General features: G+C 72.3%; 59 protein-coding genes and 2 tRNA genes (1 of these 61 running past the window's edge). 37 read left to right on the plus strand and 24 right to left on the minus strand.

Translation table 11 applies throughout. The annotated features are described in order from the left end of the window. Positions 1–968: 968 nt before the first annotated feature. Positions 969–1547, minus strand: a complete 579-nt coding sequence (locus amrb99_RS33670) for a GNAT family N-acetyltransferase (protein ID WP_190863833.1) — start codon at positions 1545–1547, stop codon at positions 969–971. Positions 1548–1604: 57 nt separating this feature from the next. Between amrb99_RS33670 and amrb99_RS33675 the strand changes: the two genes are divergently transcribed. Then, on the plus strand, positions 1605–2528 hold the full coding sequence (locus tag amrb99_RS33675; RefSeq protein WP_190863835.1) for an aminoglycoside phosphotransferase family protein: 924 nt from the start codon (positions 1605–1607) through the stop codon (positions 2526–2528). A gap of 11 nt (positions 2529–2539) precedes the next feature. Here the strand turns inward: amrb99_RS33675 and amrb99_RS33680 are convergent, their stop codons facing one another. After that, entirely contained in the window at positions 2540–3028 is a 489-nt protein-coding gene (locus amrb99_RS33680; RefSeq protein ID WP_190863837.1) for an Lrp/AsnC family transcriptional regulator, read from the minus strand. Positions 3029–3133: 105 nt separating this feature from the next. Between amrb99_RS33680 and amrb99_RS33685 the strand changes: the two genes are divergently transcribed. Continuing rightward, entirely contained in the window at positions 3134–4432 is a 1299-nt protein-coding gene (locus tag amrb99_RS33685) for an APC family permease (protein ID WP_206700204.1), read from the plus strand. On the opposite strand, the gene amrb99_RS33690 is transcribed toward amrb99_RS33685, so the two are convergent. Further along, positions 4376–5605, minus strand: a complete 1230-nt coding sequence (locus tag amrb99_RS33690; RefSeq protein WP_190863839.1) for an MFS transporter — start codon at positions 5603–5605, stop codon at positions 4376–4378. The two genes, amrb99_RS33685 and amrb99_RS33690, sit on opposite strands and share 57 nt — an antisense overlap. Before the next feature lie 93 nt (positions 5606–5698). On the opposite strand from amrb99_RS33690, the gene amrb99_RS33695 reads away from it, so the two are divergent. Further along, a complete protein-coding gene (locus amrb99_RS33695) occupies positions 5699–6322 on the plus strand; it encodes a MarR family transcriptional regulator (protein WP_347256962.1) in 624 nt (207 codons plus the stop codon). Here amrb99_RS33695 and amrb99_RS33700 read toward each other — a convergent pair. Then, positions 6319–7572, minus strand: coding sequence for an alpha/beta hydrolase (locus amrb99_RS33700; RefSeq protein WP_190863841.1), 1254 nt, complete (start codon positions 7570–7572; stop codon positions 6319–6321). The genes amrb99_RS33695 and amrb99_RS33700 overlap by 4 nt on opposite strands. A gap of 51 nt (positions 7573–7623) precedes the next feature. On the opposite strand from amrb99_RS33700, the gene amrb99_RS33705 reads away from it, so the two are divergent. Then, positions 7624–8274: a helix-turn-helix domain-containing protein gene (locus amrb99_RS33705; RefSeq protein WP_190863843.1), complete on the plus strand. Its 651-nt coding sequence runs from the start codon at positions 7624–7626 to the stop codon at positions 8272–8274. A gap of 11 nt (positions 8275–8285) precedes the next feature. Here amrb99_RS33705 and amrb99_RS33710 read toward each other — a convergent pair whose 3' ends face one another. The 4 genes from amrb99_RS33710 to amrb99_RS33725 all read right to left on the minus strand — a co-directional run bounded on the left by amrb99_RS33710 (position 8286) and on the right by amrb99_RS33725 (position 12403). Next, a complete protein-coding gene (locus amrb99_RS33710; protein ID WP_190863845.1) occupies positions 8286–9605 on the minus strand; it encodes a hypothetical protein in 1320 nt (439 codons plus the stop codon). Between the two features lie 152 nt (positions 9606–9757). Beyond that, positions 9758–10315, minus strand: a complete 558-nt coding sequence (locus tag amrb99_RS33715; RefSeq protein WP_190863847.1) for a cysteine hydrolase — start codon at positions 10313–10315, stop codon at positions 9758–9760. Next, positions 10312–11757: an MFS transporter gene (locus amrb99_RS33720; protein ID WP_190863849.1), complete on the minus strand. Its 1446-nt coding sequence runs from the start codon at positions 11755–11757 to the stop codon at positions 10312–10314. The genes amrb99_RS33715 and amrb99_RS33720 overlap by 4 nt, the downstream gene beginning before the upstream one ends. A gap of 283 nt (positions 11758–12040) precedes the next feature. Next, positions 12041–12403 (minus strand): DsrE family protein, encoded by a 363-nt coding sequence (locus amrb99_RS33725; RefSeq protein ID WP_190863851.1) that lies wholly within the window; start codon positions 12401–12403, stop codon positions 12041–12043. 159 nt (positions 12404–12562) lie between these two features. Between amrb99_RS33725 and amrb99_RS33730 the strand changes: the two genes are divergently transcribed. The 4 genes from amrb99_RS33730 to amrb99_RS33745 all read left to right on the plus strand — a co-directional run bounded on the left by amrb99_RS33730 (position 12563) and on the right by amrb99_RS33745 (position 15444). Continuing rightward, positions 12563–13048 carry an FABP family protein gene (locus amrb99_RS33730; RefSeq protein ID WP_190863853.1) on the plus strand — a complete coding sequence of 162 codons (486 nt, stop codon included), beginning with the start codon at positions 12563–12565 and terminating at the stop codon, positions 13046–13048. A 411-nt stretch (positions 13049–13459) separates the two neighbouring features. Next, entirely contained in the window at positions 13460–13876 is a 417-nt protein-coding gene (locus amrb99_RS33735; RefSeq protein ID WP_190863855.1) for a transcriptional repressor, read from the plus strand. 9 nt (positions 13877–13885) lie between these two features. Continuing rightward, positions 13886–14866, plus strand: coding sequence for a folate-binding protein YgfZ (locus amrb99_RS33740; RefSeq protein WP_190863857.1), 981 nt, complete (start codon positions 13886–13888; stop codon positions 14864–14866). Between the two features lie 80 nt (positions 14867–14946). Then, the gene (locus amrb99_RS33745) at positions 14947–15444 is read left to right on the plus strand and encodes a hypothetical protein (protein WP_190863859.1); all 498 of its coding nucleotides are present in this window, start codon (positions 14947–14949) and stop codon (positions 15442–15444) included. A 106-nt stretch (positions 15445–15550) separates the two neighbouring features. Here the strand turns inward: amrb99_RS33745 and dtd are convergent, their stop codons facing one another. Then, positions 15551–15976, minus strand: a complete 426-nt coding sequence (dtd, locus tag amrb99_RS33750; RefSeq protein WP_190863862.1) for a D-aminoacyl-tRNA deacylase — start codon at positions 15974–15976, stop codon at positions 15551–15553. 20 nt (positions 15977–15996) lie between these two features. Here dtd and amrb99_RS33755 point away from each other — a divergent pair, with 20 nt between their 5' ends. Together amrb99_RS33755 and amrb99_RS33760 are read left to right on the plus strand one after the other, a co-directional pair. Then, positions 15997–16824: a 3-keto-5-aminohexanoate cleavage protein gene (locus tag amrb99_RS33755; protein WP_190863864.1), complete on the plus strand. Its 828-nt coding sequence runs from the start codon at positions 15997–15999 to the stop codon at positions 16822–16824. A 156-nt stretch (positions 16825–16980) separates the two neighbouring features. Then, positions 16981–17958, plus strand: coding sequence for an asparaginase (locus tag amrb99_RS33760; RefSeq protein ID WP_190863866.1), 978 nt, complete (start codon positions 16981–16983; stop codon positions 17956–17958). A 647-nt stretch (positions 17959–18605) separates the two neighbouring features. Here the strand turns inward: amrb99_RS33760 and amrb99_RS33765 are convergent. The 3 genes from amrb99_RS33765 to amrb99_RS33775 are packed head-to-tail and all read right to left on the minus strand — an operon-like array spanning position 18606 to position 21003. After that, a complete protein-coding gene (locus tag amrb99_RS33765) occupies positions 18606–19025 on the minus strand; it encodes a hypothetical protein (RefSeq protein WP_190863868.1) in 420 nt (139 codons plus the stop codon). 41 nt (positions 19026–19066) lie between these two features. Beyond that, positions 19067–20296: an MFS transporter gene (locus amrb99_RS33770; RefSeq protein ID WP_190863871.1), complete on the minus strand. Its 1230-nt coding sequence runs from the start codon at positions 20294–20296 to the stop codon at positions 19067–19069. Further along, the gene (locus amrb99_RS33775; RefSeq protein ID WP_190863873.1) at positions 20293–21003 is read right to left on the minus strand and encodes an FCD domain-containing protein; all 711 of its coding nucleotides are present in this window, start codon (positions 21001–21003) and stop codon (positions 20293–20295) included. The genes amrb99_RS33770 and amrb99_RS33775 overlap by 4 nt, the downstream gene beginning before the upstream one ends. A 212-nt stretch (positions 21004–21215) precedes the next feature. On the opposite strand from amrb99_RS33775, the gene amrb99_RS33780 reads away from it, so the two are divergent. Further along, positions 21216–21626 (plus strand): hypothetical protein, encoded by a 411-nt coding sequence (locus amrb99_RS33780; RefSeq protein WP_190863876.1) that lies wholly within the window; start codon positions 21216–21218, stop codon positions 21624–21626. A 204-nt stretch (positions 21627–21830) separates the two neighbouring features. Here amrb99_RS33780 and amrb99_RS33785 read toward each other — a convergent pair whose 3' ends face one another. Continuing rightward, the gene (locus amrb99_RS33785; protein WP_190863878.1) at positions 21831–23597 is read right to left on the minus strand and encodes a DUF2207 domain-containing protein; all 1767 of its coding nucleotides are present in this window, start codon (positions 23595–23597) and stop codon (positions 21831–21833) included. 42 nt (positions 23598–23639) lie between these two features. On the opposite strand from amrb99_RS33785, the gene amrb99_RS33790 reads away from it, so the two are divergent. Further along, the gene (locus tag amrb99_RS33790) at positions 23640–24599 is read left to right on the plus strand and encodes a neutral zinc metallopeptidase (protein ID WP_190863880.1); all 960 of its coding nucleotides are present in this window, start codon (positions 23640–23642) and stop codon (positions 24597–24599) included. Between the two features lie 106 nt (positions 24600–24705). Beyond that, positions 24706–25002: a YiaA/YiaB family inner membrane protein gene (locus amrb99_RS33795; RefSeq protein ID WP_190863882.1), complete on the plus strand. Its 297-nt coding sequence runs from the start codon at positions 24706–24708 to the stop codon at positions 25000–25002. A 77-nt stretch (positions 25003–25079) separates the two neighbouring features. On the opposite strand, the gene amrb99_RS33800 is transcribed toward amrb99_RS33795, so the two are convergent. Beyond that, positions 25080–25316, minus strand: a complete 237-nt coding sequence (locus tag amrb99_RS33800; protein ID WP_190863884.1) for a DUF397 domain-containing protein — start codon at positions 25314–25316, stop codon at positions 25080–25082. 183 nt (positions 25317–25499) lie between these two features. Continuing rightward, positions 25500–27035, minus strand: a complete 1536-nt coding sequence (locus tag amrb99_RS33805) for a helix-turn-helix transcriptional regulator (protein WP_190863887.1) — start codon at positions 27033–27035, stop codon at positions 25500–25502. 1044 nt (positions 27036–28079) lie between these two features. On the opposite strand from amrb99_RS33805, the gene amrb99_RS33810 reads away from it, so the two are divergent. The 4 genes from amrb99_RS33810 (at position 28080) to amrb99_RS33825 (ending at position 30354) form a co-directional block, all read left to right on the plus strand. Then, entirely contained in the window at positions 28080–28487 is a 408-nt protein-coding gene (locus amrb99_RS33810) for a helix-turn-helix transcriptional regulator (RefSeq protein WP_151540435.1), read from the plus strand. Continuing rightward, positions 28484–28954: a hypothetical protein gene (locus amrb99_RS33815; protein ID WP_190863890.1), complete on the plus strand. Its 471-nt coding sequence runs from the start codon at positions 28484–28486 to the stop codon at positions 28952–28954. The genes amrb99_RS33810 and amrb99_RS33815 overlap by 4 nt, the downstream gene beginning before the upstream one ends. Positions 28955–29212: 258 nt before the next feature. Continuing rightward, the gene (locus tag amrb99_RS33820; RefSeq protein WP_194737415.1) at positions 29213–29578 is read left to right on the plus strand and encodes a DUF2516 family protein; all 366 of its coding nucleotides are present in this window, start codon (positions 29213–29215) and stop codon (positions 29576–29578) included. 41 nt (positions 29579–29619) lie between these two features. Beyond that, entirely contained in the window at positions 29620–30354 is a 735-nt protein-coding gene (locus tag amrb99_RS33825; RefSeq protein ID WP_190863892.1) for an alanyl-tRNA editing protein, read from the plus strand. A 49-nt stretch (positions 30355–30403) separates the two neighbouring features. On the opposite strand, the gene amrb99_RS33830 is transcribed toward amrb99_RS33825, so the two are convergent. Continuing rightward, positions 30404–31039 (minus strand): TetR family transcriptional regulator, encoded by a 636-nt coding sequence (locus amrb99_RS33830; protein WP_190863894.1) that lies wholly within the window; start codon positions 31037–31039, stop codon positions 30404–30406. Between the two features lie 72 nt (positions 31040–31111). Here amrb99_RS33830 and amrb99_RS33835 point away from each other — a divergent pair, with 72 nt between their 5' ends. From amrb99_RS33835 to amrb99_RS33850, 4 genes are all read left to right on the plus strand, one after another. Next, positions 31112–33430 carry an MMPL family transporter gene (locus amrb99_RS33835; protein WP_190863897.1) on the plus strand — a complete coding sequence of 773 codons (2319 nt, stop codon included), beginning with the start codon at positions 31112–31114 and terminating at the stop codon, positions 33428–33430. A 152-nt stretch (positions 33431–33582) separates the two neighbouring features. Beyond that, entirely contained in the window at positions 33583–34107 is a 525-nt protein-coding gene (locus amrb99_RS33840) for a hypothetical protein (protein ID WP_190863900.1), read from the plus strand. Positions 34108–34166: 59 nt separating this feature from the next. After that, entirely contained in the window at positions 34167–34502 is a 336-nt protein-coding gene (locus tag amrb99_RS33845; RefSeq protein ID WP_190863903.1) for a hypothetical protein, read from the plus strand. Between the two features lie 113 nt (positions 34503–34615). Continuing rightward, on the plus strand, positions 34616–35095 hold the full coding sequence (locus amrb99_RS33850) for a VOC family protein (RefSeq protein ID WP_190863905.1): 480 nt from the start codon (positions 34616–34618) through the stop codon (positions 35093–35095). A gap of 84 nt (positions 35096–35179) precedes the next feature. Here amrb99_RS33850 and amrb99_RS33855 read toward each other — a convergent pair whose 3' ends face one another. Continuing rightward, positions 35180–36400, minus strand: coding sequence for an MFS transporter (locus amrb99_RS33855; RefSeq protein WP_190863907.1), 1221 nt, complete (start codon positions 36398–36400; stop codon positions 35180–35182). A gap of 65 nt (positions 36401–36465) precedes the next feature. Here amrb99_RS33855 and amrb99_RS33860 point away from each other — a divergent pair, with 65 nt between their 5' ends. Next, positions 36466–36843 (plus strand): MerR family transcriptional regulator, encoded by a 378-nt coding sequence (locus amrb99_RS33860; protein ID WP_190863909.1) that lies wholly within the window; start codon positions 36466–36468, stop codon positions 36841–36843. An 89-nt stretch (positions 36844–36932) separates the two neighbouring features. Further along, positions 36933–37346: a nuclear transport factor 2 family protein gene (locus tag amrb99_RS33865; protein WP_190863911.1), complete on the plus strand. Its 414-nt coding sequence runs from the start codon at positions 36933–36935 to the stop codon at positions 37344–37346. Here the strand turns inward: amrb99_RS33865 and amrb99_RS33870 are convergent. The 5 genes from amrb99_RS33870 to amrb99_RS33890 all read right to left on the minus strand — a co-directional run bounded on the left by amrb99_RS33870 (position 37343) and on the right by amrb99_RS33890 (position 40291). Next, positions 37343–37768 carry a cupin domain-containing protein gene (locus tag amrb99_RS33870; RefSeq protein ID WP_241756183.1) on the minus strand — a complete coding sequence of 142 codons (426 nt, stop codon included), beginning with the start codon at positions 37766–37768 and terminating at the stop codon, positions 37343–37345. The two genes, amrb99_RS33865 and amrb99_RS33870, sit on opposite strands and share 4 nt — an antisense overlap. 80 nt (positions 37769–37848) lie before the next feature. Beyond that, the gene (locus amrb99_RS33875; protein ID WP_190863913.1) at positions 37849–38682 is read right to left on the minus strand and encodes an SDR family NAD(P)-dependent oxidoreductase; all 834 of its coding nucleotides are present in this window, start codon (positions 38680–38682) and stop codon (positions 37849–37851) included. Between the two features lie 95 nt (positions 38683–38777). Then, positions 38778–39269, minus strand: a complete 492-nt coding sequence (locus amrb99_RS33880) for a DUF397 domain-containing protein (protein WP_190863915.1) — start codon at positions 39267–39269, stop codon at positions 38778–38780. A 42-nt stretch (positions 39270–39311) separates the two neighbouring features. Beyond that, complete coding sequence (locus amrb99_RS33885) at positions 39312–39497, minus strand: DUF397 domain-containing protein (RefSeq protein ID WP_190863917.1); 186 nt, start codon at positions 39495–39497, stop codon at positions 39312–39314. Continuing rightward, positions 39488–40291 (minus strand): helix-turn-helix transcriptional regulator, encoded by an 804-nt coding sequence (locus amrb99_RS33890; RefSeq protein WP_190863919.1) that lies wholly within the window; start codon positions 40289–40291, stop codon positions 39488–39490. The genes amrb99_RS33885 and amrb99_RS33890 overlap by 10 nt, the downstream gene beginning before the upstream one ends. A 205-nt stretch (positions 40292–40496) precedes the next feature. Between amrb99_RS33890 and amrb99_RS33895 the strand changes: the two genes are divergently transcribed. The 4 genes from amrb99_RS33895 to amrb99_RS33910 all read left to right on the plus strand — a co-directional run bounded on the left by amrb99_RS33895 (position 40497) and on the right by amrb99_RS33910 (position 43879). Next, the gene (locus amrb99_RS33895) at positions 40497–40895 is read left to right on the plus strand and encodes an ATP-binding protein (protein ID WP_190863922.1); all 399 of its coding nucleotides are present in this window, start codon (positions 40497–40499) and stop codon (positions 40893–40895) included. After that, positions 40874–41239, plus strand: a complete 366-nt coding sequence (locus tag amrb99_RS33900) for a hypothetical protein (protein WP_190863924.1) — start codon at positions 40874–40876, stop codon at positions 41237–41239. Before amrb99_RS33895 ends, amrb99_RS33900 begins: the two co-directional genes overlap by 22 nt. A gap of 111 nt (positions 41240–41350) precedes the next feature. After that, positions 41351–43048: a TerD family protein gene (locus amrb99_RS33905; RefSeq protein WP_190863926.1), complete on the plus strand. Its 1698-nt coding sequence runs from the start codon at positions 41351–41353 to the stop codon at positions 43046–43048. A 90-nt stretch (positions 43049–43138) separates the two neighbouring features. Continuing rightward, entirely contained in the window at positions 43139–43879 is a 741-nt protein-coding gene (locus amrb99_RS33910) for a protein phosphatase 2C domain-containing protein (protein WP_190863928.1), read from the plus strand. A gap of 80 nt (positions 43880–43959) precedes the next feature. Here amrb99_RS33910 and amrb99_RS33915 read toward each other — a convergent pair whose 3' ends face one another. Further along, entirely contained in the window at positions 43960–44994 is a 1035-nt protein-coding gene (locus amrb99_RS33915) for a hypothetical protein (RefSeq protein ID WP_190863930.1), read from the minus strand. A gap of 66 nt (positions 44995–45060) precedes the next feature. Here amrb99_RS33915 and amrb99_RS33920 point away from each other — a divergent pair, with 66 nt between their 5' ends. The 7 genes from amrb99_RS33920 (at position 45061) to amrb99_RS33950 (ending at position 49421) form a co-directional block, all read left to right on the plus strand. Further along, on the plus strand, positions 45061–46188 hold the full coding sequence (locus amrb99_RS33920) for an acyl-CoA dehydrogenase family protein (protein ID WP_190863932.1): 1128 nt from the start codon (positions 45061–45063) through the stop codon (positions 46186–46188). Positions 46189–46280: 92 nt separating this feature from the next. Beyond that, a tRNA-Thr gene (locus tag amrb99_RS33925) sits at positions 46281–46353 on the plus strand. A 319-nt stretch (positions 46354–46672) separates the two neighbouring features. After that, a tRNA-Met gene (locus amrb99_RS33930) sits at positions 46673–46746 on the plus strand. 117 nt (positions 46747–46863) lie between these two features. Beyond that, positions 46864–47028, plus strand: coding sequence for a 50S ribosomal protein L33 (rpmG, locus tag amrb99_RS33935; RefSeq protein WP_026404241.1), 165 nt, complete (start codon positions 46864–46866; stop codon positions 47026–47028). A gap of 390 nt (positions 47029–47418) precedes the next feature. Continuing rightward, positions 47419–47856 (plus strand): MaoC family dehydratase N-terminal domain-containing protein, encoded by a 438-nt coding sequence (locus tag amrb99_RS33940; RefSeq protein ID WP_190863934.1) that lies wholly within the window; start codon positions 47419–47421, stop codon positions 47854–47856. Continuing rightward, positions 47856–48281, plus strand: a complete 426-nt coding sequence (locus tag amrb99_RS33945; protein WP_190863936.1) for a MaoC family dehydratase — start codon at positions 47856–47858, stop codon at positions 48279–48281. The genes amrb99_RS33940 and amrb99_RS33945 overlap by 1 nt, the downstream gene beginning before the upstream one ends. Before the next feature lie 72 nt (positions 48282–48353). After that, positions 48354–49421: a UDP-N-acetylmuramate dehydrogenase gene (locus tag amrb99_RS33950; protein ID WP_190863990.1), complete on the plus strand. Its 1068-nt coding sequence runs from the start codon at positions 48354–48356 to the stop codon at positions 49419–49421. Here amrb99_RS33950 and amrb99_RS33955 read toward each other — a convergent pair. Further along, complete coding sequence (locus tag amrb99_RS33955; RefSeq protein ID WP_190863995.1) at positions 49411–49647, minus strand: hypothetical protein; 237 nt, start codon at positions 49645–49647, stop codon at positions 49411–49413. The genes amrb99_RS33950 and amrb99_RS33955 overlap by 11 nt on opposite strands. Positions 49648–49793: 146 nt before the next feature. On the opposite strand from amrb99_RS33955, the gene amrb99_RS33960 reads away from it, so the two are divergent. The 3 genes from amrb99_RS33960 to amrb99_RS33970 all read left to right on the plus strand — a co-directional run. Next, positions 49794–53486: a tetratricopeptide repeat protein gene (locus amrb99_RS33960; protein ID WP_190863939.1), complete on the plus strand. Its 3693-nt coding sequence runs from the start codon at positions 49794–49796 to the stop codon at positions 53484–53486. Between the two features lie 165 nt (positions 53487–53651). Beyond that, complete coding sequence (locus amrb99_RS33965) at positions 53652–54236, plus strand: TMEM165/GDT1 family protein (protein ID WP_347256963.1); 585 nt, start codon at positions 53652–53654, stop codon at positions 54234–54236. A gap of 95 nt (positions 54237–54331) precedes the next feature. Continuing rightward, positions 54332–54728, plus strand: the 5' portion of a protein-coding gene (locus tag amrb99_RS33970) for a TetR/AcrR family transcriptional regulator (RefSeq protein WP_190863944.1). It continues 203 nt past the right edge of the window; the window shows 397 of its 600 coding nt (coding positions 1–397); its start codon is at positions 54332–54334; the stop codon falls past the right edge of the window.

Consider the following 54728-nt stretch of genomic DNA (forward strand, 5'->3'; position numbering starts at 1 on the left):
CCTCCCGCATCCACCCCATGACCGGCGGCCCTGGCGTGCCCACACCACAGGCGACCTTTCCGCACCGGCTGCGCCTGTCCTCTCCAGACGGCGCTTAGCGGAGGCCCCGGCCCACCCGTTCGCTACGCCGCCCAGCAACACCGACCGACACCGCCCCGGACCAGAACCGCAAAACCCACCCCGCCCCGGCGCGCCACCCTCACCCCGGCCACGCTCTGCGCCGGTCCGTCCGCATCCACCCCCACGACGGGTGAGCCAGCCTGCCCCATGACAATGCGATGCCGACACGACAGCGCGATACCGATGCAATGGCCAACGCCGCCGCCTGGTGAACACAGCGCATTCCCTTTCAGACCGCAACGCCAGAGCACGCCAACACCGCATGGAAGACGGCTCTTCCTGCTTCCCCTTCGAACCCTTTGCTCCCCTTCGCATCACGCAGCAGTGGATTTCGCACCTTACGGAGAGGGGTGGTGGGGTGGCGCGACCCGGGGCGGGGCAGGCGGAGCCTGCCCCCATCACCTGCCTAGGGGTCGCAGAGGCTCCAAAGTCAAGGGTGGACGAAGTCCATCGCGAAGCGACGCCGAAGGCGCCCTTGACTTTGGAGGGGCGGCCCCGTACGCAAGCGCCACCCCACCACCCGAACACCCCATCTCCCCATTCGAGAACCCGTCTCGCGCCACCGCCCGAACACCGCCCTCGCAACCCACTGCCGGAACACCCCCTCTCGGCCCACCGCCGGAACACCCCCTCAGTTCACCACCCGAACACCATTTCACGTCACTCCGAATACATCTGGTGCAACTCTGAACGCGCACGTATCGCTAGCGATCATCTCGCGCCAAGTAAAAGAGGAATAGCGAGAACGGGTAATCGCCTCGCCCTCAGAGGCGCCGCTCACGCCCAACAGTCCGCAAGATGCCCGCCGCCAGCCTGAGGAGAAGCCTCGATAGCACCCCTCAGAACAGCTATCGCTGCGCGTTGCGGAGCCAATCCGATCGGACGATTTCGTATTCGACTTCGCCGTGTTCGGTGCCAGGGATGGGATCGTCCCAATGCAGGTGGAAGGTGCGCACATGTGTCAGGCCCGCTTTTTCCATGACGCGGCGGGAGGCGGTGTTGACGGCCATCGTCTGGGCGATGATCCGCTGCACGCCGAGCTCGGTGAAGGCTTTGCGGATCAGTGCGCGGGACGCCTCGGTGGCGTAGCCGCGTCCCCAGTGGGCGGCGCGGAGGCGGTAGCCGAGTTCTGCTTCGTAGGGTCCGCTGCCGTCGGGTCCGCTGCCGTCGACGGGGGTGAGGGCGAACCAGCCGGTGAAGTCGCCGGTGGCGCGTTCGTGGGCGGCCCATTGGCCGAGCGGGCCTTCGCCGTACTGGCGGAGGATCCGGGGCAGGACGTCGTTCTCGATCAGCGTCCGCGGGGTCGGTTTCCCGTTGGTGAGGAAGCGCATGACGCGGGGGTCGCCGTCGAGTTCGACGAGGTGGTCGGCGTCTTCGGTGGTGAAGTGGCGCAGCAGGAGCCGGTCGGTGGTGAGGAAGGTCCCCATGGCGACGAAGCCTAGGAGGACGGGTCGGGAAGGGGCTGGTTCGCGTAGCGTGCCCGCGTGGTGGTGATACCGGAGGTGTTCGCGCGGAGCACCGTCGAGCGCGAAGGGGAGGCGGGCACGGAGTGGCTCGCCGGGTTGCCGGGGATCGTGAAGGAGCTCCTGGACCGCTGGGACTGCGTGCCGGACGGCGACGTCATGCACGGGGGCGTAGGGATCATCGTCCCGGTGCGGCGGGGCGGGGAGCCGGCCGTCGTGAAGGTGTCCTTCCCGCATCCCGGCAACGTCCATGAGCCGGACGCGTTCGCGGTGTGGGGCGGGCGCGGCGCGGTCCTGCTGCATGAGCGCGACGACGAGCGGTTCGCGATGCTGCTGGAGCGGGCCCGGACGGACTCCCTGGCGCAGGTCGAGGACGTTGACGAGATGGTGCGGGTCGCGGGACGCCTGAGCCGGCGGCTGGGCGTCCCGGCACCGCCCGGCCTGCCCTGGTTGCGGGACCGGGCCGACGCGTGGGAGGAGCAACTGCGCAAGGACGCGCGGGAGCTGGTGCACGGCCTTCCCCCGCGTGTGCTGGACGCGGCGTTGGCGACGGTGCGGGAACTGGGACGCGTCCAGCCGGACACTCTCGTCCATGGCGACCTGCATGCGAGGAACATCCTGCGGGCCGACCGCGAGCCGTGGCTGGCGGTCGATCCGAAGGGGTACGCGGGGGACCGCGCCTACGACGCCGGTGCGCTGCTCAAGGCGCTCTTGCTGCGGCTCATCGAGGCCGATGACCTCGGCAAGGCCCTGCACCGCGCGATGGACGTGTTCGCGGAGGCCGCGGAGCTCGACCGGGGGCGCGTGCAGCGGTGGGCGCAGCTGCACGCCGTCCAGGGCGCGTTCTGGGCGCGCCGCCACGGATTCCGGGTGGCTCGCGGCGGCCTGGCGCTGGAGCAGATCACCGCCCTCGCGGACGGGCTGGCAGAGTCGCTGACGGAGTGACCGGGGCGGGGTCACCGCTTGGGCGGCCAGCCGGAGAGCGGGAGCGGCCCGCGGCTGAGGACGCTTCGGATGGCGAAGGTGCTCCGCGCGTCGCGGACGGGGCCGATCGCGAGGATCTCGTCGAGGAGCACCCGCTCGTAGGCGGCGAGGTCGGAGACGGCGACCTCGACGAGGAAGTCGGCCTCTCCGGAGACGACGTAGCAGGCGACGACGGCCGGGATGGCGGTGAGGGCCGCCTCGATCGTCCGGGACGTCTCGCGCGAGTGCTGGTCGACCTTCAGCGCGATGAAGACGGTGAGGCCGAGGCCGAGGCGGTCCCGGTCGAGTTCCGCGCGGTATCCGGCGATGACGCCGTCGTCCTCCAGCGCCTTGGTGCGGCGCAGGCAGGAGGAGGGGGAGAGGCGGACGGCCTCGGCGAGATCGACGTTGGCGGTGCGGCCGTGCTGCTGGAGTCGGTCGAGGATGGCGCGATCGATGCGGTCGTAACCCTGTTGCGGCATGCCGTGCAGCATATTGACCCCATAGCGGCACGGCATTGCGTCATAGACGTCATACGAGCCACAACATGCCATCGCGTGCCGCGCGTTTCGGACGATGCTCCTGGCATGACTTCGAACCGGAACGATCTGTCCACGATGGGCGCCACGGCCCTGTACGTGGGGGCCCTGCTCGGCCCCAGCCTGCTGCTCCTGCCGGGTCTCGCCGCGCGTGCCGCCGGGCCCGCCTCCCTGCTGGCGTGGGCGGGCCTGCTGGTGCTGTCCGGCCTCATCGCGGTGGTGTTCAGCCGCCTCGGGACCACGGTGGGGTCGACGAGCGGTGTCGCGGGATACGCGGCCGCCGGACTCGGGTCGCGTGCTGGGCGCGCGGCGGCCTGGTGCTTCCTCGGCGGGGTCGTCACGGGGGCGCCCGTGGTGTGCCTCATCGGCGGCGCGTACGTAGCGGAGCTGCTGCGGGCGGGGGACCGGACGGCGTTCCTTTCGGCCGGGGCCCTGCTGGCGCTGGTGCTGGCGATGCGCCTCGCGGGTGCGAGGACGGGTGTGCGGGTGCAGCTGGCGCTGGTCGGGCTGCTGGTGGCGCTGGTGGTGCTCGCCGTGGGCGGGGCTGCGCCGTCGGCACGCGCCGCGTACTGGCATCCGTTCGCCCCGCACGGGTGGGGGTCGATCGCGCGGGCGGCGTCGCCGCTGATGCTGGCGTTCGTCGGGTGGGAGGCGGCGGCTCCGCTGACGGCGCGGCTGCGGGATCCTCGGCGGCAGCTTCCGCGGGTCGTGGGCGCCGCGTTCGCCGTGACCGCCGTCCTGTACCTGGCGCTGGCGGCCGCCACGGTCGGGGTACTCGGTCCGCGGGCGGGGAGTTCGGTGCCGCTGGCGGGCCTGCTGGAGGTCGCCGTCGGCGGGAGCGGGCGGGCGATCGCGGCGGCCGGCGCGGTCGTCCTGACGCTGGCGGCGACCAACGCCTATCTGACGGGCGCGACGGCGATGGCGTCCGCGCTGGCCGGGACGAGGCGAGGCCGGTCCGGCGGGACGTCTGCCGGGACGGCTGACGGGACGGGGCGGGGGCGGACGGCGGGGCTCGTCGCCGCGATCGCCGCGACCGGCGGGCTGCTGCTCGGCCTGGCAGGGAGCGGGCTGGTCGGCACCGCGCAGTTCGTCGCCGTCCCGACGGCGCTGTTCCTCGTCGTCTACCTCGGGTGCATGGCGGCGGCGGTGCGGATCCTGAGCGGTCCGGTGCGGGTCGCGGCAGCGGTCGCGTGCGTCGCGGTCGTCCAGCTGCTGCTGTTCTCGGGGTGGGCGGCGCTGCTCGCCGCCGCCGTAGCGGTGACGGCGGCGGCGAGCGAGGGGGCCCGGCGTTCAGTCCTTCAGCAGCGGCGACGACGCGGCGGGCGCGTCATGGGCGACGGCGCGTGAGGCCCGCCGGCCGGTGCCGAGCGCGAGGAGCAGGGAGCCGGCGGTCAGCGCGACGCCGAACCAGACGACGCTGGTGACGCCGAGGTTGTCGGCGAGCTGGCCGCCGAAGAGCGCGCCGAGCGCGATGGAGGTGTTGTAGGCCATGGTGTTGAGCGACATCGCCGCCTCGAACGTCTCGGGGGCGGCGGCGAGGGTCATGTTGACCTGGGAGAGCTGGACGACGCCGAACGACAGCCCCCACAGCACCAGCGCGGCGATCGCGCCGGCCTTCCCGTCGCCGACGGCGAGCAGGAGCAGCAGGGACGCGACGAGGCCCGTGCAGCCGATGACGAAGCTGCCGCGCAGGCTCTTGTTCACGGTGTAGCCGGCGATGAAGTTCCCGGCGGCGCCGCCGATCCCGAAGATGATCAGCACGACGGTGATGAACAGGGGCGTCGCGGAGGTGTGGTCCTCCAGGAAGGGGCGGACGAACGTGTACGCCCCGAAGTGGCCGAGCACGAACAGCACGACGATGATCAGCACGGATCGCAGGGGGACGTTCCGGAGCGGCAGACCGAACACCTCGCGGACCGAGACGGCGTTGTCGGACGGCAGCGAAGGCACGATCGCGGCGACCAGAAGGAACACCAGAAGGCTGAGGCCGGACCAGATGAGGAAGGTGGTCCGCCAGTCGGTGAGGTCCTCCAGGAGGGTGCCGAGGGGGATGCCGACGACCGTGGCGATCGAGATGCCGGACATGACGATCGCGGACGCGCGGCTGGCGTGCCGTTCCGGGACGAGGCGCATCGCCATGCTGACGCCGATGGCCCAGAACACGCCGCTGGCGAAGCCCATGACGAGCCGGGTCGCGAGGACGAGCGGGAAGTTCGGCGAGACGCCGGTGACGAGGTTCCCGACGGTGAGGACGGCCAGCAGCGCGGACAGCAGGACGCGCCGGTCGACGCGCCGGGTCCAGGCGACGATGAACGTGACGGCGAGGCCGGCGGAGACGCCGTAGAGGGTGACCATCAGCGCGGCGACGCCGACGGGGACGTCCAGGCTGGAGCTGAGCGGGGTGAGCAGGCCGACGGGCATCAGCTCGGTGGTGAGGAAGGTGAAGAGGCTGGCCGTGATCACGGCCACGCCCAGCCAGGCCCGCAGGAGCGAGTGCGGGCGCGCGGTGCGTGCGACCATCGCAGTGACCTTTCAACGTTGAAATGTTGAACGTTGAGGAAGGTAACCCGGTGATACCTTTGTGTCAAACAGTTCAACGTTGAGGAGTTTCTCGTGGGACGTGACGCCGTCGACCTCGTCCTGGAGCAGTGGGCCCGCGCGCGCCCTGACCTCGACGCGTCCCCGATGGGCGTGCTCGGCCGCCTGTCCCGGGTGGCGCGCATCGCCGAACGCGAACTCAAGGCGCTGTTCAGTGAGTTCGGGCTGGAGCGCGGCGAGTTCGACGTCCTCGCCACCCTCCGGCGGGCGGGCGCGGACGGCGGCATGACGGCGGGCGACCTGGCCCGCTCGTCGATGGTGACGTCAGGGGCGGTGACCAACCGGCTCGACCGGCTCGTCGCCAAGGGCCACGTCACCCGCGACGTCGACCCCGCCAACCGGCGCAGCGTCATCGTCGCCCTCACGCCCGCCGGCCGCGACCTCATCGACCGCGCCGTGGTCGCGCACCTCGAGAACGAGCGGCGCATCCTCGCCGCGCTCGACCGGGACCAGTGGGACGGTCTCGCCGCGACCCTGCGCACGCTGCTGCTCAGCCTCGGCGACGAGGCGGGCGACGAACCCGGTGGCGAGCCGGATGCCGCGGGCGGCGAGGCGCGGGGTGCCGCAGCCTCCGCAGACCCCGGCGCCGACCCCGGTGCCGAGGCCCGCGACGAGGCGCGTGCCGCGGGCCGGTCCTAGGCGTTCAGCCAGGCGGCGATGTCGTCCAGCACGGCCGGATCGACGTGCTGGGGGCGGTCGTAGCCCGCGGGCGTCGACGGTCCGGTGCCCGGGAAGAACAGGTGGTCGTCGGCGGCGTGCACGCGGACGGTCACGCCGGGACGCCCCTCCAGGGCCGCCCGCCAGCGGGACAGGTCGTCCTCGACGGTGACCTGGTAGTCGCGCCCGCCTTGCAGGATCAGCATGGGCTTGCCGACCGCGAGGGCAGTCGCGACGGGGTCGTAGGAGCGCATGTCCAGCCAGTACGGCGCGGAGAGGCCGAACGGCAGGTCCGCCGCGGGATCCGCCGGGGACAGCGCCGGGTCCGCGACCCTGGCGGCCTGCCGGGTGATCGCCGCGACGGCGGCGTCCGCGTCCGGACCCGGGTCCAGGGACGCGAGGTACCGCGTCACGCGGACGGCGGCCTCGTGCATCGGCTGCGCGTCCCCCGCCATGATCACCAGGCCGGCGACGGACGGCTCGGCGGCGGCGACGCGCGGGGCCGCCTTGCCGCCCATGCTGTGGCCGAGCACGAAGACGCGCCCGGCGTCCACGGCCGGATCGTCGCGGAGCAGGCGGACGGCCGCGACGGCGTGCGGGACGTACTCGTCCGCCATCGTGAAGGCGGGGTCGGCGGCCACTTCGGCGGGGTGGGCGCAGGTCGCCTTGTCGAAGCGCAGGACCGCGACGCCGCTGGTGGCGAGGCCCCAGGCGAGGTCCTTGAGCGGCTTGTTGGGGCCGCTGGTCGCGTCGCGGTCGAACGGCCCGCCGCCGGCGAGCAGGACGGTGCCCGGATGCGGCCCGGTGCCCCGTGGGAGGGTGAGCGTCCCCGGGACGGCCAGCGGGCCGGAGCCGACGGTGACCTCGCGTTCCTCGAAGGCGGACGGGTCGGCGTAGGGCGGCGGGCTCCACGCCTCGGCACCGCCGGGCGCGAGCCGGAGGCCGTTCAGCAGGCCCGCGCCGTCCACGGACATGACGACGGTCAGCGCCCCGCGCTCGCAGGCGACCGGGACGCTCACCCGGGTCAGGTCCGTGCCGAGCGGCTCGGCCGCAGGGTCGCCGACGGAGGTCACCGGGCCGTGCCGCGCGATCTCCGCCGCCCACGCGGCGCTCACTGCACCGGCGGGCGCGACGGCCCGCAGCGGGGCCGCGAACAGCGCCTCGACCTCGGCGAACCGCCCGTCCCGCAGCGCCCGGGCGACCCCGGCGGCGATGGCTCCCGCGTCTCCCATGCCAACCCCTCTCAAGTTTGAGAAAGGTAACACGGATGAGATCGTAGGGCGATGGACACCCTGGAGCTGCTCGCCCACCCCGTCCGGCTGCGCGTCGTCCACGCGCTGCGCGGCGGCCGACCGCTCAGCACGTCCGAGCTCCGCGAGCGGATCCCGGACGTCTCGAAGGCGACCGTCTACCGGCACATCGAGCTGCTGCTCGACGGCGGCGTCCTGGAGGTCGCCGAGGAGCGCCGGGTGCGCGGTGCGGTCGAGCGCCGCTACCGGCTCCGCCAGGACCGCGCGGTGATCGACCCGGCCGCGCCGCTGTCCCGGGACGACCACCGGCGCGGGTTCGCGGCGGCGACCGCCGCCCTCATCGCCGCGTTCGGCGCCTACCTCGACCGCGACGGCAGCGACCCGGCCGCCGACCTGGTCGGATACCGGCAGCACGCCGTCTGGCTCAGCGAGGAGGAGCTGCTCGAACTGATCGCCGGTATGCGCGCCGCGATCGCCCCGCGGCTCGCGAACGGCCCGGCGCCCGGCCGCGCCCAGTACCTGCTGAGCCCCATCCTCTTCCCAATCGAACCCGCACCGGCGGAACCCCCGGCAACGGAACCCCCGGCAACGGAACGAACGTCGGCGGAACCCGCGTCGGCGGACCCCTCAGCAGCGGACCCCTCGGCGGCGGAGCCTCCGGCAGCGGATTCCGGACCCGCCTGACGGGCGGGGGGCTACTGCGGCGATCCCGCGTCGCGGGCCTCCTGCGGGTCCCGCGCGCCGAAGGCGTTCGAAGAGTCCGGTGCGTCGGGCGCCTCGGGTGCGTTGGGCAGGGCCGCTCCGCGAGGCACGGCAGTTGCGGCGGGCGCGTCGGGCGCGGCGGGTGCGTCCGGACTCGGCGGCCCGGGGATCCCCTGCTCGGGCCGCACACGGGTCCGGATCCAGGCCGGCAGCGACTTGCGCCGGGGCTCCGGCCCGTACCGGCCGCGCGGCGCCACCGCCATGATCGCCGCCGCGGCGGCCTCCGCGACCCGCTCCGACGACGCCAGGCTGCCGGGGCCGTCCGGCGGTTCCGGCGCGGGCCGCAGCTCGCGGGGCCGTCCCACGATCTCGACCCCGCTCCGCCGCAGCGCGGCCACGTCCTCCTCCGCCCACGCCGCCACGAGGTCCCGCGCCGAGTCGGGGACGGCGACCGGGCCGCCGCGCTCGCCGCGCACGAGCAGGCCGTTCAGCAGGATCTCCTCGCGCAGCGCCCGGCACTCGAAGGTGCTCCAGCCCGAGTCCTCCAGCCGCCGGTTCAGCGCGACCATCAGCTCGGTCTCCTCGCTGGTCAGCCCGCCGTGGGTGCGGCGCGCCCGCACGTCGGCGGACGGCCGGCCGGAGCAGCCGCGCGCGCCGACGGCGGCGGCGAAGCGGCGCCACAGCAGGTCCGCCGGGGAACCGGGGTTGATCACGACGCGGACCCGGTCCGGGCCCACCGCGGCGGCCCACCGCCGGACCAGGCCGCCGAGCCCGAAGGCCCGCCACAGGTGCAGGTCGAGCTCCTCCTCGATCGCCTCCGGGCCGCGCTCGCGCTGCTCGACCAGCGCCGCGAAGTACTCCTCGATCGTGGAGTGCCGGCCGTTGCGGACGTGCTGCTGCCACAGCGACGGCAGCGACCGGTCCAGCCGCCGGGTGGTGATCACGATCTCGACGTCCGCGCCGTCGAACTCCGCGAGCAGCCGGGCCACCGCCGCCGACCGGATCACCGACAGCGCCTCGGCGGAGATCAGCACGGTGTCCGGCCAGGCGCGGACCTTCTCCATCAGCCGCAGCCACTTGTCGCGCTCTCCGGCGGCGTCATCGGCCGAGACCCACGGGTACTCGTCGCCGAGGAGCCCCCGTGTCGCGCGTTCGTGGTTCTCGATCGCGTCCGGGAGGACCTCCCTGATCGAGTCCGGGTAGAGGATGCCCGCCTCCCGCGCGAGCGGTTCCGCGATGTGGCCGAGCACGTCCTGCAGGTAGGTGGTGCCCGACTTCTGCTGCCCGATGTGCAGGATGACCTTCGCTGCCATGGACCCGCCCCTTCCCCGAACCCGAGAGTGCTGAGAACCTGGCGTTTTCCCTGGTCATCGCACCATAGGCGGGTTCGGGGCGGGGGCAGAAGGCGGGCGGGCGAAGGTTAGCGCAGGGTTAACGCGCTCTTCCCCGTTCACCCAGCCTTCTTTCAGGCTTCGGTCAGGGTCCTCGTCCAGGCGTCCACGGAGACGACGTCGGCCTGGCGGGGGAAGACCTTCTCGGTGAGGACGCGGTGGACCTCGGGGTCGAGGTCGGCGCAGCCGTCGGCGAGGACGGTGAGCTGGAAGTCGAGGTCGGCGGCCTGCCGCAGGGTGGACAGGACGACGCCGCTCGTCGCGATCCCGGCCAGCACGAGGTGGTCGATGCCGCGCGAACGCAGGACGAGGTCCAGGTCGCTGCCCGCGAACGCGCTCACCCGCTTCTTGGTGATCACCGGCTCGTCGGGCCGCGGGCCGAGGTCGGGGTGGATCGCGGCGTTCGGGTCGGACGGGGTGAAGGCGCCGTCCGGCAGCGCCCCGAACGCCTTGTTGCGGGGGTTCTTGTCGGGGTGGCCCTCGCGGAAGCCGACGACGACGTGCAGCACGGGCACGCCGGCCTTGCGCGCGGCGTCCACGGCGCCGACCACGCGCGGCAGGTAGGCGTCGTCCTCGACGCGCCCGACCATCCCGTTCTGCAGGTCCATCGCGAGCAGGGCGGTGTTCGTCATGACTGTCCAATCTCTCGGGAGGCGGGGCCGATGCGGCCCAGCGAGCGGTCCACCACCGTCACCAGCAGGAACGCGACGGAGATGGCGAGCATGAACCAGGCCAGGTGATGCATCCCGGGGGTGCCGGCACGCTGCCCGAAGAACGCGCCGTCGGCCGCGGACGCGACGATCGCGCCGAGGTAGCCGAAGGTGCGCAGCAGCCCGGCGGACGACGCCAGCCGCTCCGGGTCGGCCTGGTGGTAGACGGCGTTCTGGAGGGCGAGGCTGTTCAGCCCCTGCGGGACGCCGACGACGACCGCCACGGCCACGATCAGCCAGATCGGGCTGGCGGCGTGCAGCACCAGCAGCAGCGCGCACGCGGCGACCTGCCCGACGGCGCCCGCGAGGAGCTTCCCGCGGATCTCCGCGCGCCGTCCCGTGAGGGTGGAGACGATGATCGCGGTGCCGAAGAGCGGGAGCTGCGCGAGGCCCGTCTGGGACGCCGACAGGCCGCGTCCCTCCTCCAGCCATTGCGTATATCCGTAGAGGAACGCGTACGTGACGATGTAGGCGAGGAGCGCGCGCCCGTAGGTGATGAGCAGCGGCTTGTTGCCGCCGAGGATGCGCAGGTCGATGAACGGCGCCTCCACCCGCAGCTCGCGGACGGCGAAGGCCGCCGCCGCCACGGCCACGACCCCCAGCAGGTACAGGTGCCCTATGGCGGGCTCCATCAGGAACACCAGCAGCGAGATGAGCATGACGGCGAAGAGGCCCATGCCCGTCAGGTCCAGGCCCGCCAGGCGGCGCTCGCCGCCGGCGCGTTCGGGCAGCGGCGTCCTGGGCAGGCGCAGCAGGCCCAGCGCGATCCCGGCCAGCGCCAGCGGGATGTTGAGCGCGAGCGTGGTGCGCCAGCCGCCGAGGCCGATCAGCAGCCCGCCGAGGGACGGCCCGATGACCGCGATGGTCTGCGTGGTCACCGCGAGCGCCGTGAGGACGCCGGCGGGGCTGTCGTGCCCGGTCCGCCGCGCCTCGCTCCGGATCAGCGACATCGCCGCCGGATAGCCGGCGCACGTCCCGAACCCGAGCAGCACCCGCGCCCCGATGAGCACCCACAGGTTCGGCGCGAGCACGCCGACCACGCCCGCGAGGCCGGTCAGCGCCGTCCCGGCGAGGAACAGCCGGCGCGGCCCGAACAGGTCGATCAGCCGCCCGACCACCGGCTGCCCGATCGCCGTCGCCAGGTACAGCGCGGAGATCAGCCAGGCGGTGCGGGACGGCGGCGCTCCGAACGCGGCGCCGATCGGCACCAGCGCGACCGAGATGATCGACGAGTTCACCGGGTTCAGGACGCTGCCGAGCATCATCGGCGCCAGGAGCCGCCGGTCGAACCCGTCCGGCGGGCCGTCCCGCCCGGGGCGGCGCCGGCGCAGCGAGCCCGTGACCCGGGTGAGCACCGAGGTCATCGGCCTCGCCGTCCCCGCGGCGCGGTCCCTTCCCGTCCTCGTTCCGTTCCGCCCGTTTCGTCCATGCCTTCCACAGTAGGTTCATCAGGCTGAGCTGTCCAGTTGAAACTGAATAAATGGAGCTGAGTAGGCCGGGCTGGCTGAATCGCGCGGTGTTGCCGGCGTGCGCGCCGCTCGGGGGCAGGCCGGGTGTGTGCGGTCGCTCGGGGCAGGCCGTTTCAGGGCAGGCGTGAACGCCTGATCGGCTTCCGCCGACGGGCCGGACGGGCCGGACGGGGCGTCCTCAGTAGACGAGCGCCTGCACGTCCGGTGCGGTGATCTCCTCGACGAACGTCGGGGCGCCGGCGATCCGGACGCCCGGCAGCACGTCGTCCGGGCCGATGCCCCGGCGTGCCGCGCACTGCGTGCACAGCGTGACACGTCCGGCGGCGAGGATCACGGCGAGCAGGTCGTCCAGCGGCGTCGCGTGCTCCAGCTCGAAGCCCGCGGCGCGGCCCGGCAGGGCGAACCACGCGGACTCGCCCGTCAGCCACAGCGAGATCGCCACGCCGCTGGCCGCGGCGGCCGCCGCTACCGTGAACGCCTGGTTGCACCGCTCCGGCGCGTCGGCCCCCGCCGTCACCTTGATAACCAGAGGTCTCGCCATAGCCGCACTCTAGTCCCGCGAGCCCGCGTAGCATCGTGCGGCGTGAGCGGCATGGTGAACGCGGGTGTCCTAGTCCTCGCTCTCGCGCTGGTGGCGGTGGCGGCCGTCCTGCTGGTGGTGCGGCTCGGGCGGCTGAAGTGACCGCTACGCTCGGTGCCCATGGAGTTTGAGCTGCACCCCGACCTTGAGCCGCTGAAGTTCCTCCTGGGCACGTGGGAGGGCGCCGGCGTCGGCGGCTATCCCACGATCGAGGGCTTCAACTTCGGGCAGGAGATCTCCTTCACCCACATCGGCAAGCCGTTCCTCGTCTACGCCAGCCGCAGCTGGCTGATCGAGCCGGACGGCACGCTGGGCCGTCCGCTGGCCGTGGAGACCGGCTACTGGCGCCCGCGGCCGAACCACGAGGTCGAGGTCACGCTCGCCCACCCCACCGGCATCGTCGAGATCTACGTGGGCAACGTCGCCTTCAACCGCGTCGAGCTCCAGACCGACGTGGTGGCGCGGACCGAGTCGGCCAAGGAGGTCACCGGGGGCTCGCGCCTGTACGGCCTCATCGGCGAGGACCTCGGCTGGGCCTACGACATGGCCGCCATGGGGCAGCCGCTCCAGTCGCACCTTTCGGCGCAGCTGAAGCGCGTCGGCTGACGGCCCGGACCGCGCGTCGCCGGGGCCGGTGCCGGGGCCCGTCCCGGCGGGCGCGAGAGGCCCGGGCACGGGAACGGGCGGGCATGCGAACGGGCCCGGAGACGCTCCGGGCCCGGACATGGAACGATCCCCGGACCTTCCCGCGGGTGCGGGGCGATGGACAGGACTGGTCCATCGGTCCGGGGATCGGGTAACTGCCTGGTATTCGCCGGTCACCGTCGCGACCGGTGGCCACCGCCCGAGGGCGGCGGCGCCGAGGCGGAACGGCGACTAGCGGACAGCCACCTCGCGAGTCCCAGAATCAACCATTTCTTGGACCACCTCCTTTCGCGCGTACCCCGCACGCTATGCGAGCCCCCGGCATGGAGGCAAACGAGTTTTCGGCGACCCCGTCCGGCATACACTCGGGGCATGGTCGAGTCGTGGCAGGAGGAGCTGCGGGCCAAGGGGTACCGGGTCACCCCCCAGCGCCAGCTGGTGCTCGAGGCCGTCACCAACCTCGAACACGGGACACCCGAGGACATCTGTACCGAGGTGCAGCGCACCGCCCGCGGCGTGAACATCTCCACCGTCTACCGGACGCTGGAGCTGCTTGAGGAGCTGGGGCTCGTCAAGCACGCCCACCTGGGCCACGGGCCGCCGAACTACCACCTCGCCGCCGAGGCCGAGCACATCCACCTGGTGTGCCGCGGCTGCCACACCGTGCAGGACGTCGACCCGAAGGCCGCCGCCGGTCTCGCGGACCTGCTGGAGCACGATTTCGGGTTCGAGACGGACGTGCACCACCTCACGGTCTACGGGCGGTGCAAGGACTGCCGCGCGACATAGTCTGGCTCCATGGAGAGCCCGCTGCTGCAGTCGCCCGGAGCCGTCGCCGCCGATGAGCCCGACCAGGAAGTCGCCGCGCACTACGGGGAGCCGTCGCAGGAGCAACGCGCGCTCGAACGCGGCACGGCGTTCGTTGATCGCGGTGACCGCGGCGTGGTGCGGGTCTCCGGGCCGGACCGCCTGAGCTGGCTGCACAGCCTGCTGAGCCAGCATCTGGACGCTTTGAAGCCGTTCGAGCCGACGGAGGCGCTGCTGCTCAGCCCGCAGGGCCACATCGAGCACCACATGTTCCTCATCGACGATGGCGAGGCCGTGTGGGCGCACGTCGAGCCGGGCCGGGCGCCCGCGCTCGCGGAGTTCCTCGACCGGATGCGGTTCATGCTGCGCGTCGAGGTCGCGGACGTGTCGGACGAGTACGCGGTGATCACCGGGCCGGAGGGCGGCGGTCTCGCCTGGCCCGACGTCGCTGGGACGTTCACCCGGATCGTCCCGAGGTCGGAAGGCTTCCCGGACGGCCTGCGCCCCGCCGGGATCTGGGCGTACGAGGCGCTGCGGATCGCCGAGCGGCGCCCTCGGTTCGGCCTCGACACCGACCACCGGACGATCCCGCACGAGGTCGGGTACGTCGAGACGGCCGTCCACCTGAACAAGGGCTGCTACCGGGGCCAGGAGACGGTCGCGCGCGTCCACAACCTGGGGCGCCCGCCCCGCCGCCTGGTGTTCCTGCACCTGGACGGCAGCGTCGACCGCCTGCCCGCGCACGGCGACCCGGTCGAGGTCCCCGGCGGGCGGACGATCGGGTTCGTCGGGTCCGCTGCGCGCCACCACGAGCTGGGGCCGATCGCGCTGGCGCTGGTCAAGCGGAACGTGCCCGTCGACGCGGAGCTGCTGGCGGGCGGCGTGGCCGCGGCGCAGGAGGTCGTGGTGTCGCCGGACACCGGGGCCAACGCGCAGATCGATCTCCGGAGGCGGCCCGCAAATCGCGGGTAAAGCGGCGACCCGCGGGGCAAAATCGTCTGATATAGACGATTTCTGACCGGCCACCGCCCGGGGAAGGTGGATTCCTACCGATGGTCGCGAACCTGGGGAGAGAGAAGCCGCCGGCCGCGCGCAGGGGCACCCGCCGCCGCCGTCCCCGCCGGGAGTCCGCGCTGGTGTGGTGGGCCCTGTTCGCGGTGGTCGCCGGTGCCGCCTGGTACCTGCACTCGTGGCGGGTGGCGCTGCTCGGGCTCCTCGGCTGGTGCCTGTACGAGTTCCTGCTCGTCCCGACGCTGTGCCGGGTGCTGACGCGTCAGGGAGCCCCCTGCATCGAGCGCGCGCGCGGACGGCTGTTCGCGTGCTCGTCCAGCCACCAGCACGTGAAGAACGACGCGCTGTGGAGGCTCATCGGGATGCGCAACCCGTCCCGCAGGAAGCCCGACCCGGAGGAGGCGGACGGCGGCACTGGCGTGGTCGTGCACTCCGCCAGCGTGCGCGGACGGCTCGCCCCGGCGGACCGGGCCCTGATCCTGCTCGCGGGCGCCGGAACCATCGTCACGCTCGTCGGGATGGTCTACGGCTTCGGCTGACCCCGGACGCCGTTTCCCGGCGTCAGGCACGCCGTTCCGGGGCGCCGGGGCGCCGATCGGGGCCGCCGGGGGCGTTCTGGCCTTCCGGGGGCGTCGGCGCCGCGGGTCAGATGTCGACGACGAGGGTGATCGGGCCGTCGTTCACCAGCGAGACGGCCATGTCGGCGCCGAAGACGCCCGTCTCCACCTTGGCACCCAGCGTCCGGAGCTCCTGGACCACCGCGTCCACCAGCGGCTCCGCCACCGGGCCGGGCGCGGCCGCCGTCCAGGTCGGGCGTCGGCCCTTCCGCGCGTCCCCGTACAGTGTGAACTGGCTCACGACGAGCAGCGGCGCGTTCAGGTCCGAGCACGACTTCTCGTCCTTGAGGATGCGCAGGCCCCACAGCTTGGACGCCAGTTTCCGGGCCTTCGCCTCGTCGTCGTCGTGCGTCACCCCCACCAGGACCATCAGTCCCGGCCCGTCGATCTGCCCCACGACGCGCCCCTCCACGGACACGCTCGCCTGACTCACCCTCTGGACTACGGCACGCATGACCATGCATTCTGCCGCCTATGGGAGCAACGACGCTCATCACGGTGGCGCCCACGGGCGCGGAGTCCGCCAAGGCGGACGTCCCCGCCCTGCCCGTCACCCTGGATGAACTGGTCCAGACGGCCAAGGAATGCGAGGCGGCCGGCGCGGCCGTCATCCACGTGCACATCCGCGACGACGACGCGCGGCCCACCCTCGACCCGTCCCGGCTGCGGGACACGGTCGCGGCGCTGAGGGAGAGCACGGGACTGATCGTCCAACTGTCCACAGGGGGCGCTGTCACCGACCCCTATGAGGACCGCCTGCGCGTCCTGGACGCGGAGCCGGACATGTGCTCGCTCACCTGCGGCACGGTCAACTTCGGCGACGACGTCTTCATGAACCCGTGGCCGTTCATGGTGGAGCTGTACCAGCGCACGCAGGAGCTGGAGGTCGTGCCCGAGTTCGAGCTGTTCGACCTCGGACAGGTGGCGGCCCTGAAGCGCCTCCTGGACAAGCACGGACTGCCGTACGGCGGCCATGTGCACTGCGACCTCGTCATGGGCGTCCCCGGTGGGATGCCCGGGGACGCGCGCTCGCTGGTCGCGGCCGTGGAGGCGCTCCCCGAAGGGGCGACATGGTCGGCCACCGGCATCGGCCGGACGTCCCTGCCCGTCATGTTCGCCGCACTGTCGGCCGGCGGGCACCTGCGGGTCGGCATGGAGGACACCGTCACCTTCGCCAAGGGGCAGCCGGTGACCGCCAACGTCCAGCTCGTGGAGCGCGCCGCGTCCGCCGCCGCGCTGGCGCAGCGGCCCGCGATGCCCGTCGCCGACGCCCGCGCCCTCCTGGCCGTCAAACGCCGCTGACCTGCACGGACACCGTCCGTCCCGCCGAATACCGGCGAGGGCGGCGCCGGACGGTTATCCACAGAACGCAGTTCGGATTCACTTCGGTGCGGTGGGTAACCACCATGGTGACACGCGGGCTCGGGCGGCCCGCGTTCACCGACGACAGGGGGCGCAGTGCAGATCAATCCCGTACTCGTGGAGGTCGAACGGTCCGGGTTCGTGGAGTCGCGGCACCGCGGCGCCGCGATCGGCCTCGACACCGGCGGCGAACCGGCGGTGCGCGCGGGCGCGCCGGAGGAGCCAATCTTCCCGCGCTCGGCGAACAAGCCGATGCAGGCCGTCGCGATGCTCCGGTCCGGGCTCGACCTCGACGGCGAGCTGCTCGCCCTCGCCGCCGGCAGCCACTCCGGCGAGGACTTCCACGTCGAGGGCGTGGAGAAGATCCTCGCCGGGGCCGGCCTCGGCACCGCCGACCTGCGCTGCCCCGAGCAGTGGCCGCTGGACCCCGAGACCCAGCAGGAGGTCGCGCGGACGGGCGGCGGCCCGTCCCGGATGCGGATGAACTGCTCCGGCAAGCACGCCGCCATGCTCGCGACCTGCGTCGCCGCCGGATGGCCCACCGAGGGCTACCTCGACCACGGCCACCCGCTCCAGCTCGCCGTCCGCGCCGTCGTCGAGGAACTCGCGGAGGAGCCCGTCGGTGCCGTCGGCGTGGACGGCTGCGGCGCACCGCTGTTCGCCGTGTCCGTGGCCGGCGTCGCCCGCGCGTTCCGCGCCCTGGTCCTCGCCGGCCCCGGCACCCCCGAGCGCCGCGTCGCCGACGCGATGCGCGCGCACCCGCAGTGGACGTCCGGGACGCGCCGCGAGGAGCGCCTGCTCATGGACGCCGTCCCGGGCCTGCTCGTCAAGTGCGGCGCGGAGGGCGTGGACGCGTTCGCCTTCACCGACGGCCGCGCCGGCGCCGTCAAGATCGACGACGGAGCCATGCGGGCCCGCACACCGGTGACGGTCGCCCTGGTCCGCGCCCTGGGCATCGACCAGGACGCTCCGAGCGCCCTGGACGACCTGGCGACCGTCCCCCTCCACGGCGGCGAAGCGCAGGTAGGGGCCATCCGCCCAGCCCCCGAAGTCTTCACTCAACCACTCACGTAACCCGCCTCCACCGCTCACGCACCCCCGGCTCCACCACTCACGCCACCCCGGCCTCACCGCCGACGTAACCCCGAGCCCACCGCTCAGGTGACCCCAGCCCACGCCGACCCGTGGCACTGCCCAGCGTGGCCGTACGGCGTGAGAGGAACGCGGGCCGTGTCCCCCTGCGTGGGTGTGCCAGCAGCCTGCCGGCGCGGGGTCGAGAACCAGCCGGTGCGTTGGCTGGGAGCCCGTCAGTGCGTGGGCTGGGAGTTTTGCTTGGGTGGGCTCGGAGCCTGCTGGTGTGGGGACCGGGAGCCAGCCTGTCCGGGGCCGGGGGCCTGCCGATGCGAGGGCCGAGAGCCCGTCCGTGCCGGGGGCGGGAGCCTGCCGGTGTGGTGGTGGGGAGCTTGTGTGGGTGTGCTCGGAGCCTGTTGGTGTGGGGACCGGGAGCCTGCTGGTGCAGGGGCGGGGAGCCTGTCGGTGTGGGGCGGGGAGGCTGCCGGTGCGGGGCCGGGAGCCCGTCGGCCTGGGGGGCTGCCGGTATGGGGGCTGGGGGTGGGCGACTGGGGGCTGGGGTGGGCGAGGGTGGATAGGGGGCGAAAGGGGGGTGGAAAGGGGGAGGCCCCGGCGGGTGGGCCGGGGCCTGGATGGGGCTGGGGGTGTGGTCAGGTGTTGCGCTTGGGGCGCTTCAGGGAGTCGACCTCGTTCTTCAGGGCCTGCCGATCCTTGACGATCTTGGCGCGCTCCTTGAGCGTCTTGTTGGCCAGGCCCGGGCCGGTCTGGACGCGGGGCTCGCGGCCCGGCTGCGGGTTCTCGTACAGGAACTCCTCCTCCTGCTCGGAGGTCGGCGGGTAGCTGTGCGAGAACATGCCGGGACGGTAGTAGTACAGCCCGCCCTGCTCCATGCCGCGGTGGTTCGTCTGGTCGTTGCGGCGCTCCGGATGGACCTTCCGGGACGACGCGCTGATCGTGACGTAGAGCCAGGCCAACAGCGCCACCGTGCCGATCAGGGGAATGATCCAGGCCCAGAAGATCGGTCCGATGGGATCGGTGTTGGCGTAGGCCATGGCGAGCATCCCGTCCACCTCCCGATGGTCGGCCGTTGCGACGCCTACGGGTGTGTCCGTTAATTCGCCGCATTAACCTCAGGTGCTGGTATCGGTACCGTCGAACCGAGCGTCCGGTTGCGTCCGGCGGGCAGGCCGGGGACGGCGAGCGCCCCGCAGACCGCCAGCACGGCGATCATCGGAACGGTCCAGCCGCCGGTGGCGTCGTGCAGCGCGCCGATGACGAGGGGACCGAGGGCCGCGATCACGTAGCCGACGCCCTGTGCCATGCCGGACAGCTGCGCGGCGACCCCGGCGTCATGCGCGCGCAGGCCGATGAACGACAGCGCGGTGGCGAACCCGAGGCCCTGGCCGATGCCGAGGACGATCGCCCACAGCCACACCGTGGCGATCGGCGCCCAGGCGATCCCGGCGAAGCCGACCACGCACAGCGAGCACGTCAGCGTCACCAGCGGGCGCTGGTCGCGCATCCGGCGCTCCAGCAGCGGCACGCCCAGCGAGCCGACCGCCTGGATCGCCGCGGTCAGGGCCAGGACGTAGCCGGCGGCGGTGTCGGTCATCCCGCGGTCCTGGCAGATCGTCGGCAGCCAGCCGAGCACCACGTACGCCAGCAGCGACTGGAGGCCCATGAAGACCGTGACCTGCCAGGCCAGGCCCGTGCGCCACACCAGCGCCGCGGAGGCGCGGGAGGGGGGCGCGGACGGCGCCGACCGCGCGGCGCGGGAGGCCCGCACCGCCTTCGGCAGCCAGATCAGGCCCGCGATCGCCGCGGGCACCGCCAGCAGCCCGAGCGGCAGCCGCCACGAGGAGCCGAACGCGTCCTCGACCGGCACGGCCAGCCCGGACGAGATCGACGCGCCGCCGCTGACGGCGAGCGTGTACACCGCGGTGACGGTGGTGATCGAGTCCGGGTGGTCGCGCTTGATGATGGCGGGCATCGCGATGTTGCCGACGCTGATCGCGATGCCCGCGACCAGCGACCCGGCGAACAGCGGGAAGGGGGCGTCCACGAGCCGCAGCAGCAGCCCGGCGATCAGCAGGCCCATCGCTATGACCAGCAGCGTCTCGCTGCGCGGGGGCCGCCGAAGGAAGGGGGCGACCAGGCCGTAGGAGCCGAAGAACACCAGCGGCAGCGTGGTGAGCGCGCCCGCCGCCGTCCCGGACAGGTGGAAGGCGTCCTGGATCTCGGTCAGCACCGGCCCGACCGCGGAGATCGCCGGGCGCAGGTTGACCGCGACCAGGACGATCAGCAGCACCGATCCGAGCAGTCCGGTCCGCCGCGCCGTCACCGGTCCTCCCCGCCGCCGAGCAGGGCGTCCAGCACGGCGAGGGTCGGTTCGACGACCTCGGCGGCGGCCCGCGCGGCCGCGTCCGGGTCGGACGCGGCGATCGCGTCGAGCACGGCCCGGTGCCTGGCCGGACCGGCCTCCGGGATCTCGTGGTCGAGCCGGACGGCGCGCATCGCCTCGCCGAGCCGGACGATGAAGAACCGCATCGCCTCGATGAGCACCGGGTTGCCGCTGGCCTCGGCGACGCCGAGGTGGAAGCGGGCGTCCGCGGCGCCGAACTCGGCGGCGCCGTGCTCGTCCGCGCCGGTGGCCTCGTCGCGGGCGCGCAACAGTTCCTCGAGCCGCTCCAGGTCGGCGGGGGTGCGCCGCCGCGCGGCCAGCCGCGCCGCCTGGACGTCGTAGGCGAGCTGCACCTCGAAGACGTCCCGGACCGACGCGTGCGCGACCCCGCCGAGCAGCGGGCGCGGGTCCGCGCTGCTGCGCACGTAGGTGCCGTCGCCGCGCCGCACCTCCAGCACGCCGCAGTGCGACAGCGCGCGGATCGCCTCGCGAACGGCGGGCCGGCTCACGCCGAGCTGCGCGGCGAGGTCCAGCTCGCCGGGGATGCGCTCGCCCACCGGCCAGGAGCCGCCGCTGACCTGCCGCTGGAGCTGGTCGAGCACGGCGTCGACGGTCGACCCGCTCGGGACGGGACTCAGCTCCACCATGACCTCCCTCTGTAAGATGTCAGACATCTTACGAAATGCCCTCGCGCCTTCGAGAGGTGGGGGACGGTCTCAAAGAAGCTCGCCTGGTGCCGCGCCCGCTCGTGGTGCGTGGGCGTTCGTCGTGCGTGGGCGTTCGTGGGGCGGGGCGTGCGCGGTCGGATGGTTGAAACGCGGACACCGGGTACCCACCCGTGGCGAGGAGGTGTCGCCACATGCTCGGCAGTTCCGTTCACATCGGGGACATCTACCTGTACACGATCGCCCCCGTGGTGATCTTCCTGGCGATCGCGGGCTGGCTCTTCCTCACGATCTTCGCGTCCAAGGATCCCCGGCGGTCGACGGGCCGGGACGCGCAGATGCCGCACCGCGGCGAGGTGACCGGCGGCGTCCTGCGCGGCAGCCCGTCGCAGCGCAACCGCCGCGACCCGGCGCTCACCCCGGCCGAGCGGGAGCTGGCGCGGCTGGAGGCCGAGCGCGAGGAGGCCGCGCGCCGGGAGGCCGCCGCACGCGACGCCGAACGGGAACGCGCCGCGAAAGCCCGCGCCGCCGCGACGCGGCGCAAGTTCGGTCCGCTCCGCTGGATCCACAAGAGGCACGCGGGCGACATCCGCCAGGTCAGGTGATGCGAGCCCGGACCGCATCTCCCCCCGACGCGGCGCCTGCCGGAACGGCCACCCACCCACCCCCCGAATCGGCAGGCGCCGTCCGACCCCGCGGCGGCCGCCGGGACCCATCCCGGCGCCCGTCGCGGGTCCGATCCGCCCTCGCGGGTCCGTCCGTGCCCGATCCGTCCCCGGCCGAGACGGGCCTGGGACGGTTCCGCCAGGTCAGAGGCCGCGGGACTGGGAGATCGAGCCGGACGTCGCGAGGGTGAAGGTGCGCATCGACTCGGCGAAGTTGGACAGGTCCCACTCGGCGGGACCCTCGTACCAGTAGAGGTTGTCGGCTCCCTCGGCGCGCTCGCCGGCGTCCTTGACCGTCTCGGCCCACTTGCCGACGACGTCGAAGACGACCGCGTACGGCAGGAAGCGGGAGAACAGCGCGATGCGCTGCTGGGACGCGACGGCCTCGCCGTCCGGGATCGCGCCGCGCTCCAGGAACGCGCGGAAGCCGATCGTGTGCGCGAGGACGGTGGAGCCGCGCGCGGTCTTGGCGGGCATGTACTGGCCGCCGTAGGCGAGGGCGGCGCCCGCGATGATCAGCGCGAGGCCCGCGAGCGCCCACTCGGTGGTGAGGGCGAGCGCGACGGTCGCGGCGATGCCGAGGACGGTCAGCGCGATGCCGAACACGGTCCACCGGGACCGGACGGTGTCGGGCCGCCGCGCGAACCAGCCCTGCTTCACCACGTCGTCGTACATCGCGGCGCGCACCTGCGCGAGCTTCGTGGCGAACGTGCCGCCGAGCTCGGACAGCTTCACCGCGTCGCGGGGCGCGCCGTCCCGGCCGGTCATCAGCGCGTCCAGCAGGATCCGCTCGTAGGGGAGCAGGTCGACGGGGGGCCGGCCGAGGCGGCGCAGCGTCCAGTCGAGGCGGCCGGTGCGGGCCCGGTCCTCCTCCTCGATGAGCAGGTAGCCGCGGACGGCGAGGTCCACGATCGTCGCGGTCACGTCGATGACGTCGGCCTGCTCGTCGATCAGGGTGCCGATCTGGCCGGGCCGCACCCCGTTCGGCGGCTCGAACTCGGCGCCGACGACCGGCGCCTGGTCGCCCACGGAGGCGTGCTTGCCGACGACGCGGGCGTCGCGCCCGCGCAGCAGGTACAGCGCGGCGACGCCGCCGCCGAGCAGCACCAGCAGGCCGAGCAGGACGCCGCCGGTGACCGCGTTGACGGAGAACGCGGTCGCGACGGTGTGCCGCCGCTCGTAGATCGCGCGGCCGCCGGTGGTGCCGGGCGGGAGCCCGGCGACGACGGTGAGGTACTCGCCGGGCAGCATCTCGCGCTGGCTGTAGACGCCCTGCGTGTGGGCGTGGTTGGTGTAGTACTGCGTGCAGCCGATGGTGCTCTTCAGCGGTCCGGCGAAGCAGTTGACGCTGCGGATCATGGCGGTGGCGTCGACGGTCGCGGTGGCCGCGTCGACGGGGACCTTCCAGCCGCCCGCGGCGGGCCAGCGCAGCTCCTCGGCGGAGCCGAGCTGGTCGATGGCGCCGCGCAGGTCGTATTCGAGGACGACGGTGTGCGCGCCGGTCAGCTTGCCGCTTCCGGTCACCTTGACCGTGGTGTCGGTGTCGCCGGCGGACGTGGAGACGCGGGTCGGGCCGCCGTCCGGGCTGGTGGCGCGCAGGGAGCCGATCTCGTAGACGCGGTCCTGGGTGATGCTCTCGTGGCTGCGCGTCGGGAACGTCCGCTGCAGCCGGGAACGCCCCGCGAACTGGTAGACGATCGTCTCCTTGACCCGGATCACGCCGCCTTTGCCGGGGGCCAGGGCCACGTCGTCCTTCAGCACCCGCTCGGCCCCGGCGGCCCGCCCGGGCGCGGCCGCGGAACGCACGTCCGCCGCCGCCGCGGATACGCCGGTCGCCAGGGGGAGGAGGGAACCGGCCGCCAGCGCGAGCACCACCGGTCGCAAACGACACAACGCCGCAAGAGCAGACATGGCCGCAAATGGTATCGGCTATGCGTGCGATGATTCTTCGCTATGGCAGGTCACTACCCCCCGCCTCGGCCGGCGCCTCCGTACGGTCCGCCTGCCTACGGCCCGCCGCCGCAGTACCGGTACGTCCCGGCGCGCAGGCCGCCGCGCCGCAGCGCCGGCGGGACGATCGCGGGGATCTTCGGCGGGCTGACGGCGTTCGTCGTCCTCGGCATCCTCGGCTTCTCGCTGTTCGGCGGCGAGGGCGGCATCGGCACCCACGTCCGTTCCGCCGCGCCGCGGACGGCGTCGCGCAGCACGGCGACCGACAACAAGCTGTACGCGACGGGTGCGCTGACGCCGGTGCGGTGCGTCCTGCCCCGGCTCGTGCCGGGCCCGGCGTCCATGCGCCGGTTCATGAACGTCCTGAGCGACTGCCTGGACGCGTCGTGGAGCAAGCAGTTCAAGAAGGCCGGGATACGGTTCGACACGCCGAACCGGGTCTTCTGGCAGACGCCGGGGTCGAGCCCGTGCGGCAGCTACCCGGCGCCGGGCGCGTCCGCGTTCTACTGCCCGGCGAACAACACGATGTACGTGGGTCTGACGAACGTGGTGGAGACGTCCGGCGGCGAGCCGCTGTCGCACTACGCGGTGTTCGCGCGGGTCATCGCGCACGAGTACGGCCACCACGTCCAGGACCGGGCGGGCATCCTGCTGTACGGCGACGCCGAGATGGAGAAGGGCGACACCGCGACCCGGACGGAGGCGAGCCGCCGCATCGAGCTGCAGGCGCAGTGCTTCGCCGGGACGTTCCTCAGCTCGGAGCGGGCGACGCTGCCGATGACGCAGGCCCAGTACACCGCGATGATCATCGACGTGCGGGGGCGCGGCGACGAGCGGCTGCCGCCCGACCAGCGCGACCACGGGTCCGGACGGCACTACGCGGGCTGGGTGATCGCCGGCTTCAAGGGCCGCGACCTGTCGGTCTGCAACACCTGGACGGTCCCGCCCTCCGACGTCAGCTGACCTCCGGCCCCGCCCGCCGGCCCGTGTGGGCCGGGCGCGGGCTACTCATGGGTAATTGAGCCCCGGTACTCATGCCCGCCGCGCCGCGCCGCCGCAGACTCGGGCCATGACGAACTCCACACCGCCCGCGCAGGCGGGCAGCACCGCGTTCTTCGTCCAGGCCGCGATCTCGTTCGTGGTCTCCAGCGTCGCCGTCGCCGCCGGCGTGGTCTACCTGCCGGTGAGCGCGTGGGTCCGGGCGTTCCTGGCGGTCGGCCTGCTGTACGTGATCACCTCGACGTTCACCCTGGCCAAGTGCGTCCGGGACCGCCAGGAGAGCCAGGCGGTCACCAGCCGCGTCGACCAGGCGCGGCTCGACAAGCTGCTCGCCGAGCACGACCCCTTCGCCACCCCGTCCGCGTGACCCGGCGCCCCCCGGGCCGCATGGCCGGTTCCGGCCTCCGCGCGGCGCGCGGAGGCCGGACGCATGGACGTCCCCGGTCAGCGGCGCGCGGACGGGCCGAACGCCCCGTCCCGGATCCGCGCCATCAGCGCACGGCCCTCGTCGCTGCTGATGACGAGGACGCCGGCGCCGGGGGCCTTGCTGTCGCGGAACGCGACCAGCCCGCCGGCCGGACGGCACACCTCGACGCATTCGTTGCCGTCCCGCGAGAAGCGGCTCTTACGCCATTCGAGCGTGTCCGAAATCCCTCCGGGAATCGCAGGTACGCTGCCCATACGAGTAGTGCCTTTCTAGTCGATGCCTTCGTCTGGCCGGGCCTGCTCGCCACGGTGGGCGGCGTCCTGCCGCAATCAGGACGCCGCCCGCGGCAGGCCCCCGCATCTCTCTGGGTGTGGGGGCTTGTCGCGTTTGCCGAGCCGATCCGAGGGGCGGTGCTCGCGCGCGTGAAACGGACATCCTCACCGCGCTTTCCGGTCGCTGCCGGGCGGCGGCAGCGTCGGGCGGCCGGTGAACCAGCCGGGGGCCTCCGGTGTCGGGTCCTGGAGAATCTCGGTGAGGATCTCCAGGCTTCTCTCCGGCCGGTGTGCAAGGATCCCGAGCGTGTTCAACGCGTCCATATGCGCGATGACATCCGACGGTTCAGTCAGGTAGTTGATTCCTGCCAGCCCTTCGCGGCACATGACGTCCGGCAGGGCCCTGTCGCTGAAGCGGAGCATGGTGATCTGGCCGCGAGTCGCCCGGCGGGGCCGCGATCCCGCTGGTAGTACCTGCAAAGTCACGTTCGGCCACGTACTCATGCCAATCAGGTGGGCGATCTGCTCACGCCATACGCGCCGAGAACCCACCGGCCGACGCAACGCCTTTTCGTCCACGATGGCCCACAATCTGCGTTCGCCGTTCGCGCTGAACCGCCGCTGCCGCGCCATCCGCAGGCGGACGAGCTCGTCGACGTCGTGCGCCGACAGGTGTGGGCCGCCTTGAGCCGTGACGGTACGGGCGTACGCCTCCGTCTGCAGGAGGCCGGGAACGAAGGGGATCCCGCACGTCCGGATCAGCGAGGAGGACTCCTCGAGCCCCGAATAGGCGCGTAGCCAGGCGGCGGGTTCGTCGTCGTCCTGCTCTACCCGGCCGGGTGACGTGGCCCCGCGCGTCAGTTCGAGCAGTGAGCCGGTCAGTGGCCCGTCCTCGACCCCGTACAGGGTGAGCAGCGCGATCACATCCTGCTCCCTGAGGCCCACCCGTCCGAGCTCCATACGGCTGATCTTGGAAGGGGAGGCGCCGATCGCGCTGCCGGCCTCCCGCTTGGAAAGGTCGCGCGCTTCGCGGAGGCGGTGCAGCACCATCCCCAACAGAACGCGTTCGGGGAAGGTGGCACCGGCGGGTTTCGGCGCGACGCCCTTCGCCCTGCCGTACGCGCTCCGTTGATCGATCCTCGCTCGGGCGGTCCGCCGGGGACCAGGGCCGCGCAGCAGGCGATCGCAAGCTATGGCCCATAGGCGCATCTCACCGGCGTCGGCCCTGCAGAGTTCCACGATCCGCAGCACCTCGTGCGGCCGCGGCTCGCGGAGCCCATAGAACAGGCCGGACATCTGCGCCCCCGCCAGGACGGCGTAGGCGTCGGTGCCCGTCGCCTCGCTGGAGAGTTGTGGCAGCCGGTGCGGTTCGAGCCCAGCCCGGCGACACAGCCGCCGGAGCATGCCCACCAACTCGTCCGGTGTCGTGGCCTGGAGGGGATCGTCGACCTGCGGTGACGGGACCGCCGCCCGCCGCTCGGCGGTGGTAGGGCTGGTCAGCTCTCTGGCGGGGACGGGATCACCGGCCGCCCGGCCTTCCCCGTCCAGCAGGGCGGCCGTCGATCGCCATTGCCGGCGCCACCCCTCGACGTCGCCGCCGCATGCCTCGACGTACGCCCGTGTCACCTCCCAGGTCGGGAACCACCGCCCGGACGCGGCCTTGGCGAGCGCCGTGCGCCCGCAATGGCAGACGGCCTCCATGGTCCGGTAACTGGGACCACCGGCCTCGGCCCTCAACCGGCGCAGGGCTTGGGCGAATGCGGCGACGGGGCCGGCCGATGGATCCAGAGGAGTCTCGGGTCGCGGCATCGCCGCGCCCGGTTAACGGCGCACCGCCGGTGGCGGCGGCGCGTCGGCCGTCCTCACCAGCGTGGTCCGCCTAGCCAGCGGGAAGTCGTGCACGGTACCCTTGCCTCTCGCATCTTTGAACAGAATTCGACTCGGTTCGGCGATCTTCCGATAAGAGGCCGCAGGATCGATCCCCATCATTGCCGTGAAGGGGAACCGCGGGACGCGTCTCTCGTCGTCATTGTTTTCCGGCAGGCAAACTACTATCCGCCCGCCCGGCGCGTGCTGTGATTGGTCAACTCGATGACTATCCGCGAGGCTCGAGCCGGCTGTCAAGCGCCCGTTGTCCGCAACGACCAATGTCAATCGCCTTGTCAGGAAGTGCACAGGTGGACGATCATGGGCCGCCGAAAAACCGGGACAACCGCGGAGAGTCGAAGCACTCGCTGGTCGGAGCCGTGGTCGCCTAAAGGCCTGTGCGCTCGAAGGTTGTGGACAACGCTCCGGCGTACTTTTCTTGAGCTCTCCCGGTGGACGGGCGTGTCAGACGAGCGTCGTGCCGGGTACCCCAATCGACGCATCCATTATTCGACTCGGAACGGCGATTGGCATCAGGGGTCCCTTGTTGCCGCAAGGGGCCCCTACTCATTCCTCGTGAACCCGGTGTCCTTTTAACGACCATCCCGGGTGTGATGTCCCGCGGTGGGGCCGGTGTGCGGCGGGCGGCATTTCCGGGAGCGTTACCGGGCGGGTGTCGATCGGCGCGGGTGGATGGGTTCGCCGGGTTCTCGCGCGGCCGCCCACTTGGCGCAGTCCTCCCCTCGTGCGGCCGTCCGCGGGCGCGTGCACCCCCGGGTGCGCGGCGCGGATGCCGGTGTGCGTGACTGTGAGGGGACTCACGGCCGAGTGCTAGCTGATGTGCTTGCAATAGCAAGCACGATGACGCAGGGTGGAGACATGGCAAGTTCGAAGGTCGGCTCGATCGGGGAGTACATCCGGGAGCAGCGGACGCGGGCGAAGATCTCGCTGCGCCAGCTCGCGGACGTCTCGGGCATCTCCAACCCGTACCTGAGCCAGATCGAGCGCGGGCTGCGCAAGCCGAGCGCCGAGATCCTGCAGCAGATCGCCAAGGGGCTGCGGATCTCCGCCGAGGCGCTGTACGTGCAGGCCGGAATCCTGGAGGAGCGCGAGGCCGACACCGACGTGCAGGCCGCCGTCCGGGCCGACCTCCTCCTCACGGAGCGCCAGAAGCAGGTGCTGCTCGACATCTACGAGTCGTTCCGCAAGGAGAACGAAGCCGCAGGCGTGTTCGGAGAAGCCGGGCACGACACCCCAGAGCAGGATGGAAAGGAAGAGGTCGGATGACGCTGGCCAGCAGTCTCCGTGAGAACAAGGCCGTCTACGCCGTGGCCGGCGCCGGCGACTTCGCGGTGGAGAAGCTCCGCGAGGTCCCCGAGCAGGTGACGCGGTACCAGGGCAGGGCCCGCGAGGCCGCGTCCAAGTACCAGGGCGAGGTCCGCGAGACCGTCGAGCGCTACCGCGGTGAGGTCCGCAAGACCGTGGACCGCTACCGCGACGAGGTCGGCCGCGTGCAGGAGCGCGTCGACGCCAAGGACCTGCCGGGCGCCGCGGTCGCGTACGTGACCCACGTCGGCACCCGCACCGTCGAGTTCATCGACGAGCTGACCGAGCGCGGCAAGCGCGTCGTGCACCGCGAGGCCGCCGAGGTCGCCGCGATCGCCGAGGCGGACGCCGAGCCCGCGCCGAAGGCGCGCACCGCGCAGCCGAAGAAGGCCCCGCAGGCCCGCTCCGCCAAGAAGAGCGGCGCCTGAGGCGCACCCGCCTGAGCAGCGGTTTCAGGGCCCGTCCGGGAACACCCGGGCGGGCCCTGACGTCTTTCACTGTGAACGGGACCCGGCCAGGAGGCCCGCCGGGCGCGGTCGCGGGCTCGCGGATCAGGGGCCGGCGGACGGGATCCGGCCCCGTCGACCGTGGTTCCGGGCCGGGGCTGGACGGGCCGCATAGGGTTGGGACGCAAGGTGCGCGACGCGAGGGTCGCCGTCCGAGACGAGCGGGAGTGCTGATCACCGATGGCGGACTTCAGTGTGCTGGACTACTTCTTCTGGCTGCTGCTGATCATCGCGTTCGTGATGGAGGCCTGGGCGCTGATCGACGCGCTGACCGTGCCGCAGGGCGCGTACGCGGCGGCGAGCAAGCAGAGCAAGAAGCTGTGGATGATCATCCTGATCGTCGCGGCGGTGGTCGGCGGCGCGTACGCGGCCGTGCCCTACGCGCTCGGCGTGCACCCGATCGCTCTGCTGCTGAACATCCTGCCGGTCGCCGCGTTCATCGCGGGGGCCGTCTACCTGGCCGACGTCCGGCCGGCCGTCGCCCCGTTCAAGAAGCGCGGCGGCGGGCGCGGCAGCACGAACATGGGCCCGTACGGCCCCTGGTGAACCGGCCGCGCGCGCTGCGGCGGGGGTTCTAGGGTGATCGCATGAGCACGGAGACCCTGGGGCGGACGACCCGGCTGGAACTGGACGACCAGGCGCTGCGCGAGTGGGAGGCCGTCGTCCTGGACGCGGGTCCGGACGGGATCGTCCTGGACCGCTCGGCGTTCTATCCGGGCGGCGGCGGGCAGCCGCCGGACCACGGCGTCCTGCTGTGGCAGGGCGTGCAGACGCGGATCGCGGGCGTCCGCAAGGGCGACGACCTGGTGCTGATCCCGGTGGAGGACGACCCGGTCCCGCCGGTCGGCACGGTGGTGCGCGGCGCGGTCGAGGACGCGCGCCGCACCGCGCTCATGCGCACCCATTCGGGGCTGCACCTGCTGTGCGGGGTGGTGTTCCGCGACTACGGCTGCCTCGTGACGGGCGGCAACATGGAGCCGCTGACCGCGCGGATGGACTTCGATCTGCGCGAGGTGCCGCCGGGGTTCAAGCAGACCGTCGAGGACGCCTGCAACAAGGAGATCGAGGCGGACCGGCGCATCGACGTCCGGACGCTGCCGCGCGACGAGGCGTTCGAGATCCCCGACATCATCCGGACGGCGACGAACCTGGTCCCGCCGGAGGTCCAGGACGTCCGGATCGTCGACATCGTCGGGCTCGACACGCAGGCGGACGGCGGCACGCACGTCGGCTCGACGCGGCAGATCGGCCGGATCACGGTGGCGAAGGTGGAGAACAAGGGGCGCGGCTTCCGCCGCCTGCGCATCAGGATCGAGGACTGACGGGGCCGGGCACCGGGAGCGGGCGCCTCCGCTCGGGGTGCCCGACGTTCTAGGGGGACGGCTCGTCCCAGGGCCGGTTCAGCGCGTCGACGGTGACCAGGCCGTTCTCGATGATGGTGACGGCGCGGTCCAGGGCCGTCCGCATCGACAGCGGGTCGTAGCCGTGGCGGCGGCAGTGCACCACGACGGCCTGCATACCGCCGACGGCGATGCCCGCCGCGGCGGCGGCGTCGATCTCGTCTATGTCGGGGCAGAGATCGTGGAGGAGGCCCTCGATCTTCTCCTGGGTGTCGGTGAGGCGCTGTAGCGCGCGCGCCTGCAGGCCAGGGCGTTCGAGGACCAGCGAAACCTGCACGGCGCCGTACTCGCCGTGCTCGCTGACGATCGCCTCCAGGACGTCGACGACGCCGCGCCGGATCGTCTGGATGGGGGACTCGCCGGGGATGCGGTCGGCGAGGCGTTCGGCGACCTCCGCGAGCCGGTCGTCGACCTCGGCGAAGACGACGTCCTCCTTGCTCGGGAAGTAGCCGAAGAACGTGCGGGGCGCGATGTCGGCGGCGGCGGCGATGTCGGCGATCGTCGTCTCCTCGTAGCCGCGCTCGGCGAACAGCCGCAGCGCGGCGGTCGCGATGGCGTGCCGGGTGCGGCGCTTCTTGCGCTCGCGCAGGCCGGTCCGCTCGTCCATGTGACGGACGTTACCATGACTGCAAAGTTGCATCTATTGCAAATATGCACGGAGACATGCTCTTCTGCGAGCATGGCCCGTTTCCTGGACGCTCTGGGGCGTTTGTGCGTGCGCCGGCGGCGCGCCGTCTTCGAGCTCTGGTTCGCGCTGATGCTCGGCGCCGGCGTCCTCGGCCTCATGCACGGCGGCATGTTCGTCCAGCAGAGCAGCCTGCCCGGCACCGAGACCCAGCAGGCGATCGACACCCTCGCCCGGGACTTCCCGGCGCAGACCGGGCCCACCGCGACGGTCGTGTTCGCGCAGACGCCGGAGGCGAGCCCGGCGGACTGGCGCGTCGCCCTCACCATCGGCCAGTCGATCGAGAACATCGGCAGGCTCGACCGGGTCGCGTTCGTGCAGAACCCGTACGCCTCCGGCATGGGCGGGCTCAAGGACGACAAGGCCGTCGTCGTCCAGCTCAACTTCAAGGGCACGATGAGCGACCTGACCGCCGCCGACCTCGGCCGCCTCCGCGAGGCCGTCGAGCCCGCCCGGATGACCGGGCTGGACGTCAAGTTCGGCGGCATCGCCGCGATGCTCCTCAACCAGCCGAAGACCGGCCCGCAGGAGGGCGCCGGGCTCTTCCTGGCGGTGCTGGTGCTGCTCCTCGCGTTCGGGTCGTTCCTCGCCGCCGGCATCCCGATCATCGTGTCGCTGTGCGGGCTCGCCGTCGCCTACTCGCTGATCCACTTCTCCGCGTCGCTCTTCCAGGTCGCGCCGACCGCGCCGGAGGTCGCCGCGATGCTCGGCATCGGCGCCGGCATCGACTACGCGCTGTTCATCGTCACCCGCTACCGGCAGCAACTCGCCGAGGGCGACGACACCGAGACCGCCGTCGGGCGCGCCATGGCGCACTCCGGCCACGCCGTCGTGTTCGCCGGCGGGACGGTCGTGTTCGCGATCTGCGGGCTGTTCCTGTCCGGCGTCGGGTTCATCGGCCGGATCGGGCTCGCCACCGCCGTCGCCGTGGCGATCATGGTGGCGGCGTCGCTGACCCTGCTGCCCGCCGTGCTCGGCGCGCTCGGCCCCCGCATCGACCGGTACCGGCTGCCGCGCGTCCGGCCCGACCGCTCGTCCGCCCGCTGGACGGCCTGGGGCCGGCACGTCGACCGGCACGCCTGGCCGTACGCGATCGTCGCGACCCTCGTCCTGCTCGCCCTCGCCGTGCCGACCCTCAGCCTGCGGTTCGGCGTGATGGCCGACAGCATGTCGTCGAAGAAACTGGAGGCGCGGCAGGCGTACGACATCGTCGCGCGGGAGTTCGGCGCCGGCCACTACAGCCCGTTCGTCGTCGTCGCGGAGGCGCCCGGCCCGGAACGGACCGCCAAGCGCAAGCCGCCCGTCGTGAAGGGCCCCCAGGGCCTCGGCGGCCTCACCGGCCCGGCCACGGAGCCGCCCGCCTCCTCCGCGCCCGCCGCGCCGGCCGTGAAGGGCGCCCCCGACCTCAGCAAGAAGCCCGACAAGCAGGCCACGCTCATCGCCCAGGAGCTCCGGCAGCGCATCTCCGCGGTGCCGGGCGTGGTGTCCGTCGGCGAGCCCGTCGTCATCGGCACCACCGCGACGCTGCTGGTCGTCCCCCGCGACGCCCCGCACGAGCAGTCGACCACCGACCTCGTCCACCGGCTCCGCGACACCGCGATCCCCGCCGTCCGCGACGCGCACCCCGGCGCGAAGGCCTACCTCGGCGGCGAGAACCCCGCGATCATCGACCTCGCCGACACCGTCGGGTCCCGGATGCGGACCGTCGTGATCGCCGTCGTCGGCGTCGCGCTGCTGCTCCTGGTCATCGCGTTCCGCTCGATCGTCGTGCCGATCAAGGCCGCGCTGATGAACCTGCTGTCGATCGGCGCCTCGTTCGGCGTCGTCACCGCCGTGTTCCAGTGGGGCTGGGGCGTCCACCTCCTCGGCGTCGACCAGGCCATCCCGATCATGTCGTTCGTGCCGCTGTTCATGTTCGCGCTGATCTTCGGGCTGTCCATGGACTACGAGGTGTTCCTGCTGTCCCGGATCAAGGAGGAGTACGAGCGGTCCGGCGACCCGCACGAGAGCGTGGTGATCGGCATCGGCGCCACCGCCCGGCTGATCACCTCCGCCGCGCTCATCATGATCTTCGTGTTCGCCGGGTTCGTCCCGCAGCCGGACCCGACCGTCAAGATGATGGCGCTCGGCCTCGCCGTCGCCGTCGCCGTGGACGCCACGGTCGTCCGGCTCGTCCTGGTGCCCGCGCTGATGAGCCTGCTCGGGCACGCGAACTGGTGGTGGCCCGGCCGGGGCCGTCCCGTCCCGCCGCCCCCGCCCGCCCCGGCCCCTGCGCCCGTCGCCGAACAGCTCGAACTCGAAGCCATCCCGTGACCGCCGGGCGGCCGTCCCGCGCCGTGATCAATACGGGATAATCAAGGTCTGACCGGGCGAATCGCACGGACCGTTCCCACCGGAGGGCCGTGCGCGTCCGGATCCGCCCCTCCGCACCCGTCGCCGACCGCGACGGCAGAAGACGAGACGACATGCTGTTTTCGATCCCCGAGCCCGGCTGGTGGGTGATCGCGATCGCCGCGACGGCGTTCTTCATGCTGGGCATCCGCGCCCTGCCCGCCGGGCTGGACATTCCGGACGACGTGCGCGCCGAGTGGGCCGGGCGGAGCGGCCGCGGCAAGCGGGCGTTCTACGTGCGGACGCCGCTGGTCGCCGCGGGCGTCCTGGCGACGAGCCTGCTCCGCCCCGGGCCGTCGTCGCCGATGCTGTTCCTGTTCAGCGTCGCGTTCGCCGCCATCCCGATCGCGATCTTCCCCGTGCGCGGCCGGATGCTCAGGGCGTACCTCGCGCAAAGGGAGCGCCCCGACACCGGCGAGCAGCCCGACGCCCGGGAGCAGCCCGCCACCAGGGAGAAGTCCGGCACCCGGGAGCAGCAGCCCAACGCCAAGGACAAGCCGGACCGGCTGGCGGTGGCCTGGATCGTCGCCGTCCTCTCCGTGGCGATCCTCGCCGCCGTCCTCGCCCTGATGAGCAGCCCGTACGGCTCCCCGGCCTGACGCCCGCGCGGCCCGGTCCGGGCGGGCGCGCTGTCGGAGGTGGTCGCTACCGTTCCGGCATGATCTCCCGCCCCACCGAGAGCTGGCGGCCGCTCGGCGTCCATTCCGACGCGTTCCTGGAGTGGGTCGACCAGGCGCTGCACGCGTTCGAGACCGAGCTGGGCACCCTGGACGTCACCTCCGACCAGGCCGTCATGGCCGCCGTCGAGCACGTGGTCGTCGCGCTGAACGAGGTCGACGGCACCGACGGCGGCGGCTTCGACACCGTCGACCGCGAAGAACTCTGCGACTACATCGACCACGCGGTCACGGCCGCCGGCGTCGACGTCGAGGCGCTGGCCCGCCGCCAGAACTTCGACCCGTCCGCGCTCACCGACCGGTGGCGGGACTGGTGAGACGGGCGGCCGGCGAGCATCCGCCGGCGCCGGTCCGCAGGGCGGCGATGAGTTCCGGGGATGGGGACGGTCTGCCTGGGTAGTGACCACCCACGACCGTCAGGAGCGGGGACATGGGGAAAGTCAGCACCTGCCTGTGGTTCGACGGCCAGGCCGAGGAGGCGGCGCGGTTCTACACGTCCGTCGTGAAGAACTCGCGGATCACCGGCGTCGTGCCGTACGGCGAGGCCGGCCCGGGCGAGCCGGGCTCGGTCATGATCGTGATGTTCGAGCTGGACGGGCAGCAGTTCATCGGCCTCAACGGCGGCCCGCAGTTCACCTTCGACGAGGCGGTGTCCGTCCACGTCACCTGCGACTCGCAGGAGGAGATCGACGAGCTGTGGAGCACCCTCACCGCGGCCGGCGGCGAGGAGGGCCCCTGCGGGTGGCTGAAGGACAGGTTCGGGCTGTCCTGGCAGATCGACTCGCGGGCGCTGCACGAGATGATCGTCTCGCCGGACCAGGAGGGCGCGGCCAGGGCGACCAAGGCGATGCTCGCCATGAAGAAGCTGGACGTCCAGGCGCTGCAGGACGCCTTCGACGGCAAGTCCTGAGCACCGGCGCCGAACCGCGCGCCGAACCGCGCGCCGAACCGCGCGCCGGGGGCGCGGGCGGGGTCGCCCGCGCCCATGGCGTCCTCACTCGGACGCGCGCGGCCGGACGGCCGGGAAGCCGTGGACGCGGGCGCCCGCGACGGCGGCGAAGGCCGGGACCAGGAGCAGCAGGACGCTCCAGGGGAGGGACGCCGTGCCGAGCGCGTCGAGCAGGACCCCGCCGGCGATCCCGCCCGCGGCCATCGCGACGTTCCACAGGGTGACCAGCATGGCCTGGGCGGCGTCGGCGGCGCTGCCTCCGGCGTCGGCGGCGGCCGTCTGGAGCAGGGTGGGGACGCCTCCCCAGCCGAGGCCCCACAGCAGCGCCGCCAGGTAGACGAGCGCCTCGTCGTGGGCGGGGACGGCGAGCACGCCCGCCGCCGCGCCGACCAGCAGGACGCTGGCGACGGCGAGGGCGCGCAGGCGCCGGTCGATGCGGGCCCCGGTGAACCAGATGCTCACCAGCGAGGCGATCCCGAACGCCAGCAGGACCAGGTCGGTCGAGCCGCCCATGCCGACATGCTTCAGGAACGCGGCGATGTAGGCGTAGAGGATGGTGTGGGCCAGGACGAAGACGAGCGTCACGAACAGGACCGGCGCGACGCCCGGGACGGTCAGCGCCCGCAGCATCCCGGGCCGCTCCTGCGAGGGCTGCCCCGGGTGGTCGGGGACGGTCGCGACGATCCAGCCGAGCAGGACGGCGGTGAGGCCCGTCATGATCAGGAAGGGCGACCGCCAGCCGAGCGCCCCGCCGACGAAGGTGCCCGCCGGAACGCCCAGGGACAGGGCGACCGGGATGCCGGACATGGCGACGGCGACCGCCTTGCCCTGGAGGCGGGCCGGTGCGAGGCGGCGGGCGTAGCCGGCGAGGAGGGCCCACGCGAGCCCGGCGGCCACCCCGGCGACGAACCGGGCGATCAGGGTCAGCGCGTAGTCGGACGACACGGCGGTGACGGTGTTGGCCGCGGCGAACCCGGCCATGGACGCCAGGAGCAGCCGCTTGCGCCGCCATCCGGCGGTGGCGGCGGTCAGCGGGATGGCGGTGAGGGCGGTGCCGGCGGCGTAGACCGTCACCGCCTGGCCCGCCGCGGACTCGCTGACGTGGAGGCCGTCGCTCATGGCGGGCAGGACCCCGGCGGGGAGCGTCTCGGTGAGGCTGGTGATGAAGACGGCGGTGGCCAGGGCCGCCAGCGCGGCCATCGGAAGCTTCTCTTCGCGGACCGGCACCCGCGCATCGGCGGGCCGGTCGATGCTCTCGGTCGACATGCCGGGTATCGTCAAACCTTCACATCCATGTGAAGGTCAACCCGGCACCGCGTGAGGTGGATCATATGCGCATCGGTCGGCTCTCGGAAGTGACCGGCGTCTCCCGGCGGCTCCTGCGCTACTACGAGGAGCAGGGCCTCATCGTCTCGCAGCGCTGCGCGAACGGCTACCGCGACTACGACGAGCAGACCGTGGACCGCGTTCTCCAGGTCCGCGGGCTGCTGGACGCGGGACTGCCGACCCGCATCATCAAGCAGATCCTGCCGTGCCTCGACAAGCCGCGGAACATCGTCTTCTCCGACGCCACACCGGAGATGCTCGCGACCCTGGAGGCCGAGCTCGACCGCATGACCCGGCGGATCGAGTGCCTCGCCCGCAACCGCGACGCGATCGCCGACTACCTCGGCGAGGTCCGCGCGCATGCCCGCGCGGACGTCGCCTGAGCGTCCGTCCGCCTACTGTTGGCACGGCCAACGAATGGGCATATAGTTGGTGTTACCAATGTTGGCCGTGCCAATGAAATGAGGACGCCATGCCCACCAGCGCGCCGACCGCCGACCGCATCGAGATCACCGACCTGTTCACCCGCTTCGCCCGCCTGCTCGACGAGGGGCGCTGGGACGACGCCGGCACCGTCTTCACCGACGACGTGGCGGTGCACTCGCCGCGCGGCGGCGAACTCCGCGGCCTGGACAAGGTCGTCGACTTCATGCGGCAGGGCGAGGTCGAGGGGCAGCGCACCCAGCACACGACCACCGACCTGCTGGTGGACCTCGACGGCGACCAGGCGGCCGCCTCGTCCAACTCGATCGTGTACTACTACCGAGACGGCCGGGCGCCCCACTTCACGGGCGGCCTGCGGCAGGACTGCACCGCGGTGCGGACCCCAGCGGGCTGGCGCCTCAGCGAGGTGCGGATCACGCCCGCCTGGACCCGCGAGAACTAGACGTCCGCCGGATCGCCGGGCGGGTTCTGGAGGAACCACTCCACGATGCCCGGCATCCGCGGCTCGAACGCTCCGGGGACGGAGATGTTGAGCGCCCCGGCCCGCTCGCCGGTGCGGTTCTGGAAGTCGTGGGGCGTGCCGCCGGGGGCCAGCACGAACGAGCCTTTCGGGGCGTCGATCCAGCGGTCCCCAATGAGGAAGGTCATCGTGCCGTCGAGGACGTAGAAGACGTCGTCCTCCGGATGGTGGTGCGCCCCAGGCCCCGTGGTGTGCGGTTCGAGCCACCACTCTGAGATCGAGTAGCGGTCGGCTGTCTCCGGGCCGTCCGCCTTGAACACCGCGTTGATGCGCCCCATGGCGTAGTGGCGCCCCTCGCCGGGCGCCCGATGAACGGGAAGCCGCCCGTCCGGGTTCGTCGTCATGCCCCCGGACGCTAATCACCCCACCCCACCCGAGTCTTGGACGAATGGGAGCTCGCGTCATCAAGCTCTGCGGCGGGACCTCACCGCCAGGGGCGGACCTCGCCGAACTGCACGAGCTCACCGTAGGTTTCCGGACGGACCGGTCCGAGAGCCAGGCGGAGCAGGGCGGCAGCGGCGTCTTCGGGCGTCTGGGCCTCGGCCATGTTCTCGAACCAGGGCCGCGACGCCGCAGTGTCCACCAGTCCGGGGCACACCGCCGCGACGAGCGTGCCGTCGACCTCGTCCCGCTCGCGGCGCTCGCGGGCCAGCACCCGCACGGCGGCGACCTGCCCCACCTTGGACGGGATGTTGATCCAGTCGGGCCAGCCCTCGGCGGCGGCCGTACCGGCGGTCACCGCGTCCCGCCAGGCCAGCATGGCGGCGTCGACGTCATCGAGCGACATCATCTCGGTGTCGAACCGTCCGTGCAGGCTCGCGGGGAGGTTGCGCAGGGTGCCGAAGTCGCTGGCCACCACCAGCAGCCGGCCACCGGGCCGCAGGATGGGGGAGAACGAGCGCAGCATGCGCGTGGTGCCGAGATTGTTGGTGTCCACGAACGGCCCCACCAGCTCAGCCCATGGCGTGTCCGGGGTCAGCCGCGCCGCGGCGTTGGAGAACACGATGTCCACCCCGCCGTGCCGCTCCCGCACCTCGTCGGCGAACGCGGCCACCGCCGCGTCCTCGGTCACGTCCAGCACGCGAGTGCGGACTTCGGCGACCGGCGCGGCGATGCGTGCCGCGGCCGCCTCGATCCTTCCGGCGTCGCGGCCCGTCAGGTAGACGACGTCCTCGGCGGCGAGACCTCGCGCCAGCCCCTCGGCGAGAGCGAACCCGAGTCCCTGGTTGGCCCCCGTGACAACAGAGATACGACCCATAGCCGCATACTCTGCCCCAGCCAGGCACCGATCGGTTCCCAAGGCCCGGTCTATCCCGAGGGGACCACCGCCGTCATGCGTCGAGTCGTGGGGGGCTAGAGGTGCTTGATGGCGTCCGTGAGGTGCCGGAACTCGCCGCGGCTGAGGACGAGCATCGGGCCGTCCGGGTCCTTGCTGTCCCGAACCGCCACGACACCCGTCCCGTCCGCCACCTCAACGCAGTTGTCGTTCTGCACAGTGCTCCGCGACGCCTTCCGCCAGCCTGACTCGGAGCCCGACACTGCGGCCAGTTCGACGCAGGCGTCTCCATCGTCATGACTACGGGACGTCTTGCGCCAGGCGTTCTCAGCGACCGATACGGACGCGACCTCGACGCAGTCGTCTCCTGACTCGTTGCTTCGCCGCGTCTTGCGCCAGACCAGCTCGGACTTCGGCACCACTGCGAGTTCGAGGCAAGCGTCGCCTGACTCATTGCTGCGGCGCGCTTTGCGCCAGGTCAGCGCGGACCTCGGGAAGGAGGCGAGTTCGATGCAGTTATCACCTTGCTCGCTGCTGTAAGAGGATCTGCGCCAGGCGACGTCACCCAATTCCAACACCTCGCCAATGCGGGAGAAGGCTCTACCTGCAGGCTAGATGTTTTTGAGGGTCTCGGCCAGGTGTCGGAAGTCGCTGCGGCTCACGATGATTTTGGGGCCGCTGGGGTCCTTGCTGTCACGGAGGGCCACGATGTTCGGCACTCCCGTGACCTCAACGCAGTTGTCTCCCTGTGCTGTGCTACGCGAAGCCTTGCGCCACACTGCTTTGCTCAGGTCCATCTCTCGTCAATCACCCTTCTGATCAGCGCTCGGGTGTCTCTCACATTGAGCGCCTCTGACTGCAGACTAGCGAATGCCTCGTTGAGGTTGGCAAGATCGGTGGGATTTGCGCTGGTCATGCCCTCCGTCGCGGTGACGATGTACGCGGCATCGCTACGATCTGTTTGCGTGGCGATGGCGAAGGCCGCTCGCGCCTCCTCCACGTATACGGTCGGGAGTACCTGAATTCGGATGCCGTCTCGCTCTGACAACTCGACCAGATATTGGAGTTGATCTCGCATGATTTCTGGTGAACCGATCTCCCTGTAGAGGACGCTTTCCTCCAGCACCACGAAGATTCTGGGAGTGGGTTCGGCTAGGACATGTGCTTGCCTGTTCAAACGCGTTGTAAGCATGTCTGGGTCCTTGATGATGACCTTTGTGTATGCCTCCGTCTGGAACAGGCCGTTGACAATGTGGGTCTCGTAGACGCGGATGAGGTTGGCCGTTGACTCGGCCTTCGGGAAGTTGACGAAGTACGCGGCGTACTTGATGGACTTCATCTTCTCCAGCAACTCGTGCCACGCCCGGATGATGTCCCCGTCGGCCTGGAGGGCGTTGTCCAGGCGCGTAGCGAAGTCGAGGCGGCATCGGGTCTTGCCGAGTTCGACGTGGCCGATGTACGCGCGAGTGACGTTCGTCAGGGCGCCGAGTTCGGCCTGCTTGAGTCCCGCGGCTTCGCGCAATCTCCTGACCTCGGCGCCGAACGACTGGAGTTCCGGGGTGCGCATCCTGTTTTCGATGGTGGAGGCCATGACGATCTTCCTTAGGGGGGAGCAATCGAGGTGCTAGTAAAAGCAACCCGATTGAGAGTGTTCTTGAAGTCGCCTGTCATCGTACGAGTTTCTGTGGCCTCATGGTGTTCGTTCGATAACAGAGAGTGATTTAGGGCGGGATCTGCCGATTCGTGGTGTGGGCCGTCCGAGGTCGCCGACGTTCGCGCTCGAAGGGCGTACACCGATGGAGCCAGCAGCATTCACGCCGGAGTCACCGGCTCTCGTGCTCGCGCCGACCGATCAGGCGCCGGGCCAGGCACGCCGCTTCCTCGTGGAGCGGTTCGAAGAACTGGGGATCGCGGAGACCTACGTGGGACGTGTCGTGGTTACCGAGCTGGTGACCAACAGCTACAAGCACGTCGGGTTCGGGCACATCGTCGTTCGCGTCCTGCCGGACGTGCGGGACGGGCTCGTGCGGATCGAGGTCTGGGACCAGGGCGCGGGCACGCCCGAAGTCCGTCCGGAGAACTACGAGGCGACAAGCGGGCGAGGGCTGCTGATGCTGGCGCAGCTCGTGCAGGACTGGGGCGTCCGGCCGCTCGTCGAGGAGGGGAAGGTCATATGGGCGGCCTACGCGCCTTGAGGCCGTGCGTCCTGCGGCGGCGCACCGGGCGTCGCGCCGCCGCGACGCATCATCTCGATCTGCTCGCCGTCGCCGTCCTCGCGAAGGGCTACCGGTTCGTGAAGCTCTACCGCGCCGAGGAACTGCCGGCCCGGCCGCTGCTGCTGTGGGTGTTCGCGTTCGGGCGCGGGCACCGGCACGTGCGGGTGGCGGTCGGTGTCCACGCCACGTCCGGCGGGGCGTGGGGCTACTTCGAGGACGTGGGCGGTGGGCGTCGCTTCCTCGCGCGCTGCGGTGACGCGGAAGCGGCGGCCGCGCGGGTCGACGCCGTCCTGAAACACCGCATGTTCCCGTCCACCTGGTGATCGGAGGTCTCGGCCTGAATTGCCGCTTTCGGGGCCGGGTTTTCCCCGGGTTTCGTGACCGGTTGTGGGCAAGGGGACGGATCGGCGGCCGGGCATGCCTAGCGTTTCGCCATGGTCGTGTCTTCCCAGGAGTGGGCGTTGGTGGACGTGGAGACGTCCGGGTTCCGGGCCGTCCAGCACAGGGTGCTCTCCATTGCCGTGGCGACGGTCGGAAAGGACGGGAGGCCGGGGGAGGAGTTCTCGACGCTGCTCGATCCCGGATGCGATCCGGGGCCGGTGCACATTCATGGGCTGACGGCCGATCGGCTGAAGGGGTCGCCGAAGTTCGGTGACGTCGCCGAGCGGGTCGCGGAAATGCTCAAAGGGCGGGTTCTCGTGGCGCACAACGCGCCGTTCGACTACGGATTCCTCGCTCAGGAGTTCCTGCGGGCGGGCAAGAGCCTTCCGGTCGAGTCGAGGTTGTGCACGCTCGCCCTCAACCGGCGCCTGGCTCCGGCGACGTCCGATCTGAAGCTCGCCACCCTGGCCGCGCATTACGGCGTGCGGATGGGGCGGGCGCACGATGCGAGGGAGGACGTCCGGGCGCTCGCCGGGGTGCTGCGGGGGTCGCTCGACGAGGCGGCGCGGCTGGGGGTCCGGCTGCCGCTGGTGACGTGTCCGCCCAAGCAGAACGGGGTCTTCCGGCCGTCCGCGCCGAAGGTCCGCTGCTCCTTCAGGTGCCCGGGGCGTCTCGAAGGAGGGGCGCCGCTCGTCCAGGGCATGAAAATCGCCATCACCGGCGAGACGGATGTTCCGCGCGAGGAACTCGTCGCGCGGGCGGTGGCCGCCGGGTTGAACGTCATGACGTCGGTCAGCCGTTTCACCAGCGTGCTCGTGACCAATGACGGTTCTTCCGCGACGGCCAAGGCCCGCAAGGCGCGGGAGAACGGTGTGCCCGTCATCGACGAGCGCACCTTCCTGCGGCTGCTCGACGACGTGCGGCCGGGGGCACCGCACGGTGAAACGCAGTCCGTGGTCAGGGCGCCGGTTCCGAAGGCCGAGGCCGCGCGGCCGCTGGACGGGCGGCGGGTGCTCGTGCTCGGCGGCACCCACCCGAAGGCGTCCCAGGCGCGGGGACGGGTCGTGGAACTGGGAGGGGCGGCGGCGATCAACCTTTCGGCGAGCGTCACCGACGTGGTGGCCCTCGACGGGGGCGACCGCCGCATGGAACGGGTGGCCGAGCTGGAGCTCCCGGTGCACGAGGAGGGCTGGCTGGAGGCGCCCGAGCGCGGGCCGGTGCGGGCAGGGCCGCGGGTCCTGCCGCGCGGCGGGGCCGTCGACCTGCCTCGCGGCGGGCGGTGGACGGTCGAGGCGTCCTGGGTGCGGCACGCGTCCTGCGAAGTGGACGTGGTGGCGTTCGCGCTGGACGAGGACGGCCAGGTGTCCGGCGACGAGGACTTCGTCTTCTACAACGCGGCGGAGACGCCGGACGGGGCGGTGCGGCTGGTGGCGGACGGCCCGGCCGAGCAGCAGGTCGTCGTGGACCTCGCGGCGCTGCCGGAGGCCGTGCGGACGGTCACCGTCGCGGCCGCGATCGACGGCGACGCGACGTTCGGCGACCTCGGCGCCGTCGAACTGGTGGTGGGCCCGGACGACGCGGAGAGCGCGTTCGTCCAGGCGACGCTCGACGCGGGGACGAGCGAGCGGACGATGCTGCTCGCGGAGCTCTACCGGCGCGGCGACGTCTGGCGGCTGCGGGTGGTCGGCCAGGGGCACGAGTTCGGGCTCGCGGAGCTGGCGCGCGGATTCGGCGTCGCCGTCGACGAGTGATCCCTGCTCAGGGCAAGGTTCACGGGACGGAGGGTGAGGGTTTCGTGGACGTTTCGGGCATGTCGGGTTCGAACGGGTAGACCTGGCTTCGTGCAGGTGAGTTATGCGAGCGAGGCGACGCCGGGGCGGCCGAACGAGGACTTCGTCGCGGCGGGGCCCGGGTGGGTCGTGCTGCTGGACGGGGCGACGGCGCCGCCGGGGGTGGACAGCGGCTGCGTGCACGACCCGGCGTGGCTGGTGCGGCGGCTCGGCGGGCAGATCGCGGCGCGGATGGCGCTGGAGGACGGCAAGCCGCTGCCGGACCTGGTCGCCGAGGCGATCAAGGTGACCGGGGAGGCGCACACCGGCACGTGCGACCTGGCGAACCCGGACAGCCCGTCCGCGACGGTGTCGCTGCTGCGGCGGCGCGGCGGCGCGGTGGAGTGGTTCGTGCTGGCGGACTCGCCGATCGTGCTGGACGTGGGGGAGGTCCGGGTGGTCCGGGACGACCGCGTCGACCGGCTGCCGAGCTACACCCTGGACGCGGTCCGGAAGGCGCGCAACAGCCCGGGCGGGTTCTGGGTGGCGAGCACGAAGCCGGAGGCGGCGTACGAGGGGCTGACCGGCGAGGTGCCCGCCGCGGGGCTGCGGCGGGCGGCGGTGCTGAGCGACGGCGCGTCCCGGCTGGTGGAGCGGTTCGGCCTGCTGGACTGGGACGGCCTGCTGCGCGTGCTGGACGACGAGGGCCCGCGCGAACTGGTCCGGCGGACCCGGGCCGCGGAGGAGGCGGAGGAGGCGGTCGCGCGGGGCAAACGCCACGACGACGCGACCGCCGTCCTCGTCCGCTTCTAGGCCGCGATCAGCGGGTCAGCGGCCCGCCGGGTCAAGCGGCCCGCCGGGTCAGCGGCCCGGCTGGTCAGCGGCCCGCCGGGTCAGCGGGTCGCCGGGGCGATGTGCGACCACCAGCCCGCGAGGTCGTCCGGCAGGTGCATGCCGTCGACGCGCAGGGTCGCGGGCATGCGCGGGAACCGGCGTCCCGCCGGGAAGGTGCGCTCGTAGGACGGCGGGTCCAGGACGACGACGCGGGTGCCGTTGACGGCCGGGATGTCGGCGGGCACGCCCTCGTTGTAGATCCACTCGCCGTGGGCGTCGACGAGGTTCCACGGGCTGGAGGCGATCGGCGGGCCCGGCGGGACGTCCGCGTCCAGGAAGGACGCGACGATCTCGGCCGGCGGCGGGGTGCCGGGCATGCAGCCGGGACGCCCGATGAGGGCGCCGCCGAGCAGCATGTGCAGCTGGAAGTTGTCGCCGATGCCGCCGATGGTGACCGTCCAGCCGTGCCGGGTGGCGCGGTCCAGGACGAGGATCCGCTCGCCGTCCAGCACCCGCAGCAGCGCCTGGACGTGGTCCATGTGCGGCAGGTACTCGGCGGCCTTTCCGGCGGCGAACGCGCGGAAGTCGCGGTCGTCCAGGCCGGTCCGGGTGGCCGGGGACGTCTGCAGGACGGTGCTGGACGCCATCGCGAACTGCGGCAGCGCGAACCACGACATCATCGCGGTCACGGTGCCGTCGCCGAGCACCGGCCGGACGGTGTCGAAGACCTGCTGGGAGGGCTGCTCCTCCTCCATGTCGGGCGGTTTGCCGCCGGTCGCCTCCGTCCAGGCGTTGCCGAACGCGAGGGCCGCCGCGGTCGCCTCGGTGAGCCGGTGGACGACGGCGGGGCCGACCGGGTCGGGGTCGGCGCCGTCCTCGATCCAGGCGCCGGACACGACCGCGAGCCACCCGCCGAGGTTCACCGGCGCCTCGCGGATGCCCTCCGCCATCCGGGGCAGCGCCGCCGCCTTCGCGGCGACGGGCACCGCCTGCGCCTCCCGCATCAGCCGGGGGAGGAGGTCACCGAAGGACCGGTCCTCGACGAGCGCCGCACGGACGATCTCGTCGACGATCTGGTTGAACGCCGCACTCATGAAGATCACCCTGGCACAGCCGGGGCGCCGCGCGAACATTGTGGAATCTGATTCTAGAATGTCGGCATGGAGCCACAGGATTTCGCCGACGTGCTCAAGGCCGTCCGCAGCTTCGTCCGCGACGAGGTCGTCCCCCGCGAGGAGGAGATCGAGGAGACCGACGAGATCCCGGAGCCGCTGCGGCGGACGTCCCGGGACATGGGCCTGTTCGGATACGCCCTGCCCGAGGAGTACGGCGGGCTCGGCCTGTCGCTGAGCGAGGAGGTCCGGCTCGTCTTCGAGCTCGGCTACACCAGCCCCGCGTTCCGCTCCATGTTCGGCACCAGCAACGGCATCGCCGGGCAGGTCCTGGTGCACTCCGGCACCGACGAGCAGAAGGCCGCCTGGCTGCCGCGCCTCGCGTCCGGCGAGATCGTCGGCGCGTTCGCGCTCACCGAGGCCGAGGCCGGCTCCGACCCGAGCACGCTGTCCACGGCCGCCGTCCGCGACGGCGACGACTACGTGATCGACGGCGCCAAGCGGTTCATCACCAACGCCCCCGAGGCCGACGTCTTCATGGTCTTCGCCCGGACCGGCGGCACCGGCTCCCGCGGCATCTCCACCTTCCTCGTCGAGAGCGGCACCCCGGGCCTCAGCGTCGGCCCCGCCGACCAGAAGATGGGCCAGCGCGGCGCCCACACCGCCGAGGTGTTCTTCGACGGCGTCCGCGTCCCCGCGACCGCGATGGTCGGGCCCGAGGGCACCGGCTTCCGCACCGCCATGGCGTCCCTCGCCCACGGGCGCCTCAGCATCGCCGCCCTCTGCGTCGGCCTCGCCCAGCGCATCCTGGACGACACCGTCGAGTACGCGAAGAACCGCAGCCAGGGCGGCAGCGCCATCGGCGAGTACCAGCTCATCCAGGGCCTCATCGCCGACTCCCAGGCCGAGCTGTACGCCGGACGGTCCATGGTGCTGGAGGCCGCCCGCGCCTACGACGCCGGCGAGGACACCAAGCTCGGCCCGTCCTGCGCCAAGTACTTCTGCTCCGAGATGGTCGGACGCGTCGCCGACCGCGGCGTCCAGGTCTTCGGCGGCATGGGCTACATGCGCGGCGTCTCCGTCGAACGGTTCTTCCGCGACGTGCGCCTGTTCCGCATCTACGAGGGCACCAGCCAGATCCAGCAGCTCGTCATCGCCCGGAGCCTGCTGCGCTGACCAGCGGAGACGCCTGCCGGCGGAGTCCCGGGCAATCCAGTTCGCGCGCGGTCCCGAGTCCGTGTATCGTTTTCCCTGCGCGAACGACGCAAGCCCCTTTAGCTCAGTCGGCAGAGCGTCTCCATGGTAAGGAGAAGGTCTACGGTTCGATTCCGTAAAGGGGCTCAACGGCACCACGGCCGCCATCCGGAACGTCGGAGGGCGGCCTTCGTCGTTCCGGGCCGCCGTCCGCCCGCGCGGGGGGAACCTCCGCGCGGGCCGGGACGGGCGGGCGCGGACCGATTCGCTCCGAACGGGGCCCTGTGATACCGTCCCACCGGTTCCAGCAGGGCGTTCGCCAGGTCACCCACATCCACCGGGTACTCTGGGGTTCGGCCCGCGGGGCCGCGGAACACCGATTCCCCGATCACGGTCCGGGAATTCGCGTTTCCGAGGTCAGGTGAGCATCCGGTATCCTTGCTAACCGGTCCACACCGACCAGCGCGGCGGGGTAGCTCAGTCAGGCAGAGCAAGCGGCTCATAATCGCTGTGTCGCCGGTTCAAGTCCGGCCCTCGCTACTACCCATCTCTCTCACCCCCGCGGGGGTGAGCAGGGCTGGGTCGAATCTCCGGCCGCCCTTCCACGGGCGGCCGGGATGCGTAGTCCATGTTCCTAGCTCAGAAAGGCACTCCATCGTGGCTGCCACCGACGTACGGCCGAAGATCACGCTGGCCTGCCAGGAGTGCAAGCACCGCAACTACATCACGCGGAAGAACCGGCGCAACGACCCGGACCGCCTCGAGATCAAGAAGTACTGCCCCAACTGCCGGACCCACCGCCCGCACCGGGAGACCCGCTAACCAGGGTCCGGACGGCACGCGGCCACGCCCGCGCCGTCCGCAGGCAAGGCAGCAGAATCGTCGGCCAGGGCGAACCGGTCATCGCAGGTCCGTTGCACACCTGAACCGGCACGCGAGCGCGTTATCTGACCGGCGAGGCGACGCCGAAGGCGAGCCTCGCCGGGAAGCTCGCGAAGCGAGGTCGCGCTCGCCCGAGCACGGTCAGGGTGCGAGCCGCGAGGCGAGCACCCTGAGCCGGGATCGCAAGAAACACAGCCCGTTTCCCGCGAGTGAGACCCGCGGGGGCGGGCTGAACGTCATTCTGTTACGGTCCGTCGAGACGTTGCAAATGTGCTCGGACGAGGGCGACGCCGCCGCGCGACCCCGCCGGGACCTGGAGGGACGGACTGCATGGCACTCAACCGCGACTTCATCGGGCGAAGCTTCCCACCCACCGACCCGTACGAGGTCTCCCGCGTGAAGATCCGCGAGTTCGCGGACGCCATCGGCGACCACAACCCGATCTACCGCGACCGCGAGGCCGCGAAGGCGGCGGGCCACCCCGACGTCATCGCCCCGCCGACGTTCCCGATCGTGGTGTCGCTCGGCAACGCCGGTCTCGCGGACCCGGACCTCAACCTCAACTACGCGATGGTCGTGCACGGCGAGCAGCGCTTCGAGTACACCCGCCCGATGCGCGCCGGCGACGTCGTGACCTGCACCTCGACGATCACCGAGATCAGGTCGATCGGCAACAACGAGAAGATGGTCATCGAGACGGACGTGAAGACCGTCGAGGGCGAGCTGATCTGCAAGTCCTACAACACGATCGTGGAGCGGGGGGCCTGATGACCGCGAAGGTGAACTACGCAGACGTCGAGGTCGGCACCGAGATCCCCGCGCAGACCTACCCGGTCGACCGCGCGAACCTGGTGATGTACGCGGGCGCGTCCGGCGACTTCAACCCGATCCACTGGCGGGAGAGCTTCGCCAAGGCCGTCGGGCTGCCGGACGTGATCGCGCACGGCATGTTCACGATGGCGCAGGGCGGCCGGTACGTCACCGACTGGGTCGGCGATCCGGGCGCCGTGGTGGACTACGGGGTACGGTTCTCAACGCCGGTCGTGGTGCCCGACGAGGGCGGCGCGACCCTGGAGATCAGCGGCAAGGTGGAGGAGAAGCTCGACGACAACAAGGTCGTCGTGGCGCTCACCGCCCGGTCGAACGACCAGAAGGTCCTCACGCGCGCCAAGGCCGTCGTCCGGCTCGCCTGAGGCGCGCCGGGGCACGCACCGGCCGGGCGTCCGGCCGGTGCGGACGTGCACGTACGGGGAGGGGACAGCACGGTGGCGGTGTTCGCGGAAGAGGTGAACCTGGCCGGGTACACCACGCTGCGGCTGGGCGGTCCGGCGCGGCGCTTCGTCGAGGCGACGTCGGAGGCGGAGCTGGTCGCGGCGGTCCGCAAGGCCGACGACGAGGGCGAGCCGGTGCTGGTGCTCGGCGGCGGCAGCAACCTCGTGGTCGCGGACGCCGGGTTCCCCGGGACCGTGGTGCACGTCGGCGCGCGCGGCGTCGAGCGCACCGCCGGCGAGGGCGACACCGTCCTCGTCCGGGTGCGGGCCGGCGAGGACTGGGACCCGTTCGTCGCGCGCTGCGTGACGGACGGGCTGGCCGGCGTCGAGTGCCTGTCCGGAATCCCTGGACGGGTCGGGGCGACCCCGATCCAGAACGTCGGCGCGTACGGGCAGGACGTCAGCGAGACGATCGTGGAAGTCCGCGCGTATGACCGTCAGGCGCGCGCGTGCGTCACCCTCGACCGCGACGCGTGCCGCTTCACCTACAGGCACAGCGTGTTCAAGGGCAACGACCGGTACGTGGTGCTGGACGTGACGTACGCGCTCCGCGAGACGGAGGAGTCGCAGCCGATCGCGTACGCGGAGCTGGCGAGGCGCCTCGGTGTGAAGCCCGGCGAGCGGGTGTCGCTGAAGGAGGCGCGCGACGCCGTCCTGGAACTGCGGCGCGGCAAGGGCATGGTCCTGGACGCCGCCGACCCCGACTCGCGCAGCGCCGGCTCGTTCTTCACCAACCCGATCCTCACCGCGGAGCAGCTCGCCGTGCTGGAGCGCCGCGTCGCCGAGCGGCTCGGCCCGGACGCGGCGTTCCCGCGCTACCCGGAGCCGGACGGGCGGACCAAGACGTCCGCCGCCTGGCTGATCGACAAGGCGGGGTTCGCGAAGGGCCACGCGCGCGGCCCGGTGCGGATCTCCACCAAGCACACGCTCGCGCTGACGAACCCCGGCGGCGCGTCCACCGAGGATCTGCTGGAGCTGGCCCGGGAGGTCCGCGCGGGCGTCCGCGACGCGTTCGGCGTGGAGCTGGTGAACGAGCCCGTCATGGTCGGCGTCACCCTCTGAACGGACGTCCCAGCACGCCCAGGACCTCCCCGAGCACCGCACTCGCGGCCCTGCGCCGCGCGGGGCTGGACGACCAGACGGCGGGCAGCGCGATGCCGAGGTACACCAGCAGCGCCAGCAGCGCCGCCCCCGCGGCGATCACGATGGCCAGATGCGGAACCGCGGCGAGCGCGGCCAGTGCGGCTACGGCCCTGGCCCGGCCGGCCGTCGGCGACTTAGGCTTCATGCCACGATCCTGAAACGAGCGCGCCCCGTCCGGCTCCCGCTCCGGAGCACTCCGGAGAACTGCGGATCATCGCAGGTCAGGTGGCATGCGGAGGCCCCTCGTTCCGGAGCGCACCGGATTCGACGGACGCCGGAGGGGGTTCGGCGGTGGGGCCGTCCAGGGGAACCGCGCCGGAGCCCTTGGCCCGCTTCTGCGCGAGGCTGCGGCGGCTGCAAGAAGCGGCCAAGCTCAAACAGGTCGCCTTGGCGCGCGCGGTGAACGTGAGCCCGCAGGCGATGTCGGACCTCCTCAACGGCAACATCAAGGAGCTTCCGCCGTGGGAGCGGGTGCAGGCGATCGTGGACGCCTGCCTGAAGGCGGGGGCGGGGCGGGTGCTCCCGCCCGACCTGGCCGACCGTGACGGCTGGCGGCTGCGCTATACCGACCTGGAACAGGACCTGGAAGCGCCTGCCCGCGTTCCAGAACCGCAGGACGACGACCGTGGCGCCGCGATCGAAGCGGTACTGCGGAACGGCTTCCTGCTGGCGTCCGGCGAGCGCGTTCCCCGCGTCGACGAGGCCGACCCGGAGGTCCTCGGGGTGCACCCCGCCATCCAGGTGTCTCGGCGGACGTCCGGCGAGCTGCCCCCGTACGTCCCGAGAGACCTCGACCCGGAGCTGGACGGGCTGCTGCGCCGGGGTGGGCTGATCGTGATCTCCGGCCGGTCCGGAGCGGGGAAGACCAGGACGGCCTTCGAGGCGGTGCGCCGGGCGTTCCCCGGGCACGACCTCCTGGTGCCCCGCAACGCGACCGCGCTCCGCGCGCTCGCCGACTCCGGAGCGGCACTGCGGGACACGGTCATCTGGCTCGACGACCTGGACGGCTTCCTCGGCGCCGGGGAGGTCGACCAGCAACCGGACCAGCAACTGGTCTCCAGGCTGTGCCCCGGCGGACGCTCCGACGTGGTGATCGTCGCGACCGTGCGCTCGCAGGCCCTGCTGGACCTGACCACCGCGTCGTCACCGTCCGGGAACACGCTCGCCCGCAGCGTCCGCGCGCTGCTGGCGCCGGCGGCCGTCCTGACGCTGGACGCGGGCCTCAGCGACGCCGAACGCGAGGGCGCCGAGCCGTTCCGGCATGACGCCCGCATCGCCGAAGCCCTCGACCACGCCGGTGAGAGCGGGTTCGGCGAGTACCTGTGCGCCGGGCCGGCGATCCTGCACCGGTGGCGCCTCGGGCGGGCCGCCGAGGGCGGTGCGGCCCTCGTGGGCGCCGCGCTGACGTCGGCGGCGGTGCACTGCCGCCGCGCGGGCTGCCACGCGCCGCTTCCCCTCGCGGTCCTGGAGCGGCTGTACAAGGACCACCTCGATCCCCGCGACGCCCAGCGCCCCGGCCTGGCGAGCGTCGCGGACGGCCTCGCCTGGGCGACCGAGAGCGTCCGCGGTGCGAGCTCCTGCCTGGTCGGCCACGAGGGCGGCCGCTACAAGGCGTTCGACTACCTGGCCGACTCCCGCGACCGGGCCGACGACCTCGGACCGGTCCCGGACGCCGTCTGGACCGCCCTGCTGGACGGGTTCGACCCGCGGGAACTGAACCTCGTCGCCCTGGCCGCGCGCAGGGCGGGCCGGGAGGACGTCTTCCGGCGGATGCAGGCGCGCTGGGCCGAGTCCGTGGACGACCCGGCGGTGTGGGCGCTGACCGGCTCGTTCTTCCTCTTCGACGGCCCCGGCGACCGGTTCCCCGAGCGCGCGGCCGACGCCGAGCCCTGGCTCGTCCGCGCCGCCGGCGCCGGCCGTCCCGACGCCGCGCGGAACCTGTGGATCATGTTCGACCTGCTGGAGGACGCGGCGGCGGCGGAACGCTGGGCCCGGCGGGGGGCCGAGCTCGGGGACGGCGAGTCCATGGCCCGCCTCGGCGAGTTCCACGAGGAGAGGGGCGACCTCGACGAAGCCGAACGGTGGTACCGGAAGGCGGCGGACAGCGGGCCGATAGAAGCGAGGCGGACGCTGCTCGCCCCCACCCTCCGCTTCGAGCTCGGACCGTACGAGACGAAACTCTCGTGGATCACGGGCGACTATGTCGAGGAGCGCTGCGGCCCGTTGAACGCCATCGGCCACCTCGGCCTTCTGCGCGCGGCACGGGGCGACCTCGCCGAGGCCGAGGAGCTCCTGCGGCGGGCCGCCGCCCATGGCCAGATGGATGATCTGCTCGCGCTGGCCGTCTTCCTCATGGGCCGCGGCAAGGCTCTGGATCTGCGGGGGTGGTGCCGGGACGCCGCGCGCGCCGGCCGGTTCGACGCGATCACGCAGCTCGTGACGCAGCTGGCCGAAACCGGCGACACGATCATGGAGCAACGCCTGCGCGCCTTCGCCGTGGACGCGTGGCGGACCGAGGGCGGCGCGTTCCTCGCCCGGCTGGACGACCGCGGGGACGAAGGCCCGGAGCCGTACCTGGACGGCGCGGGCCAGGTGATCCTGCTGTCCCTGGACGCCGCGGCGACGGCGGGCGTCACGGACCTGTGCGTCCGCGTGATGGGCGTGCTCGCGCTGGCGTCCGGTGAGGGCGTTCCCCGCGAACTCCTCCACCTCGCCGGATCGAAGGGCGTGTTCTCCGCTGACGCCGTCCCTCCGCGAGCGGTCGACGACGCGATCCGGCGGTTGGCGGACGCCGCCCTGCTGGACTGCGACCACGGCGCTCCCGTCGTGACCGCGCATCCGGTGGTCAGGCGGGCCGTCCGGGAGTGGCTCGCGCGCGAGGACGGAATGACCGTCCTCGGGGGAGCGGCCTGCGACATGCTGCGGGCCGCCGCCGCGACCCTGCCCGAACCTCGGTTCCGGGGGCCGCAGGCCGCGGCCATCGCCCGGCACGCGTTCGCACTCGACGAGCACCTGACGCCTCACCTCGGCGATGAGGACCGGAGCCTCGCCGAAAGCATGCTCGGCCTGCGGGCCTGGGCGTTGCGGTGCCTGCTGGAGAACGGTGAGGCCGTGCGGGCGCTCGAACCGGGCGAGCGGCTCGTCGCCGACGGCGAACGGCTGCTGGGCGCGGCGCACCCGGACATGCTGCGCGCCCGCAACGACCTCGCCGCGGCGTACGTGGAGGCGGACCGGACGGACGAGGCGATCCCGCTGATGGAGCGCGCGCTCGCGGACGTCGAACGGACGCTGGGGGAGACGCACCCGGAGACGCTGACCGTCCGCAACAACCTCGCGGCCGCCTACCTGCGCGCCGAGCGCAAGGAGCAAGCGGTCGCGCTCTTTGAGCAGGCCCTCGCCGAACGCACCGCCGCGCTCGACCGCGCGCACCCCGAGACCTTCACCGCTTGCGCGAACCTCGCCGCCGCCTACGCACAGGCGGGCCGGAGCGCTGACGCGATCGCGCTCCTTCAACGGAACCTCCCCGAGAGCACGCGCGCGCTCGGCGAAACGCACCCCGTCACGCTGCACCTGCGCGCCACCCTGGCCACGGGGTACGAGGAGGCGGGCAGGGCGACCGAGGCGATCACCGTCCTGGAAGGGACTCTCACCGACCTCGAAGAGGCACTGGGAGCGACGCACCCGAAAACGCTGGCGGCGCGCAACCACCTCGCGGCCCTCTACCGCGACGCCGGGCGGCTCGACGAGGCGCTGCCGCTGTACGAGCGGGTCCTCGGCGAGGCGGAGCGGGTCCTCGGGCCCGATCACCGGACCACCGCCCGCGTCCGCGAAGGCTTCGCCGAGGCCCGGCGGAAGGCCGAGGAGCAGGGCGGAAGGCCGGGGAGCAGGGCGGAAGGCCGGGGAGCAGGGCGGAAGGCCGTGAGCCCTCGCTTTGACGTCGTCGGCGGGGCGGTTGATAGCCTGCGAGGCGTCGAGGGGGAGTAGTCCCAATCGCGTGATCGACATGCTGGCGCCGCAGGTGGCGCCCGGTCGCGCGGGCCTCCGCAGGAGGCGGACGAGACCTTCGGCCCGGCAGCCATGCCGGGCCGAGGTCGTGCGCCCGAAACGGCTCCCCCGCCCTCCGCCCGGCATCCGAGCGAGAGGGACCCGGTGGTCACCGCATTCATCGTCAGCCTGGCCGTGATCTTCGTCGCGGAGCTCGGCGACAAGAGCCAGCTCATGGCCATGACGTTCGCGACGCGCTTCCGCGCGATGCCCGTGCTGATCGGCATCACCGCCGCGACCGCGCTGGTGCACCTGGCGAGCGTGGTGGTCGGCGCGGTGCTCGGCGCCGCGCTGCCGACCCGTCCCATCTCGATCCTCGCGGGGCTGGCGTTCCTCGGCTTCGCGCTGTGGACGCTGCGCGGCGACGAGCTGGACGACGAGGAGCGCGACAGGGCCCGCAAGGCGAGCGGCTCGGCGATCCTGGCCGTCGGCACCGCGTTCTTCCTCGCCGAGCTGGGCGACAAGACGATGCTGGCGACGATCACCCTCGCCGCCGACCACGGCGGCCTGCTCGGGCTGACCGGCATCTGGCTCGGCTCGACGGTCGGGATGGTCGTGGCGGACGCGCTGGCCATCGTGGTCGGGCAGATGCTGGGCAGGCGGCTGCCCGAGCGGGTCATCAAATACGGCGCTGCGGCCGGGTTCGCGGTCTTCGGCGTGCTGCTGCTGGTCGAGGGCATCGCCGGCTGAGCCCGCGTCCCCAGGGGGACCCGCGACACTCTCCCGCGACATTCTCTCGGGGCACCCCTTGACGAAGTTAGTGATTGGACACTAACTTTCTCTCCATGAGCCCGAGGATGAGCGCCGGCGAGCGCCGCGAGATGGCGATCAAGGCCGCGATGGCCGAGTTCGCGCGCGGCGGCTACGAGGGCACGTCCACCGCCTCCATCGCCGAGCGCGTCGGCGTCTCGCAGCCGTACATGTTCCGGCTGTTCCCGACCAAGCGCGCCCTGTTCCTGGCCGCGGCCGACCGCTGCTTCGCCGACCTGGAGGAACTGCTCCGGGAGGCGGCCGGCGGCCGCCGCGGCAAGGACGCGACCGCCGCGATGGCCGACGCCTACCGGGGCCTCCTCAAGGAGGACCCGCACCTCCTGCGCTTCCAGCTGCAGCTCTACGCCGCCGCTGTGGAGGACGAGGAGATCAGCCGGATCGGGCACGCCCGGTGGGCGCGCCTGTGGCGGC

The organism is Actinomadura sp. RB99, assembly GCF_014706005.1.
Lineage (GTDB): Bacteria > Actinomycetota > Actinomycetes > Streptosporangiales > Streptosporangiaceae > Spirillospora.

Coding starts and splice junctions, on each gene's coding strand:
- amrb99_RS33670 (WP_190863833.1), bottom strand. CDS start 1,547: ATGGGGACCTTCCTCACCACCGACCGGCTCCTGCTGCGCCACTTCACC.
- amrb99_RS33680 (WP_190863837.1), bottom strand. CDS start 3,028: ATGCCGCAACAGGGTTACGACCGCATCGATCGCGCCATCCTCGACCGA.
- amrb99_RS33685 (WP_206700204.1), top strand. CDS start 3,134: ATGACTTCGAACCGGAACGATCTGTCCACGATGGGCGCCACGGCCCTG.
- amrb99_RS33690 (WP_190863839.1), bottom strand. CDS start 5,605: ATGGTCGCACGCACCGCGCGCCCGCACTCGCTCCTGCGGGCCTGGCTG.
- amrb99_RS33700 (WP_190863841.1), bottom strand. CDS start 7,572: ATGGGAGACGCGGGAGCCATCGCCGCCGGGGTCGCCCGGGCGCTGCGG.
- amrb99_RS33705 (WP_190863843.1), top strand. CDS start 7,624: ATGGACACCCTGGAGCTGCTCGCCCACCCCGTCCGGCTGCGCGTCGTC.
- amrb99_RS33710 (WP_190863845.1), bottom strand. CDS start 9,605: ATGGCAGCGAAGGTCATCCTGCACATCGGGCAGCAGAAGTCGGGCACC.
- amrb99_RS33715 (WP_190863847.1), bottom strand. CDS start 10,315: ATGACGAACACCGCCCTGCTCGCGATGGACCTGCAGAACGGGATGGTC.
- amrb99_RS33720 (WP_190863849.1), bottom strand. CDS start 11,757: ATGACCTCGGTGCTCACCCGGGTCACGGGCTCGCTGCGCCGGCGCCGC.
- amrb99_RS33725 (WP_190863851.1), bottom strand. CDS start 12,403: ATGGCGAGACCTCTGGTTATCAAGGTGACGGCGGGGGCCGACGCGCCG.
- amrb99_RS33730 (WP_190863853.1), top strand. CDS start 12,563: ATGGAGTTTGAGCTGCACCCCGACCTTGAGCCGCTGAAGTTCCTCCTG.
- amrb99_RS33735 (WP_190863855.1), top strand. CDS start 13,460: ATGGTCGAGTCGTGGCAGGAGGAGCTGCGGGCCAAGGGGTACCGGGTC.
- amrb99_RS33740 (WP_190863857.1), top strand. CDS start 13,886: ATGGAGAGCCCGCTGCTGCAGTCGCCCGGAGCCGTCGCCGCCGATGAG.
- amrb99_RS33745 (WP_190863859.1), top strand. CDS start 14,947: ATGGTCGCGAACCTGGGGAGAGAGAAGCCGCCGGCCGCGCGCAGGGGC.
- dtd (WP_190863862.1), bottom strand. CDS start 15,976: ATGCGTGCCGTAGTCCAGAGGGTGAGTCAGGCGAGCGTGTCCGTGGAG.
- amrb99_RS33755 (WP_190863864.1), top strand. CDS start 15,997: ATGGGAGCAACGACGCTCATCACGGTGGCGCCCACGGGCGCGGAGTCC.
- amrb99_RS33775 (WP_190863873.1), bottom strand. CDS start 21,003: ATGGTGGAGCTGAGTCCCGTCCCGAGCGGGTCGACCGTCGACGCCGTG.
- amrb99_RS33780 (WP_190863876.1), top strand. CDS start 21,216: ATGCTCGGCAGTTCCGTTCACATCGGGGACATCTACCTGTACACGATC.
- amrb99_RS33785 (WP_190863878.1), bottom strand. CDS start 23,597: ATGTCTGCTCTTGCGGCGTTGTGTCGTTTGCGACCGGTGGTGCTCGCG.
- amrb99_RS33790 (WP_190863880.1), top strand. CDS start 23,640: ATGGCAGGTCACTACCCCCCGCCTCGGCCGGCGCCTCCGTACGGTCCG.
- amrb99_RS33795 (WP_190863882.1), top strand. CDS start 24,706: ATGACGAACTCCACACCGCCCGCGCAGGCGGGCAGCACCGCGTTCTTC.
- amrb99_RS33800 (WP_190863884.1), bottom strand. CDS start 25,316: ATGGGCAGCGTACCTGCGATTCCCGGAGGGATTTCGGACACGCTCGAA.
- amrb99_RS33805 (WP_190863887.1), bottom strand. CDS start 27,035: ATGGAGGCCGTCTGCCATTGCGGGCGCACGGCGCTCGCCAAGGCCGCG.
- amrb99_RS33810 (WP_151540435.1), top strand. CDS start 28,080: ATGGCAAGTTCGAAGGTCGGCTCGATCGGGGAGTACATCCGGGAGCAG.
- amrb99_RS33815 (WP_190863890.1), top strand. CDS start 28,484: ATGACGCTGGCCAGCAGTCTCCGTGAGAACAAGGCCGTCTACGCCGTG.
- amrb99_RS33820 (WP_194737415.1), top strand. CDS start 29,213: ATGGCGGACTTCAGTGTGCTGGACTACTTCTTCTGGCTGCTGCTGATC.
- amrb99_RS33825 (WP_190863892.1), top strand. CDS start 29,620: ATGAGCACGGAGACCCTGGGGCGGACGACCCGGCTGGAACTGGACGAC.
- amrb99_RS33830 (WP_190863894.1), bottom strand. CDS start 31,039: ATGGACGAGCGGACCGGCCTGCGCGAGCGCAAGAAGCGCCGCACCCGG.
- amrb99_RS33835 (WP_190863897.1), top strand. CDS start 31,112: ATGGCCCGTTTCCTGGACGCTCTGGGGCGTTTGTGCGTGCGCCGGCGG.
- amrb99_RS33840 (WP_190863900.1), top strand. CDS start 33,583: ATGCTGTTTTCGATCCCCGAGCCCGGCTGGTGGGTGATCGCGATCGCC.
- amrb99_RS33845 (WP_190863903.1), top strand. CDS start 34,167: ATGATCTCCCGCCCCACCGAGAGCTGGCGGCCGCTCGGCGTCCATTCC.
- amrb99_RS33850 (WP_190863905.1), top strand. CDS start 34,616: ATGGGGAAAGTCAGCACCTGCCTGTGGTTCGACGGCCAGGCCGAGGAG.
- amrb99_RS33855 (WP_190863907.1), bottom strand. CDS start 36,400: ATGTCGACCGAGAGCATCGACCGGCCCGCCGATGCGCGGGTGCCGGTC.
- amrb99_RS33860 (WP_190863909.1), top strand. CDS start 36,466: ATGCGCATCGGTCGGCTCTCGGAAGTGACCGGCGTCTCCCGGCGGCTC.
- amrb99_RS33865 (WP_190863911.1), top strand. CDS start 36,933: ATGCCCACCAGCGCGCCGACCGCCGACCGCATCGAGATCACCGACCTG.
- amrb99_RS33870 (WP_241756183.1), bottom strand. CDS start 37,768: ATGACGACGAACCCGGACGGGCGGCTTCCCGTTCATCGGGCGCCCGGC.
- amrb99_RS33875 (WP_190863913.1), bottom strand. CDS start 38,682: ATGGGTCGTATCTCTGTTGTCACGGGGGCCAACCAGGGACTCGGGTTC.
- amrb99_RS33885 (WP_190863917.1), bottom strand. CDS start 39,497: ATGGACCTGAGCAAAGCAGTGTGGCGCAAGGCTTCGCGTAGCACAGCA.
- amrb99_RS33890 (WP_190863919.1), bottom strand. CDS start 40,291: ATGGCCTCCACCATCGAAAACAGGATGCGCACCCCGGAACTCCAGTCG.
- amrb99_RS33895 (WP_190863922.1), top strand. CDS start 40,497: ATGGAGCCAGCAGCATTCACGCCGGAGTCACCGGCTCTCGTGCTCGCG.
- amrb99_RS33900 (WP_190863924.1), top strand. CDS start 40,874: ATGGGCGGCCTACGCGCCTTGAGGCCGTGCGTCCTGCGGCGGCGCACC.
- amrb99_RS33905 (WP_190863926.1), top strand. CDS start 41,351: ATGGTCGTGTCTTCCCAGGAGTGGGCGTTGGTGGACGTGGAGACGTCC.
- amrb99_RS33915 (WP_190863930.1), bottom strand. CDS start 44,994: ATGAGTGCGGCGTTCAACCAGATCGTCGACGAGATCGTCCGTGCGGCG.
- amrb99_RS33920 (WP_190863932.1), top strand. CDS start 45,061: ATGGAGCCACAGGATTTCGCCGACGTGCTCAAGGCCGTCCGCAGCTTC.
- amrb99_RS33940 (WP_190863934.1), top strand. CDS start 47,419: ATGGCACTCAACCGCGACTTCATCGGGCGAAGCTTCCCACCCACCGAC.
- amrb99_RS33945 (WP_190863936.1), top strand. CDS start 47,856: ATGACCGCGAAGGTGAACTACGCAGACGTCGAGGTCGGCACCGAGATC.
- amrb99_RS33955 (WP_190863995.1), bottom strand. CDS start 49,647: ATGAAGCCTAAGTCGCCGACGGCCGGCCGGGCCAGGGCCGTAGCCGCA.